This is a genomic window from Streptomyces durocortorensis (assembly GCF_031760065.1).
In the GTDB taxonomy this organism is placed as follows: domain Bacteria; phylum Actinomycetota; class Actinomycetes; order Streptomycetales; family Streptomycetaceae; genus Streptomyces.
Window position 1 is genome coordinate 3,489,661 of the sequence record NZ_CP134500.1, and the last position, 57,516, is coordinate 3,547,176.

48 protein-coding genes, 2 tRNA genes and 1 pseudogene (2 of these 51 cut by a window edge) are annotated in these 57,516 nt (G+C 72.6%); 22 read left to right on the forward strand and 29 right to left on the reverse strand.

The window, feature by feature from the left end; all coding sequences use genetic code 11:
* The 13 genes from RI138_RS15380 to RI138_RS15440 form a co-directional block, all read right to left on the reverse strand.
* A protein-coding gene (locus RI138_RS15380; RefSeq protein WP_311120384.1) for a GNAT family N-acetyltransferase crosses the window boundary here: on the reverse strand, positions 1-227 show its beginning. Its footprint begins 313 nt before the window's first position; 227 of the gene's 540 nt are visible here — the first part of the coding sequence; its start codon is at positions 225-227; its stop codon lies beyond the left edge, outside the window.
* 4 nt (positions 228-231) lie between these two features.
* Entirely contained in the window at positions 232-1,386 is a 1,155-nt protein-coding gene (locus RI138_RS15385; protein ID WP_311120385.1) for a type III PLP-dependent enzyme, read from the reverse strand.
* Positions 1,387-1,406: 20 nt separating this feature from the next.
* Complete coding sequence (locus RI138_RS15390; RefSeq protein ID WP_311120386.1) at positions 1,407-2,741, reverse strand: DUF6271 family protein; 1,335 nt, start codon at positions 2,739-2,741, stop codon at positions 1,407-1,409.
* The gene (locus RI138_RS15395) at positions 2,741-3,760 is read right to left on the reverse strand and encodes a phytanoyl-CoA dioxygenase family protein (protein WP_311120387.1); all 1,020 of its coding nucleotides are present in this window, start codon (positions 3,758-3,760) and stop codon (positions 2,741-2,743) included. Before RI138_RS15395 ends, RI138_RS15390 begins: the two co-directional genes overlap by 1 nt.
* Before the next feature lie 42 nt (positions 3,761-3,802).
* Positions 3,803-4,381 (reverse strand): HAD family hydrolase, encoded by a 579-nt coding sequence (locus RI138_RS15400; protein ID WP_311120388.1) that lies wholly within the window; start codon positions 4,379-4,381, stop codon positions 3,803-3,805.
* Positions 4,378-4,923 (reverse strand): hypothetical protein, encoded by a 546-nt coding sequence (locus RI138_RS15405; RefSeq protein ID WP_311120389.1) that lies wholly within the window; start codon positions 4,921-4,923, stop codon positions 4,378-4,380. The genes RI138_RS15400 and RI138_RS15405 overlap by 4 nt, the downstream gene beginning before the upstream one ends.
* Before the next feature lie 67 nt (positions 4,924-4,990).
* A complete protein-coding gene (locus tag RI138_RS15410) occupies positions 4,991-5,980 on the reverse strand; it encodes a clavaminate synthase family protein (RefSeq protein WP_311120390.1) in 990 nt (329 codons plus the stop codon).
* On the reverse strand, positions 5,977-7,869 hold the full coding sequence (locus RI138_RS15415; protein WP_311120391.1) for a WD40 repeat domain-containing protein: 1,893 nt from the start codon (positions 7,867-7,869) through the stop codon (positions 5,977-5,979). Before RI138_RS15415 ends, RI138_RS15410 begins: the two co-directional genes overlap by 4 nt.
* Positions 7,870-8,008: 139 nt before the next feature.
* Complete coding sequence (locus tag RI138_RS15420) at positions 8,009-9,202, reverse strand: hypothetical protein (RefSeq protein WP_311120392.1); 1,194 nt, start codon at positions 9,200-9,202, stop codon at positions 8,009-8,011.
* A complete protein-coding gene (locus RI138_RS15425; RefSeq protein ID WP_311120393.1) occupies positions 9,199-10,518 on the reverse strand; it encodes an MDR family MFS transporter in 1,320 nt (439 codons plus the stop codon). Before RI138_RS15425 ends, RI138_RS15420 begins: the two co-directional genes overlap by 4 nt.
* On the reverse strand, positions 10,515-11,720 hold the full coding sequence (locus tag RI138_RS15430; RefSeq protein WP_311120394.1) for a glycosyltransferase family 2 protein: 1,206 nt from the start codon (positions 11,718-11,720) through the stop codon (positions 10,515-10,517). The genes RI138_RS15425 and RI138_RS15430 overlap by 4 nt, the downstream gene beginning before the upstream one ends.
* Complete coding sequence (ribD, locus tag RI138_RS15435; protein ID WP_311120395.1) at positions 11,717-12,790, reverse strand: bifunctional diaminohydroxyphosphoribosylaminopyrimidine deaminase/5-amino-6-(5-phosphoribosylamino)uracil reductase RibD; 1,074 nt, start codon at positions 12,788-12,790, stop codon at positions 11,717-11,719. Before ribD ends, RI138_RS15430 begins: the two co-directional genes overlap by 4 nt.
* 49 nt (positions 12,791-12,839) lie before the next feature.
* The gene (locus tag RI138_RS15440; RefSeq protein ID WP_311120396.1) at positions 12,840-13,484 is read right to left on the reverse strand and encodes a GTP cyclohydrolase II; all 645 of its coding nucleotides are present in this window, start codon (positions 13,482-13,484) and stop codon (positions 12,840-12,842) included.
* Between the two features lie 315 nt (positions 13,485-13,799).
* On the opposite strand from RI138_RS15440, the gene RI138_RS15445 reads away from it, so the two are divergent.
* The 7 genes from RI138_RS15445 to RI138_RS15475 all read left to right on the forward strand — a co-directional run bounded on the left by RI138_RS15445 (position 13,800) and on the right by RI138_RS15475 (position 22,793).
* A complete protein-coding gene (locus tag RI138_RS15445) occupies positions 13,800-14,819 on the forward strand; it encodes a helix-turn-helix transcriptional regulator (protein WP_311120397.1) in 1,020 nt (339 codons plus the stop codon).
* Positions 14,820-15,028: 209 nt separating this feature from the next.
* On the forward strand, positions 15,029-16,129 hold the full coding sequence (locus tag RI138_RS15450; RefSeq protein WP_311120398.1) for a radical SAM protein: 1,101 nt from the start codon (positions 15,029-15,031) through the stop codon (positions 16,127-16,129).
* A gap of 88 nt (positions 16,130-16,217) precedes the next feature.
* The gene (locus RI138_RS15455) at positions 16,218-18,302 is read left to right on the forward strand and encodes a DegT/DnrJ/EryC1/StrS family aminotransferase (RefSeq protein WP_311120399.1); all 2,085 of its coding nucleotides are present in this window, start codon (positions 16,218-16,220) and stop codon (positions 18,300-18,302) included.
* Positions 18,299-19,516, forward strand: coding sequence for a hypothetical protein (locus RI138_RS15460; protein WP_311120400.1), 1,218 nt, complete (start codon positions 18,299-18,301; stop codon positions 19,514-19,516). The genes RI138_RS15455 and RI138_RS15460 overlap by 4 nt, the downstream gene beginning before the upstream one ends.
* Positions 19,513-20,649, forward strand: a complete 1,137-nt coding sequence (locus RI138_RS15465) for a hypothetical protein (RefSeq protein WP_311120401.1) — start codon at positions 19,513-19,515, stop codon at positions 20,647-20,649. The genes RI138_RS15460 and RI138_RS15465 overlap by 4 nt, the downstream gene beginning before the upstream one ends.
* Positions 20,650-20,712: 63 nt before the next feature.
* Positions 20,713-21,582 carry a phytanoyl-CoA dioxygenase family protein gene (locus RI138_RS15470; protein ID WP_311120402.1) on the forward strand — a complete coding sequence of 290 codons (870 nt, stop codon included), beginning with the start codon at positions 20,713-20,715 and terminating at the stop codon, positions 21,580-21,582.
* Between the two features lie 29 nt (positions 21,583-21,611).
* Positions 21,612-22,793, forward strand: coding sequence for a glycosyltransferase family 2 protein (locus tag RI138_RS15475; RefSeq protein WP_311120403.1), 1,182 nt, complete (start codon positions 21,612-21,614; stop codon positions 22,791-22,793).
* Here the strand turns inward: RI138_RS15475 and RI138_RS15480 are convergent.
* The 3 genes from RI138_RS15480 to RI138_RS15490 are packed head-to-tail and all read right to left on the reverse strand — an operon-like array spanning position 22,774 to position 26,109.
* Entirely contained in the window at positions 22,774-23,739 is a 966-nt protein-coding gene (locus RI138_RS15480; protein ID WP_311120404.1) for a Gfo/Idh/MocA family protein, read from the reverse strand. The two genes, RI138_RS15475 and RI138_RS15480, sit on opposite strands and share 20 nt — an antisense overlap.
* Positions 23,736-24,731: a zinc-dependent alcohol dehydrogenase gene (locus RI138_RS15485; RefSeq protein WP_311120405.1), complete on the reverse strand. Its 996-nt coding sequence runs from the start codon at positions 24,729-24,731 to the stop codon at positions 23,736-23,738. Before RI138_RS15485 ends, RI138_RS15480 begins: the two co-directional genes overlap by 4 nt.
* Positions 24,718-26,109 carry an MFS transporter gene (locus RI138_RS15490; RefSeq protein WP_311120406.1) on the reverse strand — a complete coding sequence of 464 codons (1,392 nt, stop codon included), beginning with the start codon at positions 26,107-26,109 and terminating at the stop codon, positions 24,718-24,720. Before RI138_RS15490 ends, RI138_RS15485 begins: the two co-directional genes overlap by 14 nt.
* Positions 26,110-26,404: 295 nt before the next feature.
* Between RI138_RS15490 and RI138_RS15495 the strand changes: the two genes are divergently transcribed.
* Positions 26,405-27,919, forward strand: coding sequence for a glycoside hydrolase family 3 protein (locus tag RI138_RS15495; protein WP_311120407.1), 1,515 nt, complete (start codon positions 26,405-26,407; stop codon positions 27,917-27,919).
* A 20-nt stretch (positions 27,920-27,939) separates the two neighbouring features.
* On the opposite strand, the gene RI138_RS15500 is transcribed toward RI138_RS15495, so the two are convergent.
* Positions 27,940-28,686, reverse strand: a complete 747-nt coding sequence (locus RI138_RS15500) for a formylglycine-generating enzyme family protein (RefSeq protein ID WP_311120408.1) — start codon at positions 28,684-28,686, stop codon at positions 27,940-27,942.
* A gap of 495 nt (positions 28,687-29,181) precedes the next feature.
* Here RI138_RS15500 and RI138_RS15505 point away from each other — a divergent pair, with 495 nt between their 5' ends.
* From RI138_RS15505 to RI138_RS15525, 5 genes are all read left to right on the forward strand, one after another.
* A complete protein-coding gene (locus RI138_RS15505; protein WP_179500057.1) occupies positions 29,182-29,346 on the forward strand; it encodes a hypothetical protein in 165 nt (54 codons plus the stop codon).
* A gap of 43 nt (positions 29,347-29,389) precedes the next feature.
* Entirely contained in the window at positions 29,390-29,683 is a 294-nt protein-coding gene (locus RI138_RS15510; protein ID WP_311120409.1) for a Dabb family protein, read from the forward strand.
* A 222-nt stretch (positions 29,684-29,905) separates the two neighbouring features.
* A complete protein-coding gene (locus tag RI138_RS15515; protein ID WP_398863060.1) occupies positions 29,906-30,751 on the forward strand; it encodes an RNA polymerase sigma factor SigF in 846 nt (281 codons plus the stop codon).
* Between the two features lie 234 nt (positions 30,752-30,985).
* Positions 30,986-31,852, forward strand: coding sequence for an RNA polymerase sigma factor SigF (locus RI138_RS15520; RefSeq protein WP_096626612.1), 867 nt, complete (start codon positions 30,986-30,988; stop codon positions 31,850-31,852).
* Positions 31,853-31,915: 63 nt separating this feature from the next.
* Positions 31,916-32,818, forward strand: a complete 903-nt coding sequence (locus tag RI138_RS15525) for a hypothetical protein (RefSeq protein ID WP_311120411.1) — start codon at positions 31,916-31,918, stop codon at positions 32,816-32,818.
* An 84-nt stretch (positions 32,819-32,902) separates the two neighbouring features.
* On the opposite strand, the gene RI138_RS15530 is transcribed toward RI138_RS15525, so the two are convergent.
* Positions 32,903-33,118: a hypothetical protein gene (locus RI138_RS15530; protein WP_096626615.1), complete on the reverse strand. Its 216-nt coding sequence runs from the start codon at positions 33,116-33,118 to the stop codon at positions 32,903-32,905.
* A gap of 228 nt (positions 33,119-33,346) precedes the next feature.
* Here RI138_RS15530 and RI138_RS15535 point away from each other — a divergent pair, with 228 nt between their 5' ends.
* The 3 genes and pseudogenes from RI138_RS15535 (at position 33,347) to RI138_RS15545 (ending at position 36,813) form a co-directional block, all read left to right on the forward strand.
* Positions 33,347-33,853 carry a MarR family winged helix-turn-helix transcriptional regulator gene (locus RI138_RS15535; protein WP_096626616.1) on the forward strand — a complete coding sequence of 169 codons (507 nt, stop codon included), beginning with the start codon at positions 33,347-33,349 and terminating at the stop codon, positions 33,851-33,853.
* A 31-nt stretch (positions 33,854-33,884) separates the two neighbouring features.
* Positions 33,885-35,860 (forward strand): annotated as a pseudogene (locus RI138_RS15540) (MDR family MFS transporter); the annotation flags it as partial.
* Between the two features lie 8 nt (positions 35,861-35,868).
* Positions 35,869-36,813 carry an NAD(P)-dependent oxidoreductase gene (locus RI138_RS15545; RefSeq protein WP_311120412.1) on the forward strand — a complete coding sequence of 315 codons (945 nt, stop codon included), beginning with the start codon at positions 35,869-35,871 and terminating at the stop codon, positions 36,811-36,813.
* Here RI138_RS15545 and RI138_RS15550 read toward each other — a convergent pair.
* Entirely contained in the window at positions 36,807-37,595 is a 789-nt protein-coding gene (locus tag RI138_RS15550; protein ID WP_311120413.1) for a TetR/AcrR family transcriptional regulator, read from the reverse strand. The two genes, RI138_RS15545 and RI138_RS15550, sit on opposite strands and share 7 nt — an antisense overlap.
* Before the next feature lie 85 nt (positions 37,596-37,680).
* Positions 37,681-39,261 carry an MFS transporter gene (locus RI138_RS15555; RefSeq protein ID WP_311120414.1) on the reverse strand — a complete coding sequence of 527 codons (1,581 nt, stop codon included), beginning with the start codon at positions 39,259-39,261 and terminating at the stop codon, positions 37,681-37,683.
* 222 nt (positions 39,262-39,483) lie between these two features.
* Here RI138_RS15555 and RI138_RS15560 point away from each other — a divergent pair, with 222 nt between their 5' ends.
* Both RI138_RS15560 and RI138_RS15565 read left to right on the forward strand, forming a co-directional pair.
* The gene (locus RI138_RS15560; RefSeq protein ID WP_311120415.1) at positions 39,484-40,341 is read left to right on the forward strand and encodes an endonuclease/exonuclease/phosphatase family protein; all 858 of its coding nucleotides are present in this window, start codon (positions 39,484-39,486) and stop codon (positions 40,339-40,341) included.
* A 137-nt stretch (positions 40,342-40,478) separates the two neighbouring features.
* Positions 40,479-41,666: a serine hydrolase domain-containing protein gene (locus tag RI138_RS15565; RefSeq protein ID WP_311120416.1), complete on the forward strand. Its 1,188-nt coding sequence runs from the start codon at positions 40,479-40,481 to the stop codon at positions 41,664-41,666.
* 23 nt (positions 41,667-41,689) lie between these two features.
* On the opposite strand, the gene RI138_RS15570 is transcribed toward RI138_RS15565, so the two are convergent.
* The 6 genes from RI138_RS15570 to RI138_RS15595 form a co-directional block, all read right to left on the reverse strand.
* Positions 41,690-43,711 carry a mannosyltransferase YkcB-related protein gene (locus tag RI138_RS15570; RefSeq protein WP_311120417.1) on the reverse strand — a complete coding sequence of 674 codons (2,022 nt, stop codon included), beginning with the start codon at positions 43,709-43,711 and terminating at the stop codon, positions 41,690-41,692.
* Positions 43,708-45,021, reverse strand: coding sequence for a bifunctional glycosyltransferase family 2/GtrA family protein (locus RI138_RS15575; RefSeq protein ID WP_311120418.1), 1,314 nt, complete (start codon positions 45,019-45,021; stop codon positions 43,708-43,710). The genes RI138_RS15570 and RI138_RS15575 overlap by 4 nt, the downstream gene beginning before the upstream one ends.
* A 25-nt stretch (positions 45,022-45,046) precedes the next feature.
* Positions 45,047-46,627, reverse strand: a complete 1,581-nt coding sequence (locus RI138_RS15580) for a sensor histidine kinase (protein ID WP_311122905.1) — start codon at positions 46,625-46,627, stop codon at positions 45,047-45,049.
* Positions 46,628-46,649: 22 nt separating this feature from the next.
* Positions 46,650-47,396, reverse strand: a complete 747-nt coding sequence (locus RI138_RS15585; RefSeq protein ID WP_311120419.1) for a response regulator transcription factor — start codon at positions 47,394-47,396, stop codon at positions 46,650-46,652.
* 90 nt (positions 47,397-47,486) lie between these two features.
* The gene (locus RI138_RS15590) at positions 47,487-48,359 is read right to left on the reverse strand and encodes an amidohydrolase family protein (RefSeq protein ID WP_311120420.1); all 873 of its coding nucleotides are present in this window, start codon (positions 48,357-48,359) and stop codon (positions 47,487-47,489) included.
* Between the two features lie 22 nt (positions 48,360-48,381).
* Positions 48,382-49,272 (reverse strand): DUF2797 domain-containing protein, encoded by an 891-nt coding sequence (locus RI138_RS15595; RefSeq protein WP_311120421.1) that lies wholly within the window; start codon positions 49,270-49,272, stop codon positions 48,382-48,384.
* Between the two features lie 86 nt (positions 49,273-49,358).
* On the opposite strand from RI138_RS15595, the gene RI138_RS15600 reads away from it, so the two are divergent.
* Both RI138_RS15600 and RI138_RS15605 read left to right on the forward strand, forming a co-directional pair.
* The gene (locus RI138_RS15600; RefSeq protein ID WP_311120422.1) at positions 49,359-50,303 is read left to right on the forward strand and encodes an RNA polymerase sigma-70 factor; all 945 of its coding nucleotides are present in this window, start codon (positions 49,359-49,361) and stop codon (positions 50,301-50,303) included.
* A 94-nt stretch (positions 50,304-50,397) separates the two neighbouring features.
* The gene (locus RI138_RS15605; RefSeq protein ID WP_311120423.1) at positions 50,398-51,612 is read left to right on the forward strand and encodes an NAD(P)/FAD-dependent oxidoreductase; all 1,215 of its coding nucleotides are present in this window, start codon (positions 50,398-50,400) and stop codon (positions 51,610-51,612) included.
* Here the strand turns inward: RI138_RS15605 and RI138_RS15610 are convergent.
* From RI138_RS15610 to RI138_RS15620, 3 genes are all read right to left on the reverse strand, one after another.
* Complete coding sequence (locus RI138_RS15610; protein WP_311120424.1) at positions 51,599-52,150, reverse strand: YcxB family protein; 552 nt, start codon at positions 52,148-52,150, stop codon at positions 51,599-51,601. The two genes, RI138_RS15605 and RI138_RS15610, sit on opposite strands and share 14 nt — an antisense overlap.
* An 82-nt stretch (positions 52,151-52,232) precedes the next feature.
* Positions 52,233-52,305 (reverse strand) — tRNA-Arg (locus RI138_RS15615).
* Between the two features lie 228 nt (positions 52,306-52,533).
* Positions 52,534-52,624, reverse strand: a tRNA-Ser gene (locus RI138_RS15620).
* 289 nt (positions 52,625-52,913) lie between these two features.
* Here RI138_RS15620 and RI138_RS15625 point away from each other — a divergent pair.
* A complete protein-coding gene (locus RI138_RS15625) occupies positions 52,914-53,471 on the forward strand; it encodes an SSI family serine proteinase inhibitor (protein ID WP_311120425.1) in 558 nt (185 codons plus the stop codon).
* Positions 53,472-53,863: 392 nt separating this feature from the next.
* Positions 53,864-57,516 carry the 5' portion of a hybrid sensor histidine kinase/response regulator gene (locus tag RI138_RS15630; protein ID WP_311120426.1) on the forward strand. 622 nt of this gene lie beyond the right edge of the window, so 3,653 of the gene's 4,275 nt are visible here — the first part of the coding sequence; its start codon is at positions 53,864-53,866; its stop codon lies beyond the right edge, outside the window.

Consider the following 57,516-nt stretch of genomic DNA (forward strand, 5'->3'; position numbering starts at 1 on the left):
AGATCGGGGTACCGGCGGAAGGGGTAGGGCAGGGCCAGTACGTAGCCCACGGTCCGCCGCCCGTGTTCCAGGAGGAAGCAGGTCTCCGGGGACGCCCGGGCTCTGGACTTCAGGGCCTCCTGCTCCTCCGAGAGAGCGCTCCCGGTGTACGTCCGCGCCTCCAGCTCGGTGATGCCGCTCCAGTCGTCCTCGACGATCCGGCGGATGCGTAGCGCGTCGTGACCCATCGGTTCAGGCCCTTTCGTCGATCAGCGTGTGGGGAAGGGGGCTGAACCCGTTGAACCCCTGGGTCATGTAGCCGGTGGCGTAGGCGCCGCACGCGAAGATCCAGACCGGGTCTCCGGACGCCGCGTCCCGGGGTACGGGGACGGGGTCACTGCCGTAGGCGTCGTCGCTGTCGCAGGTCGGGCCCGCGATGACGGCGGGCACGTGCTCCGTTCCGGTCCCGGCGTGGGTCGGGAAGACCAGCCGGTACCGCACCCCGTCCATCTCGTACAGGCCGTTGAACTTGCCGCAGCTCAGATACAGCCAGTTCTCCCGCTCCCCGTCGAGCTGCCCGCGTGTGGTCAGCCGGGACACATGGGCCCGGATCGCGCCGTGGTCCGCGACCAGATGGCGGCCCGGCTCCATGACGAAGCGGAGGGGTGACTCCGAGGCCTCGCCGAGCTGCTGCATGCCCTCGCGGATCACGGTGAAGATCTTGTCCACCGGAGGGTCGAGCCGTCGGCCCTGCCGGTCGGCGTACCCGAGCGCGGGCAGGCCGCCGCCGAGGTTGACGTGGTCGAGGAGGATGCCGCGCCCGTTCAGCGTGACGATGACGTCGGCCAGGGTCTCGAAGGCCCGGCGCCAGGCCTCGGACGTCATCTGCTGGGAGCCGACATGGACCGACAGGCCCGCGGGTGTCAGGCCCGCCTGCCGTGCCGCCTCCAGCACCCGGACCGCGTCCGCCGCCGAGCAGCCGAACTTGCGGCTGAGGCCCCACAGCGCGCCGTACCCGTCGGTGGCCAGCCGGCAGAAGACCCGGGAGCCGGGGGCGTGGACGGCGATCGCCGCCACGTCTTCGAGGCTGTCGGTGGCGAAGTCCCGGACGCCGAGGCGGTGGGCGGCGGCGATGTCGCGGTCGGACTTGATGGTGTTCCCGTAGTGGATCCTCTCCAGCGGAACCCCGGTCGCGATGGCCTGCTCGATCTCCCGGGGGCTGGCCGCGTCGAACCCGGAGCCCAGTTCCGCGAGGCGGAGCAGGACCCCGTCCACCGGGCAGGCCTTCATCGCGAAGCGGACCGAGAGGCCGGGCAGCTCCTCGGTGAGGGCGGTGAACTGTGCCTCGATCCCCGCGAGATCGAAGACGATCACATCCTCGGGGGCGGCCGCCAGGGCCGCGCGCATACGTGCTGTCCCGTCCATGATCACAGGCCCGGGCCCGACGGTCCGGGGGCCCCGTGAAGGCGCACGGTCCGGCTCGCCCGCACCATCTCTCCCCACGACTCGATCAGGAACGCGAAGTCCTCGATGTCCTCGCACGCCTCGTCGAGCAGCCGCTTCCCCTCCTCCTCCAGGAGCCCGGCGAACTCGGTGTACCGACCGCCGAGTCCGCGGTAGGAGCGGTCCAGGACCTCCAGCCGGTGGACGTTCCCGGACCGGTCGAGGCGCGTGCTCTCGCGGACGAGCCGGGCCGTCTCAGCCGGGCGGAGGAGTCCGTCCCCGTCGAGCAGGGCGCCGCCCGCGGCCGCCATCCGGTCGTAGATGTCGTTGAAGTAGAGCATCGACAGGAAGAACTTCACCAGCCGCCGGTGGTAGGCGCTGAATCCGGCGTCCGTGCGGCGTTCGGGGGTGTAGAAGTTGACGATGTTGCGGTTGTGCAGGACGCCGGGGAGCCGCGCGTCGTGCACGAGGTGGAGCAGGAAGTAGTCGCTGCCGATGGTGTTGACCGCCGGCGGCAGCGGCACGTTCTCGTACACCTCGCGGTGGAGGCTGATGTTGCACATGTCGACCCGCATGGGGTCGACGACGGTCAGGAGCGCGTGGTCCTGCCGAAACGGCTCGGTGCCCGCGCCGCGGAAGGACTCCTCGACCAGCTCCCGCTTTCTGCTCTCCGGCCACTCCGGGGGTGCCCAGAGGCTCACGATGTCGTAGTAGATCTCCGGGTCGAGCCTCTGCACCTCGCCGATGTCCACGGACAGTTCGCCCACGAAGGAGCTGCCGACCAGCACCACCGGCTTGTCCGCGTCCGACGGGTCGAGGCGGGTCTCGGTGACGCCGTCCGCCGCGTCCCGGGCGCGCCTGCCCAGCGAGGTGAGTTCGTGGTGAACGGGGTGGACGGGCGTGCCGTCCTCCTGGACCTGGAAGGCGCTGTCGGAGTCCCTGCGGTGCACCGACTCGCAGCCGAGAGCGCCGGCGATCAGGAAGGCCCGGTTGGTGCACGCCCCGTAGGAGACGTCGGGCGGGAGCATCAGATCGAGCAGCCGGTCCGGGGCGGTGGCCCCGGAGCGCTCCAGCACCAGCCGCAGGAAGTCCCGCTGCGCTGCTTCGTCGAGGTGGTGTACGTGGACGTTCGCCGCCCGGTGTTCGGCGGCGAGGACCCCGGCGTGCTCCTGGAACGTCCGCCGGTCGGAGGAGTCCAGGATCAGCAGGTGCACCTCGACGCCGAAGTGTTCCGCCGCGTGGTCGGCCTCCGCGCCGACCGCCGAAAGGGTCTTCGCGCAGGGCCGGTTCGTGGGGAGGGCCAGGCAGATACGGCGCATCACTGCTCCTTCCAGGAGGTGAGCCCGAGCAGCTTCTCGCCGAGCCCGGTCAGCTCTGCGGGGCCGTAGCGCAGGGATTCGTGCTTGGTCGCGTCGCCGACCAGCGTCCTGTTCCAGTCCGGGGTGGTGAGGTGGCGCCAGGAGTCGATCCGGGAGCGCCGCATCTCCTCGTGCGACTCCAGAGCGGGCATCATCGAGAGGTACTGCACCGAACGCACGCCGTTCTCGGAGGTGTTGCGCGCCACCCCGTGGGCCAGCAGGCCGTTCCAGATCAGCAGGTCACCGGCGTTCAGCTCGGGCCGGACCACCGGGTATTCGGCGCGGTCGGCGGCCGGCCTGATCGGGTCCCGGTCCGCGGGCTGACCCGCCGCCCACTCCTCGAACCGGTGGAACAGCTCGGGCGAGCACTGGAACCCGCCCAGCTCCGGCCGGGTGTCGTTGAGGGCGATGATCCCCTGGACCCGCTGGGGCGGCTCCGCGAGGGTGGTGTCGACGTCCCAGTGGAGCTCGATGTCGAACCCCTGGTCCGTCGGGGCTATCAGCGCCCGGTCGCGGTTCCTGACGTTGGGCGGGTTGAGGTTGAGCCGGTCCAGCGTCACCCACAGCTCTTCGCAGTCCCACACGTCGACGAACGCGTCGTAGACCCGCTGGGTCTGGCGGCTGTCCCAGATGTACTGGTGCTGGTATGCCTCGACGAACCCGTAGACGTACAGATCGCGTTCGAGGTCCGTGGCGAACTCCCGCTCCTCGTACCAGCTGTCCGGCCGGTCGGGGTCGAGTCCCTGGAAGTCCCAGGTGAATTCGAGGAGCTTCTGTGCGGCAGCGGGCTCGATCGCCTGCCGCACGATGACGTAGCCGTAGCTCTGCCAGAACGCGAAGTCCTCCTCGGACAGCACCCGCAGGGGGCGGGACTTGCGGAGGTCGCGCAAAGGGGCGGGCGAGACGTAGGTCTCGCCGTCGGCACTGAAGTACGCGAGGTCCGAGGCCGCTCGGTGCAGGTGCGGTTCGGGGTCGGGCATGGTCTCACTCCAAGCTTCGATGGTGCGTTGGTGCGTTGTGGTTCAGCCGGGCAACAGGCCGTGGGCAAGCAGCTGCTGCCGGGTGGCGTGCGCCGATGCGAAGGGGATGCCGATACCGCCGAGCGCTGTCACCGTGTCCGTGTTCGCCCGCATGTCATCGATCAGGACCAGGTCGTGCGGGCCGGTGCCGGTCTCCTCGCCCAGCAGGCGGAAGAACCGTTCGGAGGGCTTGCGGACGCCGAACCGGTACGAGGCGTAGACCTCCAGGCCCGTTCCGGCGAGCATGTCCCGCTCGATCTCCTCGATCCACCGGGGGTAGTTGGACGCGACCACGGTCCGGTGCTCGCGCGCGCACTCCGCGACGAGCTCGCGCATGCCCTTCAGCCAGGCGTAGCCGCTTCTCCTCGTGCGGTGGAAGACATCGGTGTCGAAGGACAGTCCGGCGTCCCGCATGGCGGCCCAGTAGTCCTCCTCCGCCAACTCGCCGCATTCCAGCTGGTGATAGGCACCCTGGGGCCGGACCCGCTCGAACTCCTCATAGGTGATACCGAATGCCTGTTCGTACGCCGATCGATAGGGGTCCGACAATAGGGTGTCCATCAGATCGAAGGCAATGATCATGAAATCCCCTCCGCCCCGGCGTTGGCGGCCAGCGCCGCCGCGTAGGCACGCAGCACCCGGTGCTCCCGCTCGTGGACGACATGGACGGGGGGCCTTTCGCCACGCCCGGTGCCGGCGCCGGCCATGACCGCCGCGTGGCGCAGCAGTACGTAACTCCCGGACGCCCCGGCACGGAAGGCCTGAGGGTCCTCATGGGCCAGCTTCGCCCACTCCTGGTGCCCTTCGCCCAGCGCCGCCCGGGACGCCTCCAGCAGATCGGCCCCGCACAGCCCCGGCCGCAGGGCGTCCACCTCGATGCCGTGCACCGTGGTGGTGAGGTCCACGCAGACCGGCCCGTCGTCGAACCCCTCCTCCAGCGCGCCGAGCGCGGTCTCGGCAGCCCAGTCCTGCTCCGGACCACGGCGGCGGAGCAGGAGCGCGAAGGTGAACTCGCAGGCCCGGCGCCGGTCGGCGGGCCCGCTCACCTTCCAGATCGCGCAGATCCGGCGGGAGCTCCCGAGGACGACCGCGTTGACGTGGAGCCCCGTATTCATGGATGGCATGCCTTCGTTCCCGCTGTTGTGGGTGAGCGGCCGGGGCCCGGTCCCGGGCCCCGGCCCGCCGAGGTGCTCAGTGGCTCAGTACGTAGCCGTCGCCGGGGCGATGGCTACGGGAGCGTCGCAGGTCGGCCACCGCGAAGGTGCGCAGCAGCCAGCGGTCGCCCCCGTCGTAGCGCGGCCGGAAGGCGGTCCTGCCGTGCGTGGTCACCCGGTTGTCCACGATCGCCAGGTCCCCCGGCGTCAGCCGGACCGTGTGGGAGGTGGCGTTGACGGCCGCCTCCAGTTCGACGAGCGCCTGGCGCGCTTCGAGCGTCAGAGCCGTCGTGGCGGAGAAGTCCACCCGCAGATCGGGGTCCTCCGGGTCGCCGTACAGCACCGGGCGCGGCGGAGTGGTCCCGTCCGCCGACCCGAAGGAGGGCGGCGGCTGGGTGCTGAACTCCGGGCGGGCGAGGACTTCCCTGGTCCGCTCCGAGAGCGTGGGCAGCGCCTGGCGTATCGATCCGGTACGCAGGCCCGCCGTGCCGTCGTGGTCCGCCCGCAGGCACAGCAGCATCACGAAGTCCGGGCGGTGGACGTGGAAGGCGTTCTCGATGTGGAAGGAGAGCAGGGTGGAGCCCGCGTTGCCCTCGAAGTCCTCCCTGCCCGGCACCGGTACGACGTCCTGCACCAGCGCGCCGGACTTCTCCGGTGCGTAGGCGGCCGGGTCGCCCAGACCGCCGGCGGCGGTCATCAGCAGGGCGGCGCCGGGCACGGTCGCCTCCCGGCGGACCGAGCCGTCCACCGTCGGGGTGGGCGGCAGCAGGGCCTCGTCGACGGGCAGGCCCCGGAACAGCATCACCCCGCAGTCGCCCGAGTCCCGGCGGAAGTCGCGTACGGCCGACCGGAACCGGCCCGGCAGCTCCTCCCAGCCGCCGCGGGCCGCGGCCGCCGTGTCGGGGTCGTCCAGCCGGCCGCCCCCGGCGCGGCACACCGTCTCCGCGGCCCGCCGGAATGCCGCCGTCTCGGCGTCGGAGAGGGCGAAGGAGGGGGGCGAGGTCAGTTTCAGGCTGAGGGATTTCATCGGGAGTCCTCCGGGGTCTTCCAGTCCGTCGCCAGCTCTGCCTGGGCCGGCGCCCGGGTGGGGTCGGCGTCCGGCGTCCAGGCGACCACCCTGCTGTCCCAGGAGGCGGTGACCGCGTCGTCGCCGAGCCAGGTCACGGCGCTGACCGCGCTGCCGTGCCCCTCCAGCACATGGCTGTGGAGCGGGGCGAGGGTCTCCGGGTCGAGGACCCACAGCCGGCCGGTGTAGTCGTACGAGCCCGTGACGAGCAGCGGCTTCCCGCCCGGGTGCCAGGCCGCGCACTTGGCCGACTCGTCGTGGCCGACGAGCACCTGGAGCAGCTCCCCGGTGTCCAGGTCGTAGACGCGGCTGGTCCGGTCGCGGGAGACGGTGGCGAGCAGCGCCCGGCCCGCCACGCTGGTCACCGAGCCGCCGTTGATCAGCTCGCCGTGGCCGCCGAAGGAGCGGATCAGCTCGCCCTCGGCGGTGATCAGGTGGGCCTGGCGGTCGGTCGAGTAGGTGACCAGGCGGTCCGGGTCCACCCAGGACACGTCCTTGATGGACCCGTCGTGGCCCTCGTAGTGGATTCCGGGCACCAGCTCGCTGCCCGTCCAGGTGTAGAGGTCGAGCCCGCCCTCGTAGTCGGCGACGGCCAGCCGCTTGCCGTCCGGCGACCAGGCGGCCCGGTTCACGGGATGCGCGCGCTCGACGGCGGCCACATCGCGTCCGGTGACGGCGTCGGCGACGCCGACCCGGCCGGAGAACGAGCCGTAGGCGACGAGCCCCGGCAACTGCTCGGACACGGCAACGGTGTTGATCAGGCTGCCGTTGCCCACCGGCACCTCGGTCGCGGTGGCCCCGCGGTGGCTCCAGACCCGGACCGTACCGTTGTCGCTGCCCGCCGCCAGCACCTCACCGGCGGCCGACACGTGGTTGACGCCGTGCGTGGACACCGGCGATTCGAGGGTGATCTCCCGGACCTCGCCGGGCAGGTCGTCCGCCGGGACCTCGGGTACGTCGATCACTGCGGGCAGCGCCGAGAACGTACCGGCGATGATGGTCCTGCCGTCCACGGACCAGTCCACCGAGCGGGGCCACAGGTGTGCCCCGTACCAGCGCACCAGCGGGCGGCAGTCGGCGATGTCCCAGAGGGTGATCGTGCTGTCGTAGGCACCGATGACGATGCGGGAGCCGTCCTGGGACCAGGCGACCGACTTCACGGCGGCGGTGTACGGGCCGACCTTGGTGACCAGTTCGCCGTCGGTCCGCACGATGTGCACGAAGCCGTCGTCGCAGCTGGCGGCGAGCAGGGTGCCGTCGGGCGACCAGCGGCACATCTCGGCGTGCCCGGCCTGCGGCAGGTCGCGCAGCAGGGCCCCGTTGGTGTCCCAGAGGCGGATGGTGGCGTCCTCGCCACAGCTGGCCAGGACGCCGGTGGGCGCGGCGTCGACCGACATGCAGTGGTCGGCGTGGAAGATCACGCCCTCTTCGAGAACGCCGGTACGGATGTCCCAGATGCGGCCCGTGCCGTCCTGCGAGACGGTGACCAGGCGGTTCTCGTCCAGCCAGGCCAGGGCGTTGAGGTCGTCGGGCTGCCGGGCGAGCAGCTGGATCTGGCGGCCGGTGGCCACGTCCCAGATGCGGCAGGTCTTGTCGGCCGAACCGCTGGCGAGGAGCCGGCCCGACGGCGAGAACCGCACGCCGTTGACCAGCCGTGAGTGATGCCCGACCCAGCGCGGGGCGGTGCCGGAGCGGTCCCACAGGGCCACCCGGCCGTCGTACCCGGCGCTGGCGTAGTGGACGCCGTCCGGGCTGAACGCCACGGAGGTCTGGGGGGAGGCGTGCACAGCGGTGGTGTCGCCGGTGCTGTCGCCGGTGGCCTGCGGGTGGAATACGTCGACTGTCCGCATGATCTTCGAACTCCTGACAGAGCGGATGGATGGGCTGAGGAAGGAAGAGGTGGGAAGAGGTGGAGAGGGAGAGCAGGTCTAGGGGCGAGCAGGTCGAAGGAGGGCGGGCCCAGGGAGAACAGGTCCGGGGCGGGCAGGTCTAGGGAGCGGTGCCGAGGGGCGTCGCGGCCGACGCCAGTTCCGCACCGGCGTTCAGGCCCTCCTCGGTCAGCCTGCGCAGCGGGTCCATGACCCGGCGCAGCAGCGGGAGTCCGACCACCTGTGCCAGACCGCCCAGCGGGATGGTCTCGACGGCACGCGCGCGGACAGCGGGGTCCGGCGTCCGGCCGGCGGCCGGGGCGGTGCCCGTGGTGGCCATGAGGCGTTCCAGGGTGGCCCCGTACAGCACGGCCGCGGTCCAGGCAGCGGTGGCGTGGTGGATCTGGAGTCCGGCGCCCGCCAGGTCGCGGAACAGCATCGCGGGGGTCGGCTCCCACCGGGCCAGTTCCCTGATCCGGTCGGGGTCGATGCCCAGCGTCTGGACGCTCTCGTCCCAGTAGCTCTTGACGTAACGGCCGCCGGGTCCCGTGGGGGTGAGGCCGTAGACGTGCCCCTTGAAGAAGTGGGGGTAGAAGTCCAGCGCCCCCAGCGTGCCCGTCCCGGTCCGCCGGGCGCCCGGCGCGTCGTCCACGAAGCAGGGCGAGAGCCTGGGCCCCTGGTTGTCGTTGCCCACCAGGCTGTCGCCCCCCTTGTGTTCGACCAGGTTGGGCACGGCGATGACCAGGGCGGTGTCGCGCCCCCGCAGGAACGCGGCCAGGGCCTCGTCGTCCGGAGGCGTGTCGCCTTGCAGCAACTCCTTCGCGTAGTCGGCGAATTGCTCGGCCAGGGCGCGGGGAAGCGCCACGGCGAGCGAGGGCGCGTACTCGTCCGGGATCGCCCGGGCCCAGCCGGCTCCGCTGAGTGCGGCGAGCCGCACGGCCGAACCGTTCCAGTGGTTCCAGTTGCTGTAGAAGGCGATGGGGTCGTGGGGCCGGTTCCCGATGGACTTGGCCACCAGGTCCAGGAAGCCCTCGGCGGGCAGGACGTCGTCCTGGAGGACGAGCCGGTGGCTGGCCGTGCCGTACGGTCCGGCCCAGGCGGCCGCCGCCGTACGCAGGGGGCTCGGCGGACCGTCCGGGTCCGGATCGAGGACGAGCAGCGGGTCGTCGGCGGGGAGCCGGTCGTCGGCGTGCGGACCTTCGGCGTACGGCGGTCGGGCTCCGGCGTCCAGCTCGGCCAGCAGGGCTTCCGCCTGCTTCCGCCGCCGGGGGTGCGCCATGACCCTGATGCCGGGGTACCGGGACGTCTCTGTCATGTCACATCCTTCGTGGTTACGGGGGCGAGTCCGGCGTCCGGGCCGCTCCCGGGGGAGGCCGGTCCGTCGTACGGCTCGTCGTGCGGTTCCGCCGCCTCCTCCTCCGTGCCGACCGGGGCGATCCGGTACGCGGTGACCTGGACCCCGACCGCCGCCAGCAGGGCGATCCCGCCGAACGCGGCGCACACCCACAGGGCCCCGCGGTCGAGTACGAATCCGGCGAGCAAGGGGATGAAGAGGCCGGAGATTCCCCAGGAGAGCTGGAAGAGCGACATGTACCGGCCGCGGATCGCGGCGGGCGCACTGCTCGCCACCAGGGCGTTGGCCGCGGGCAGGCTGATCATCTCGCCGAGCGTGAAGATCAGCATCACGGGGACTAGCACCACGATCGCGGTGGTCGCCGGGAGTTCGGTCACCAGGTACAGCCCGGCGAAGACCACGGCGAAGATCAGTCCGGCCCGGACGATCAGCCGCTGCCGGGGGACGTGGGAGACCTTCGCCGTCACCGGCATCTGGGCGAGCATGATGGCGACGCTGTTGATGCCGAGGAAGAAGGCGGGCGCCCAGCCGGGCAGCTTCATGATCTCCACCGCATAGGCGGGCAGGATCGTCGCGGGCAGCGCCCAGGCGAAGGTCAGGAGCATGAAGGAGAAGCAGAAGCCGGTGAACGCGTGGTCCTGGAACGCGGCCCGCCAGCCGGGTTCCTTCCCCCCGCCGCCCGCCTCCTTGGCCGGACGGTTCGACGAGACGCGTACCCCGGCCAGGAGCACCGCCGCGACGAGCGAGGTGACCACGTTCAGGGCCAGGACCAGGTCGGCGGCGCCCCGGCCGAAGAGGATGGTCAGTCCGGAGCTGGCCAGGGCCCCGGTGGCGACGGTGAAGTTCTTGATGGTCCCGACCGCCGCGTAGGTGGCGTCGAGTTTGCGGCCCGATGCCAGGTCCACCACGATCACCGGCCAGCTCGCCCAGTACAGCCGGTCCCCGGCCATCACGAGGAACGTCGCCACCGCGATCAGCATCCACTCGGAGGCGAACGGGTAGAGGCCGTAGCCCACTGCCGTGACCAGGTTGCTGGCCACCAGCACGGACTTCGGGGAGAACCGGTCGACGAGCCAGCCCGCCAGCAGGGCCACCGGCAGGGAGGCGAGCGTTCCGGCGCTGACCGCCGAGCCGATGGCCGAGAAGGACAGCCCGGTGCCGAAGGAGAAGTAGAGGAAGGCCAGCGGGGCGAACAGGCCCCAGCCGAAGGTGTCGATGAAGACGGAGGAGAAGATACGGCCGCGCTGCGGGATGCGGGGCAGACCCAGATCGATCATGTCGGGCCCTTCCCCGGCGTCGGGCTCTCCCCCGTCGCCGTCATGTCCCTCCCGGTCGTCGTCGCGCCCTCCCCCGGCGTCGGGCTCCTCCCCGCCTCCGGCCGGACCGAGTGCCAGGTGTCACGGCCCGTCGCCAGCTCCCAGACCGCCCGCCAGGCCGAAGTCGACTCCAGGAGCTCGAACGGCAGCAGGAACACCCACCCCGAACCGACCCGGAGGACCTCCCACACCGGGTCGCGGGAGACGCTGCGGATGCGCAGCGCCTCTCCGGCGAGCAGCGCGGCGGCGGGCAGGCGGAGCGAGCGGTAGCGCACGGCCCCGGCCATCACGGGCAGCACACTGAGCTGGCCGAGCAGGCTGAGGGTCATCAGCGTCACGGCGGTCCGCGGCCGGGCAGGCAGCGGCTCCCCGCCCAGGAACCGGAAGCCGATGTCGAGCTGGCCCCGGATCCACCGGGTGCGCTGGCGCAGCGCGGGCCCGACCACCGAGGTCCGGGTGCCGTACGAGAAGGAGACGATGCGCCCCATGCGTACGCCGGCGGCGGCGGCCCGCACCGCCCACTCGTACAGCTCCTCGACGCCGTCCTCGCAGAGCGGTCCGACCTCCTCCAGCGCCTTGCGGCGGAAGTAGATCGAGCTGCCGAGCAGCATGTGCATGCCGGTGCGGCGGTTGACGTACTCCATGGCCCCGAAGAACGCGGCCGACTGCGCGAGGGTGATCCGGTTGACCAGGTCGCCGCCCGCCTCGGGCAGTTCGATGGCGTCGACGACGTCGAGGTCGCGGGCCTCCAGCGCGGCGACGGCCTGGCGGAGCTGGCCCGGGTCCGGGACGGTGTCCGCGTCGTAGACGGCGACGAACGGGTCGTCGACCTCGCGGAGCACGTGGTTGAGGGCCTTCGCCTTCGGGGTCATCGAGGGAACGGCCACCACCCGCAGGTCACCGCCGAAGCCGGCCCGGGCCGACCCGGCGACCGCCTCGGCGGCCGCCACGTCCTCGGACCGGCGAGCGTCCACGAGCCAGCGCACGGACAGCTTCTCGTGCGGGTAGTCCAGGAACTGGAGCATCCCCGCTGAGCGCCGCAGGATCTCCGGGGTCTCCCGGTAGAAGGGGATGAGGAGGGTGACCGGGGGCAGCTCCGACGCGTCGGCCCTGGGCTGCTCCCGTGGTGCGAGACGGGCGTTGGGGAGGAGAAATCCAGTCACTGTGTTCCTCTGGTCCAGGCGGCGGGCCGGAGTTCGACCCGCAGATCACTTCCGATCCGGTCCACGGCGGTGATGCGGAGCCGGTGCGCCTCACCTATCGATCCGACGCCCAGCTCGCCGACGGCGCTGACGCCCTCGGAGCCCAGCAGCAGTGGTGCGACGTAGGCGACGACGCGGTCGGTGAGCCCCGCGGTGACGAAGGCGGAGGCGAGCGCGGGGCCGCCCTCGACCAGCACGGAGCGCACGCCGCGGGTGCCGAGCGCTTCGAGCAGGCCGAGCGGGGGGAAGCGTCCGCGTGCGTCGGTCTTCAGACGCAGGACGTTCTCCTCGTCGACGCCCGTGAGTCCGGTGCCGGGCTCAGTCACCACGAGCGTGGGGATGTCTCCGTCCAGCAGCCGGGAGTCCGGCGGCAGTTCGCCCCGGGCGTCCAGCGCCACCCTCAGGGGCGGTTGTCCCACGACGCCGTGGCGCAGGTCGAGACGGGGGTTGTCGGCCCGCCAGGTGCCGGACCCGACGAGGATCGCGTCGTGCCGGGCGCGCAGTGCGTGTGCGTCGGCCCGGGACTCGGCGGAGCTGATCCAGCGGGAGGAGCCGTCGGCGGCGGCGCTGCGGCCGTCCAGGGTGGTGGCGAACTTCCAGGTGACGAAGGGCCGTCCGGTTCGTACGGCGGTGAGCCACATCTCCAGGACGGCTTCGGCCTCCTCCCTCAGGACCCCGCCGACGACGTCGATGCCGGCCTCCGCCAGGCGTCGGGCGCCACCGGCCGCGACCCGGTTCGGGTCGGGCACCGCGTACAGGACGCGCCGGACCCCGGCCTCGATCAGCGCGCGGGAGCAGGGGCCCGTACGGCCCTGGTGGTCGCAGGGTTCCAGGGTGACCACGGCGGTGGCGCCACGGGAGCGTCCCCGCGCCTGCCGCAGCGCGTCGGCCTCCGCGTGCGGCGTACCGGGGCCGCGGTGGACGCCCGTGGCGAGGGTGGTGCCGTCCGCGTCGAGGAGGACGCAGCCGACCGCCGGATTGACGCCGGTCGATCCCACCCGCCCCGCGGCGAGCTCCAATGCCCGGCGCATGGCGGCCTGTTCATACGGAGTCACATCTCCAGCGGGGCCGACTTGCGCCTCAGACCTCAAGGGCATGACCGGCTCGTTCGCGCTTGGCCGTCAGGTAGGCGTGGTTGTTCTCGTTGACGAAGGTCCCGGTCGGGACGATGTCGGATATCCCGACGCCGTGTGCCCTCAACTGGGCGCCCTTCTCGGGGTTGTTGGAGAGGAGCCGGATCTCGGGGACATCCAGGGCCCGCAGCATTTCGGCCGCCACCCGGTAGTCCCGCATGTCGTGGCCGAAGTTGAGGACCGCGTTCGCTTCGAAGGTGTCGAGGCCCTGGTCCTGAAGGAGGTAGGCGTCGAACTTGTTGTAGAGGCCGATACCGCGCCCCTCCTGCCGCAGGTACAGGATGATGCCGCCCTCGTGCGAGCAGATCGCGAGGGCCTCGTGGAGCTGCGGGCCGCAGTCGCAGCGCTGCGAGCCGAAAACGTCGCCGGTAAGGCATTCGGAATGCACCCTGACCAGCGGATCGCTCCTCCTGTCCCAGCCGGGGAGGAGGACGGCGATGTGCTCGCGGTTGTCGTGCAGCCCATGAAAACTGACCATGGTGCTCGGCCGGCGTCCCAGGCCGGGAACATTGATCGGGACCTCGACCCGCGCCCTCACCCGTACGGCATCGGCGGGCGCGACGATGACGCCTTCATTTCCTTCTGTGCGCATTCCTGACCACCCTGCAGCTGGATTTACGAGTGACAAACATCGAGCGGACCGAGGAGGTCATCCCCACTGCGAGTCATCCGTCCCGACGGACGAGGCGGTGACCACGGACTGCGGCTCGGAAGAAATCGCGGTGAACGATCCGAGAGCCACGGAAGCGGCAATGGCAAACGCGCCGATGACCTTAAGGAAATTCGTGTTCCTGAACATGCAGCTGCCCCCTGTGTTTACCCGTCGTCAACGCCGGGTCGAGTTGTCGTGTTGCCTGCCGAGAATCTTGCTGCTCGTTTCAACCTTGCGACAGGGGAAATTTGTGGCATGATCATGCATCGCGAGAACCTGAAGGATGTACAGATGTGCACGAAAGCGGACAAACTGAATAATGTCCAGGCGTCTGAGATCTGCGAGAGGGGGCTGGAGTTCTACGCGCGATTTTTGAAAGGTCACTCAATAAATCAGGAATGCCCCGAGTGCCTGACGCGCCTGGGACTTCTGCGGCGCACCGAGGACGGCCGACTGGTCGCCATTCCGCCGGGGCTGGCCGCCGGCAGCCTGGTGCGGCCGATGGAAGCGGCCATCGACCGGCAGCAGCACGCGCTCGACGCCGTACGCACATCGATCCAGCGTGCCGAGCAGGTCTACCGCGACACCTACCGCGAGGACGGGGTCCAGGCCGCCCGTGTGATCAGCGGCGCGGACATCATCAGCACCACGCTCGCCTCGGCCGTGGAGTCCTGCCAGGAGGAACTGCTCACCGCCCAGCCCGGTGGCGGCAGACCGCAGGAACTGCTGGCGAAAGCGCTCGACACCGATCTTCCGGCGCTCGCCCGCGGGGTGCGGCAGCGCACGATCTATCAGCACACCGTGCGCACCCACAGCCCCACTCTGTTTTACGTCGAGCAGATATCGGCCGCAGGGGCGGAAGTACGGACACTGGACGAGGTGTTCGACCGGATCATCGTGTGCGACCAGCGAATTGCCTTCGTGCCCGACCCGGGAGAACAGCGGAGCCAGACCGCCCTGGCCATAGAGCATCCGGGACTGATCCGCTATCTCGTCGGCATGTTCGAGCACGCCTGGGAACGCGCCACCCCGCTCCAGTACTCCCCCGGCGCGCACCGACCGCCGCTGCTCGCCGACGAAACACGCAGGTCCGTCCTTCAGCTCATGGTCAACGGCTATACCGACGAGGCCATCGCCGGGCGGCTCGGCATGAGCGTCCGCACCGTGGCCACCCATGTGCGCAAGGCGTCGGAGATCTTCAACAGCCGCAGCCGCGCCCAGCTCGCCTATCTCATCGCCAAAGCCGGAGTTCTCGACGAGGGTATCGATCCATGAAATCCCCGTCGGAGCCTGACTGTTGACACCCCTGAGAAGCTGCTCCTAGGGTCGGGAGCAAGGTCATCGAATAGGCGGCTGAACAGCCATATTTGGGGGGTTCCGTGAATAGCTTTGGTGATTCTCAGGACAGTGCTGCGAAAGTTTCGGAAGATCCGGTTCCGCTGCTCCCCGTCAGCCTCGATCAGGCCCATTCCCCCCAGAAGGTCATGGCCCACGGCGACCTGCTGAGGCGGTTCGTGGCGGGCGACGAGTTCAAACCGATCCATATGCGGATCGGGATCATGGGCGCCTGCAACATGCGGTGCAACTTCTGCAACTTCCACTCCCCCAACGAGGAGCAGTTCTACGACCTGTTCTCGTTCAAGGACTCCATCAAGACCGACAAGGCCGTCACCCTGATGCGGGAGTTCGCGGCCAACGACGGCCGCGCCGTGACCTTCTGCGGCAGCGGCGAGTGCACCATCCACCCCGGGTACGCGCAGATCAGCCGGGCCGCGAACGAGGCCGGGCTGCGCATCGGGCTGATCACCAACGGCTCCCGGCTCGGCCGCCCGGCCATCGCCGAGGCCGTCGCGGACACCCACACCTGGGTGCGCATCGGGCTGAACGCCGGGACCGAGGCCACGTTCAACGAGATCACCCGGGACCGTGAGCAGACCTTCGCGTCCTTCATCGGTGCCGTGGGACGGCTGCGCGAGACCGCGGTGGCGCCGGACTTCCGGATCGGCTTCAACTTCGTCATCACGCAGGCGAACCACCGGGAGATCCTCGACGCCGCCCGCATCGGCCTGGCGTCCGGGGCCCACTACGTCCGCTTCGAGCCGGAGTTCTACAGCGCCCTCGGCCACGAGACCATCGAGGCGGTCATGCCGGAGATCACCGAGGCCCTCCGGGAGGCCGCGGAGCTGTCCACCGACGACTACGAGGTCTCCGTACCCAAGCTCGACCGGGGTCCGATGGACCAGGTCGAGGATGTCGAAGGCGACTTCGAGCGGTGCCACTACAGCCGGTTCGTGACGGCGGTCGGCGCCGACGGAAACCTCTACCCGTGCCCGCAGGTCCACCTCAACAGCCGCTATCTGATCGGCAACGTGCTGGACCAGGGTTACGCGGAAGTGCTGGAGGGCGGCCCGCGCGCCGAGTGGGAGGCTGCCAACCCCCGCCGTACGGACCTGTGCAAGTCGTGCTTCTACCGGCCGCAGAACGAGCTGCTGGAGCATCTGCACCGCGGTCAGATCCAGCTGGACCGGGCGCTGGACTCCTACGCCGTGGAAGTCCCCAGCACCCTGCACGCCGACTTCATCTGACCCGACGTCACAGGGCCGGGCCGACCGCCCAGCCCCTGGTGTCCAGGGCCTTCCGCTCCCCTCTCACGAAACCGGTCCCACCATCACCATGCAGATCAGCTCCCTGCGCCGGCTCCTCGACACCGGGCCCACCGGTCACCCCGCCCCGCTCCGCTCCCGGGTCGAGCGCCTGGCCCGGGTCGAGGACGCCCACCGCGACGTCCGCGTCACCGCCTCCACCGTCACCGTGTCGAACGGGCTGCGGCGCGAGCGGATGACCCTCGGCTCCCCGGCACGCGGCGAGTTCCCCGCCGTCCTGCTCTCCCCCGAGGACGAGGAAACCGCCCCTCGCCCGGGCATCCTCGTCCTCGGCGGGAAGAACGCCCGGCTGGACCACCTCACCGGCGAGACACCCCCCGACCACCCCGACCGCAACGTGGCCGAACGGCTGGCCCGGGCCGGGTTCACCACCCTGACCTTCGCGTACGGCATCGGCGGCGGGCTCGACCCTGAGCGGCTCACGGGCCGCGACGAAGGGGCCCTGCTCGCCCACGCCTTCGCACTCACCGGCCGCTCGCTGCTCGGCGCCCTCGTCGGCGACGCGCTCGGAGCCCTCGACGTACTGCGCAGCCACCCGCTGGCCGACGCGGACCGCACCGGGCTGTTCGGCCACAGCCTGGGCGCGGCCGTCGCCCTGCACACCGCGCTGCTGAGCGACCGGCCCCTCCCCGTCTGCGCGGCGAGCCACCTCGGCACCTATCCGGCACTGTACGGGCGGCTGTTCACCGGATTCGAGGGGGCGGCCCTGCCCGGCATCCTCGAACACGCCGACCTCCCCGACCTCTATACGGCCCTGGCCCCCGCGCCCCTCCAGCTCCAGTACGGCACAGCGGACCCCTATCTGGAGACGGCCGACACCCGCGCCGCCGCCGATACGGTCCGCCTGGGCTACGAGACGGCGGGCGCCCCGAAGCCCGACATCCTCGAACTCCCCATGGGGCACGGCACGCACGCGGGCCACGCGGCGGAGTTCTTCGCCCGGGAACTGGCCGACGCCCCGGCGCACCCGGCCCCCGTGCCCGCCCAGCGCATCCGCTTCGACGTCACCGACCGGCGCACCGTGCTGGAGCACGTCGACGGGGCACTGGCCTCCGGCGTCCTCACCCAGGGCCCGCTGGTCGCCCGCTTCGAGGAGCTGAGCCGTACGTGGACCGGCACCCCGGGCGTCGCCGTCGCCTCCGGCTCGGCCGCCCTGGAGATCGCCCTGCGGACCATCGGCGTGGCGGGCCGCACGGTCCTCGTCCCCGTCAACACGTTCTTCGCGACCGCGGCCGCGGCCGTGCGCGCCGGGGCCCGCGCCCGCTTCGTCGACATGGAACCCGACGGACTCGGCATGGACCCGGACGCCCTGCGCACCGCACTGGAGCGGTATCCGGACACGGCGGCCGTGGTGCCCGTCCACATCGGCGGGATCGTCTCCCCGGCCGTCGACGGGGTCCTCGCCGCGTGCGCGGAGCGCGGCATCCCCGTACTGGAGGACGCGGCGCACGCCTTCGGCAGCACTCTGGGCGACCGCCCGGCGGGCAGCCTCGGCCGGTTCGGCGCGTTCTCGTTCTTCCCCACCAAGGTCGCCATCAGCGGTGAGGGCGGGCTGCTCACCTCCGCCGCGCCGGAGGACCGGGAGGACGTACGGCGCTGGCGCGACCACGGCAAGAGCGCCCAGGGCTCCACCCTGCACGACCGGCCGGGCAGCAACTGGCGGCTCAGCGAACTGCACGCCGCCGTCGGCACCGTGGATCTGGAGCGCTTCGCCGGGACCCTGGCCCGGCGGCGGTCGCTCGCCGCCCACTACGACACCCTGCTCGACGGCGTCAGCTCCCTGCGGGCGCACGCGGTGCCCGGGGACTCCCGGAGCAACTACTACAAGTACCTGGTGTACCCGGACAGTTCCGTGGACCGCGACGCGCTGAAGCAGCGGCTGCGGGAACGGCACGGCATCCAGCTCGCGGGCGAGGTCTACGACCGTCTCCTGTGCGACCACCCGCATTTCCGCGACGACGGAACGGACCCGGAGGAGACCTTCGCGCGCGGCCGGTGGTTCGCCCGCCACCACATCGCGCTGCCGCTGTACCCCTCTCTCACCCACGCCGAACAGATACGGGTGGTCTCGGCGCTCCGCAGCGAGCTGCCGTGAGCCGCCTCCTCCACGCCTTCCGCCGCGGCCACTGGCATCCGTCCCTCGACACCGCGCCGCTCCCCGGGCCCACGGGGACGCACCTCGCCCTCGTCCCGGAGATCGTGGCCGCCGCCGACCGCCGCCGCTGGGACACCGTCGCCCCCGGCCTGCCGCCCGCACCGACGGGCCGACGCCGACTGCTGCTGCGCGCACTGGAGCTGTTCGAGCACGGAACCCTCGACATCGGGGGGCTCGGGCCGCAGAGCGGCGAGGACTTCAGGGACGCCCTGTGGGAGACGGCCGGGATACCCGGCCCGCTGGCCGAGCGCTGGTGCGGGATGCTCCGTTCGACCCTGACGGAACGCCCCGAACCGTCGCCGGACACCGCCCTGGCCCTCGTCTCGCTGCCCGGCAACACCTTCACCTGCCTGGAAGCGGTCCTCGAACAGCTCGAACGCTCGGCGGCCGTATGGGTGCGCCCCAGCCGACGCGAACCGCTCTCCGCCGCCCGGCTGTTCGCCGCCCTGCTGGCGGTGGGCTGGCCGCCGGAGCGGATCTCCCTCTACCCGACGGCGCAGGGCGCGCTGCGCGGCCTGATCCGGCTCACCGACCGGCACGTGGTCTTCGGCGGCTCCTCGCTCGCCGCTTCCGTCCGGGCCTCGGCCGGTCTCACCCTGCACGGCCCCGGCCGGGGCTGTGCGCTGGTGCCCGAGGACCTGGGGACCGAAGCGGCGGTCGACTGGCTGCTGCCGCTGGTCGCCGCCGACTCCGGGCGGTTCTGCAGCAACGTGCGTACGGTCGTCACCGCGGGCCCGGCCGAACCGCTGGCCCACGCCCTGGCGGCCCGACTCGACGCGATGTGCCCGGAACTTCCGGGCGGGACATGGCCGTTGACCGCGTTCCGGGAGCCGGGGGCGGCCGCCCGGGCGGCCCGCTCCGTGCCGGACCTGATGCGGCCGGGCGACCGGCTGCTCACCCGCAGGCCGCCGGTCGTGGAGACCGCGGAGGGCGATGCGTACGTCACCGCGCATCTGGTGCTGGTCGACGGAGGACCGCACGAGCCGCACGGCCGGCACGGCCCGCCCGATCACCCGCTGCTCGGCCACGAGGTCCCGTTCCCGTTCGCCGCCGTCGTCCGGGCCACCGGACCGGCCGCCGAGGCGATCGCCGCCAGGTCGCTGTTCGTGTACCGCCCGCTGCCCGCAGCGGCAGCCCGGAGGGGAACCCCATGACGACCGTCCCGAACACCCTGACCGGGCCCGCCGCGGCCTACCCGGCGATGCGCGAACGCGTCCCGGAACTCACCGTGGACCTCGACGCCTGGACGCGCCGCATGATGCGGTGGCACTTCTCGCCGGAGACGGGCTCCCCGTTCTGGGTCTCCCGCCGCGACTCCCTCGGCTTCGACCCCGAGAAGGACGTCGACGGCTTCGCGGCACTGGAGCTCTTCGGCCTCTTCGACAAGGCCTCACTCCGCGCCGCCCGCGCCCGGGACCTCAGGCCGCGCGGCTACCGCGACCGGCCCTTCCGGATCTTCGAGACCGGCGGCACGACCGGCACCCCCTGCCGGATCGTCAACGTCACCCGGCTCGGTTACGACGTGGAGATCTACCGGCTCATGCTGGAGGCCCGCGGCCTCGTCGGCGGCGACGTCCTCGCGATGACCCCGATGGGACCGCACGCCTACGGGCACTTCGTGGAGGGTCTCGCGGACTCCTGGAACGGGGCGGTGCACGCCATCGACTTCGACCCGCGCTGGGTGAAGGCCGCACTGCGGTCGGGCGGCGAGGCGGACACGTACACCGACCATCTGGTCGCCCAGACGCTGCCGCTGCTCACCGCCGAGCGGCCCGCGCTCCTCTTCACCACCCCCCGGCTGCTCGTCGAGCTGGCCATGCGGCTGCCCGAGCCCCTGCACACGTACGGGGTCCGCGCCGTCTGCACCGGCGGAACGTCCTGCACCCCGGCCGAGGCGCAGTTCCTGCGCGAGGAGCACCTCGTGGGCGTGCAGTGGATCGACACCTACGGCAACACGCTCGTCGGCCACGCCCTCCAGGCCGACGCGGTGCCGGGCGGTCCCCTCCTGCCGCCCGGCAGCACGCACTCGTACCATCTGCCGCCGCCCTTCGCGGTGCTGACCGTCGTCGACCCGGGCGACCCGTGGCGGGAACTGCCCGTCGGGGAGCGCGGCCGGGTGCGGGTCACCACGCTCCTGGAGGACCTGTTCATCCCCAACCTGCTGGAGCGGGACAGCGCCGTCCGGACGGGGCCGCACCCCTGGTTCCCCTGGGACGGGGTGGCGGCGGTGCGCCCGTTCGAGCAGGACGAGGGCGGCGAGGAGGAAGCCGTGGAGGGCGTGTACTGACCGGCCCTCCCCCGCCGCCACGGTCTGGACCCCCGCCCGCTCGCCCGTGCCGAAGGACACCCCATGCCGGAATCGACGCTGTACTCCAACGGCGTACCCATCCGCTTCTCGCCGGACCTGTTCGGGCCCCTGCGGTCCGGTGCGGGCCTGCCCGACGACCCGGCCGCGCTGCGCGAGCGCCTGCGCACCGACGGGTATCTGTACCTGCCGGGCGTACTGGACCGGGACAAGGTGCTGCGCCTGCGCGGCGCCTACTTCTCGCTCTTCCCGGACGGCTACCTGGCCGAGGGGACCGACGCCGAGGACGGGCTGTTCTCCGGCAGCGTGCCGGAGAGCCTCCCGGCGTACGGTGTCGCCGGGCATCCCGCCCACGCCTTCGTCCGGTCGGCCGCCTTCCAGGAGTTCGTGGCCGACCCGCTGCTCGCCGACCTCGCAAGCAAGCTGCTCGGCGGGGACGCCTGGATGCTGCCCCGGCAGATCCTGCGCCACTTCCACCGGGGCTCCCAGCTCGCCTCCCGGGCCCATGTGGACCTCGACTACATGAACGCCCTCTCCCCCGCGCCCCGGGTGCTCACCCTGTGGATACCCGTGGGCGACTGCCCGCCGAGCACCGGCTCGCTGGTCTACCTGGAGGGCTCCCACACCCTTGCGCCCGAGGAGTACGAACCCCTGCGCGAGAAGGGGGACCGCCCCGGCGACCGGCGGCCGATCTCCCACGACCTGGAGCTGACCGCCCGGCATCTGGGGCGGCGGTGGCTGTGGGCCGACTTCGCCGCCGGGGACCTCATGGTGCACGTCCCGCAGATCGTCCACGCGTCCCTGGACACCACCACCGACGCCATGCGTCTGTCCGCCGACGTCAGATTCGTCCGCTCGGACGACACACCCGACCCGCGGTGGCTCGCCCCGTGGTCGGCCGACGACGGAGCATGAACCCGACCCCAGCCGATCGGAGCACCCCCGTGTCCCACGCACCCGAGCCGACCGTTCCCCGGCTCGCCGCCCGCCTCACCGCCTACGCGGTCCTCGCCCACGACCCCGCCGTGCCGGGCATCGCCGCCGACTACTGGGCCAAGAGCGAGGAGCACTACCGCACGGTGGACGCCGCGCTCGCTGCCCTCGTGGCCGCGTCCCCGGCCTCCGAGCGCGCCTACCGGGACGTCGTCACCGACCCCACGCACACCGCGCCCCAGCACGCCCTGCGCGAGTCCCTCGCCGGACTGCTGGAGGAACACCCCGTACAGCGGAACGAGTTGGCCGACGCCGTGACCGAGGCCGACCGGCATATCTGGATCGACTACCACCTCGGCGCGGAGTACACCTCCCAGGAGCCCCCCGCGGCCCCGGAGCCGCCAGAGCCCCGGCCGCGCTCCGAGCCCGCGACCGTGCACGTGGTGATCCCCTTCCGGGACCGCTCCGGCGGGCTGCGGACCCGTAATCTGCTGGCCTGCCTGAAGGCCCTGGCCGACCAGGAGGGCGGGCCCGGACACCGGGTCACGGTGGTGGAGACCGACAGCGAGCCGCGCAGCCGCGAGGTGCTGGAAGGCGTCGTCGACCGCTATGTCTTCGCCCGCAAGGACGGTCTGTTCAACAAGGCGTGGGCGGTCAACGTCGGAGTCGTCGAGGCGACCGGCGACGCCTCCTACGTCTGTGTCCTGGACGCGGACATCCTCGTCGACCGCCACTTCGTCGCCCGCAACACCGCCCGGCTGCGCGAGGGCGGCCACGGCACCCATCTGCCGTTCCGCTGGTCGCTCTCGCTCGACGGCCCGTCCACCCTGCACGCCATCGGGCTGCGCAACGGCCGGGGGGCCGCCGATGTGCCCGACGCCGTGCTGCGCGGTCTGCTGCTGCGGGAGCCGCCGGGCGGCTGTGTGTGGCTGCGCGCGGACGTCTTCCACGCGGTGGGGGGCTTCGACGAGCGGTTCGAGGGGTGGGGCGGCGAGGACGACGACGTGGTCGCCCGGCTGGCCGCCGCCGCGCCCCTGACCCGCTACGACGACCCCCTGCTGCACCTGGACCACCCCCGGCCCGCGATGACCCGGGATGACGGGCTGCCCTTCAACGCCCATATCGAGCCCGTGAGCTGGACGCGGGAGCGCGGCTACGGGGACCGGGAGAAGTTCACGGCGGCCACGGCCTGACCTGCGCCCCGCCCAGGGCGTCGGACCGCTCCGCCGCCACCAGGACGTCATCGACCTCTACGGCCTCGGCCACCGGGCACACCGGTGGCCGCCCGGCCGCCACCGCCGCGACGAAGTCGGCGACGAGCGGCAGATGGGGGTTGGCGTCCGGCGGGCACCGGACGCGCCGGACGCCATCGGGCTCCCGGACCAGCAACTCCCCCGAATCCAGCGGGTCCAGGGTCAGGGAACGCCCGCCGCTGTGGAGGGCGAGCAGGTCCTCCGGCGGCCCGTCCCCCCACTCCGCCGAGCAGTGCGCCCGCAGCCCGGTATCCCACTCCAGCTCCACGGTGGCGGCGCGCTCGGCGCCTCCGGGGAAGCGCCGGCCCAGCCGGGCCCGTATCCCGGCGGGCCTCCCGAACAGCATCAGCAGCAGGTCCAGGCGGTGACTGCCCGCGTCGGCGAGCACCCCGCCGCCCGCCACGGCCCGCTCGGTGCGCCAGCGCATCGGATGACCGGGCCCCGGCTCGAACGCGGACCGGAACCGCACCTCCACCCGCTCCGGCGACCAGCCGCGCAACGCGCGGCGCAACTCCCTGACGACGGGGGCCAGTCGGCGGTAGTACGCGACGCCCGCACACGCCCGTCCCGTGGCGAGCGCGGAGCCGCCGGGCCGCAGGGAACCGGCCAGCGGCTTCTCCACGAGCACGGGCAGTCCGGCATCCAACGCCAGGGCTGCCAGCGGCACATGGCGGTCGACGGGCGTGGCGACGTACACCGCGTCCAGGCCCGCCAGCAGGCCCCGGGGGTCGCTGCCGGACTCGGCGACCCCCCACCGCCGGGCGGCCGCGGCCGCGCGCCCGGCGTCCCGCCCCCACAGGAACACCGGCTCCTGGCCCGCCGCGCGCAGCGCGGGCAGCACCCGCCGGGACACGACGTCACCGTGCCCGGCGATGCCCCACCTCACGGAACGACCGCTACCTTCAGCGTGCGGTGCGGCGGCCCGTCGTACGGGGCCTGCTCGCCGTCCGGGTAGAGCGCGCGGCTGGCCGACAGCTGCTCCATCGCCTTGGGCAGGTCCTCCAGCGGGTAGGTGTGCGTCAGGAGCTCCGGGAGGTACAACTCCTTGGACCGTACAAGCCGTTCGGCGGTGGCGAGGGCTTCCGCCCGTGCGGTGTCGAGGGGCTCGGCCGAGCTGTGGACCCGCAGCCCCTTGCGCTCCCAGGTGACCAGGTCGAGGGTGACGTGGGTGTCCACGTGGTGGGTGCCGAGCATCACCACGAGCCCGTTCTGCCGTACGAGGTCGACGCAGGCGTTGAGTGTCGTCGGCGTGCCCACCGCGTCGATCGCCACGTCGACACCGTCCGCGACCTCCCGCAGCGCGGCGGCGCTGCCGTCGACCCGGCGGGTGGTGTCGGCGCCGAGGAGGGCCGACCGGTCCAGGCGCCAGTCGTCCAGGTCGACGGCGGTGATGCGGGAGGCCCCGCGCAGCGCCGCCATCCGCAGCGCCATCAGACCGACCGGGCCCTGGCCGATGACCGCGACCCGGTCCCCGAGCCGCACCCCCCGGGTGGCGTGGACGGCCAGGGGCAGCAGTTGCAGGATCGCGCCCTGCTCGAAGGGCACCTCGTCCGGGAGGAGCCCCACGGCTATCTCGCGGGCCAGCGCGAACTCGGCGTACCCGGTGGTCAGCGGGGTGCGGACGAAGACGCGCCGCCCCGGTGCCACGCGGGTGACGCCGGGGCCGACCGCCTCGACGACCCCGGCGACCTCATGGCCGAAACAGCCCTGGGCACAGTGCTCGCGCTCCCCGTAGTAGTGGTAGTACGCCAGGTCACTGCGGTTGCAGACCGTGCAGGCCCGCACCCGGACCAGGACCTCCAGCGGCCCCGGCACCGGCACCGGGGCATCGGTGACCAGGCGGATGTCGCGCCTGCCGACGAGCTCATACCGTCGCATGGTTCTTCTTCTCCTCCGTGTGCGGCACCGCGATTCTGCGGGCGATCGGAACGGCCGCGGCGGCGACCGCGAGGGCGGTGCCGAAGACCGCCGCGAAGGCTGCCGCGTCCTGGCCCGCGCTCACGTGCGCCGCGTTGAACAGCGCCCCGCACAGGCCCACGAGCAGCACGCTGGACAGACTGTCGGACAACTGGAGCGAGGCCGAGTTCCGGCCCTGCTCGTCGACGGGCGAGTGTTCGAGCGTGAGGACGCCGACGCCGGGCAGCAGGAGCCCCATGCCGAACCCGGCGACCAGGAGCCCGACGGCGACGGTCACCGCGGGCATCGCCCGCAGCGCCCCGCTCAGGGTCACGGCCGCGCCCGCCGCGTGGATCAGCGCACCGGCCAGGACGACCCGCTCGCGCGGCCAGGGCAGCCGGGGGTGCCCCTGGAGCCAGGAGGCGGCGAACCAGGTGAGGGCCGCCCCGGTGAGCGACATCCCGGCGGCCCCCGGCGACCACTGGCGTTCGTTGACCAGCATCAGCGGGATGTAGGTCTCGACGGTGAAGTAAACCCCGGCCGAGACGCCGCGCAGCAGCACCAGCGACGGGATGCCGCGCCCCGCCCGCAGCGTGCGCGCGGGCAGCAGCGGGCGCAGCCACACCACCAGCAGGACCAGCCCGGCGGCCACCGCGACCAGACGGTGCAGGCCCGACTGGGACCCGGCGTACTGCAACAGCCCCGCCCCCAGGGCGACGGCCAGTGCGGGCATCGCGCGCAGCCCGCCCGGCTTCTCGCCGTCCTCGTCCCCGGCGGGCCGCAGCCGCCCCAGCGGACCGGCCAGCAGCGCCAGGGAGAGCAGCCCCAGGACCGCGATGCCGTGGAACACCCAGTGCCAGGAGAGGCGTTGGGCGACCGCCCCGGCGATCGGCGGGCCCACCATGGAGGGAACGATCCAGCACGCGGTGATCAGCGAGAACATCCGGGGCCGCAGCGCCGACGGATAGGCGCGCCCCACGACCACGTACAGCGCGACGGTGACCGCACCGCCGCCGAGACCCTGCACGTACCGCCCCAGCAGAAAGGGAACGATCGATTCCGCGAAGCCGGAGACCAGCGCGCCGCCGGAGAAGAACGCCAGCCCGGCACAGAGCGCGGGAGCGGGACCCCGGCGGTCGGACCAGCCGCCCGCGAGCACGGTCCCCACGATGCCGGTGGTGAGGAATCCGCCGAACGCCAGTGAATACAGGCCGAGTCCGTCGAGATCCTGCACAGCGATCGGCATCACCGTGCTCAGCGCCAGACCGGCGAACGCGACCAGGACGAAGGTGCTGCTCACCGCGAGCGTGCGGGCCCGGTAGGGGCGGGAGAACACCCCGGGCGAGGCCGGTGCGGTCATGACGTTTCCGTGGCGGCTTGCATGGTCGTCCCCCGTCGCCTGAAGTGGAGCACCGGGAGGCTTGCACAGGCCCCCGATGGCGTCAACCCGTATCGATCAACAGGGCAAGGGGACATGACGACCCATCAGGCAGCGCGGACGGGAAGGGGAAACCCGCGGGTCAGCCGCCGCTTCGGCGAACGGTTGTCTTGACACTGAAGATTGGTATAGGCCAACATCCCCTTCATCCTGCACCATTGCCGCGGGGGTACGCATTTCCCTCGGCCCCGCATCGTGCCCGAGCTTGAGGATCTTCATGGCAGAGAACAGCCACCCCGGACTCATGAGGCTGGCCAACTCCGTGCTCCAGCCGGGCTTCGTCGGGACCACCGCACCGGACTGGCTGCTCCGCAGGGTCGGCGAAGGCCTCGGCTCCGTCGTCCTGTTCGGGCGCAACATCGAGACGCCCGAGCAGGTCGCCGCGCTCACCGCGTCGCTGCGCGCCGAGAACCCCGACCTGATCGTCGCCATCGACGAGGAGGCGGGCGACGTCACCCGCCTCGAAGCGCGCGACGGCTCCTCCTGGCCCGGCAACCTCGCCCTCGGCGCCATCGACGACATCGACCTCACCGAGCAGGTCGCCCGCGACATCGGCCGGGCTCTGCGCGAGGTCGGCGTCTCGCTGAACTACGCGCCCAGCGCCGACGTGAACTCCAACCCGATGAACCCGGTGATCGGCGTCCGCTCCTTCGGCCCGCGCACCGAGGTCGTCTCCCGCCACACCGCCGCCTGGATCCGCGGCCTCCAGTCCGCCGGTGTCGCCGCCTGCGCCAAGCACTTCCCCGGCCACGGCGACACCAACGTCGACTCCCACCACGGTCTGCCGCGGGCCGGGGCGGACGCCTCCGCGATCGCCCGGACCGCCCTGCCGCCGTTCATCGCGGCCATGGAAGCGGGTGTCCGCACGGTCATGACCGCGCACATGCTCACCCCGGCGTACGACGGCGAGCTGCCCGCCACCCTCAGCCAGAAGATCATCAACGACCTGCTCCGCGACGAACTCGGCTTCACCGGCCTGGTCGTGACCGACGGTATCGAGATGGGCGCCGTCTCCGACCGCTACGGCATCGCGGGCGCGACCGTGAAGGCCGTGGCCGGGGGCTGCGACGCGGTGTGCGTCGGCGGCGAGAGCGCCGAGGAGTCCACCACCGTCGAGCTGGCCGACGCGATCGTGCGCGCCGTCCTGGACGGCACCATTCCCGAGGAGCGGCTGACCGAAGCGGCCTCCCGCGTACAGGACTTCGCCGCCTGGTCCGCCAAGCTGGCCCGGGACGCCGCCCCCGACGGCCGGACCGCCGGCATCGGCCTGGTGGCCGCCCGGCGCGCGGTCACCGTCCACCGCAACCAGGACGCCCGGGCCGAGTTCCCGCTCGTGGGGGACGCCCACGTGGTCGAGCTGTCCCCCGTGACGAACCTCGCCATCGACGGCTCCACCCCGTGGGGCGTGGCCGGCCCGCTGCGCGCGCTGCGGCCCGGCACCACGTCCGTACGGCTCGGCGAGTCGGAACTCCGGAGCGAGAAGGACCTGCTGGACCGGGCCGCACTCGCACCCGCCACCGGACGCGCGCTGGTCGTCGTGGTGCGCGACGCGGCCCGCTACGGCTGGATGTCGCAGGCCCTGACCGGTCTCCTGCGCCACCGCCCGGACGCGCTGGTCGTCGAGATGGGCGTGCCCGGCGGCGACCGCCCGGGGGCCGTGCACGTGACGACGCACGGCGCGACCCGGGTCTCCGGCATCGCCGCCGCCGAACTCCTGGCCGGCGCGGGCTGACCGGGGCGGCCCGAGCGGGGCTACCCGGCGACGCGGGCCGACGCCGCCAGGCGGAAACCGACTCCGATGGCGGCCAGGTCCTTCTCGTAGGCGCCGTGGCGGCGGGCGCAGCGGGCCAGGTCCACGTCGTGGCGGAACGCGCCGCCGCGGGTGATGTGGGGGTCGAAGGCCCAGTCCTCGACCTGCGGCACGTCCGCGGGGGCGCCGGGGTAGGGGGCGTACAGCGTGGAGGTCCACTCGTCGGCGTTGCCCGCCATGTCCAGGACGCCGAAGGGGCTGGCCCCCTCGGGGAACGAGCCGACCGGGGTGGTCGTGCCGAGGCCGAGGTCCACCAGGTTGGCCAGCCCCGTGCGGTACTCGTCGCCCCAGGGGAACTCCCGGCCGTCGTCCCCGCGTGCGGCCCGCTCCCACTCGTCCTCCGTGGGCAGCCGGACGCCCGGGTCACCGGTCCGCTCGCCCAGCCAGCGGCAGTAGGCGCTCGCCTCGTCCCAGCTCACGCCGATGACCGGATGGTCCTCGGGGCCCCGGGGAGCGGGCCTGCCGGTGGCGGCGGCGAAGAGGGCCCACTGACCGGCGGTGACCTGGGTACGGGCGATCCGGAAGGCGGGGACGCGGAGCTCGGCGCTCGGAGCCTCCTTGCGGTACCACGCCTCCGGCACCCGGGTGCCGGCATAGCGCTCGGCCACCAGCGCGATGTCATCGGCCGGGGTGCCCCGCCGGAGCACTCCGGCCGGAATCTCCACCCAGTCCACCGGTGCGATCTGCATCGTTCCTCCTCGGCCAGGCCAGTGAGGCCACCATGATCGCCGGTATGCGCCCAGGAGTCATCGGCCCAGGGGCGGAGACCCACAGGGACCGGAGAACCAGGACCCGGGCACGAGGAGGTGCCCGGGTCCCGGCGAGTAGGTCGGGGGAAGCGGCATCGGGGGGACAAGCCGCTTCCCCCGGTGAGAACAGGGCCTGCCGGCCCCCGCCGCGGTCAGGGGGTATCGCGCGGCGGGGACCCACAGAGAGGCCCCGTTCCGGCCCTCCGGTTCCTGCCGGTCCGTCGGGCTCGGTATCCATCCTGCCGCGCACCACCAGGCCGTACGGGCGGGCAAAAGGCCTCGATGGCCGGGCCGTAGGTCCTTAAAGGCCGCGTCAGTGATCGGACCGGCGGCGGGAAGCGGCCACGGGATACGGCCAAACGTGCGGATACAATCGCCCGATCGCACAGGGCTGCGGGCGGGGCACCGGCGGGGTCTACGGGGAGGCAAGGACAAGTGGCGCAAGCGAAGAAGATCGCGCTCTACATACTGGTGGTCTTCGTGCTGTACACGATCATCACCTCACCCAAGCGGTCCGCCGAGCTCGTGGGGGTAGGGTTCGAGGGCGTTTCCAGCGCCGCCCAGAGCGTCGGCGACTTCATGACCGAACTGGTCAAGTAGCTCAAGCAGCTCACGTAGAGAAGAAGCGGGAATAGGGATAGCCATGATCCGCCACCTGGTCCTTTTCAAGCTCAACGAGGGCGTCGAGCGCGACGACCCGCGGGTGGTCGCCGGCGACCGGGCCTTCCGCGAGCTGGCGGGACAGATCCCCGAGCTGGAGGTCTGGGAGTGCGCCTGGAACATCACCGACCGGCCGATCGCGTACGACTACGCCATCAACTCCGCCGTCGCCGACGAGGACGCCCTCAAGCGCTACATCGAGCACCCGGCCCACCAGGCGGCCGCGGGACAGTGGCGGGAATTCGCCACTTGGGTGATCGCGGACTACCCCTTCTGACCGCTCCCCGCCCCCGGCCCGCCCCGGCCGCGTCGACCCCTCGCCGTTCAGGCGGGGGGTTTTGTCGTGCGATTAATGGGTTTACGGGGTCAACACGGTGTTTTGCGGTGCTTGCACACAGTGGACATGTCTTGTGATGCTATGACCGCTTTTGACGGATGAGTTGACCGTAGTTGACCGCAAAGGGGTGGCGTCACCGTGCCGGCCAGTACAGCGCCTCAAGTGCCTCCCCAGAACGTCCAGACCGAGGACCTCCAGGACGTCCAGACCGAGACCCCGGACCCCTCCGTCACCCCCGCCAGAGCCCGCGGCGCGGACACCCGGGCGCTCACCCAGGTCCTCTTCGGCCAGCTCAAGGACCTGGAGCCGGGCAGCCCGGAACACCGCCGGGTCCGGGCCGCCCTCATCGAGGCCAACCTCCCCCTCGTCCGGTACGCCGCGGCGCGGTTCCGCAGCCGCAACGAACCGATGGAGGACGTCATCCAGGTCGGCACCATCGGCCTGATCAACGCGATCGACCGGTTCGATCCGGAGCGCGGGGTCCAGTTCCCCACCTTCGCGATGCCCACCGTCGTCGGCGAGATCAAACGTTACTTTCGCGACAACGTGCGCACCGTCCATGTCCCCCGACGGCTGCACGAGCTCTGGGTCCAGGTCACCGGCGCCACCGAGGACCTGACGACCGCTCACGGCCGCTCCCCGACCACCGGCGAGATCGCCGAGCGGCTGAAGATCTCCGAGGACGAGGTACTGGCCTGCATCGAGGCCGGACGCTCCTACCACGCGACCTCGCTGGAGGCGGCCCAGGAGGGCGACGGACTGCCCGGCCTCCTCGACCGGCTCGGCTACGAGGACCCCGCGCTCGCGGGCGTCGAGCACCGCGACCTCGTACGCCACCTCCTCGTCCAACTCCCCGAGCGCGAGCAGCGCATCCTTCTCCTGCGCTACTACAGCAACTTGACGCAGTCCCAGATCAGCGCGGAGCTGGGCGTCTCGCAGATGCACGTGTCAAGGCTCCTGGCCCGAAGTTTCGCCCGACTGAGATCCGCAAACAGGATCGAGGCGTAACCGGAACGGGTAGACCCTCCGGAGAGCGGTTCTGACGGCACAAAAGCCCTGCACCCCCTGTTTCCAGGGCGGATTCGGCGCTGACTTGTCGACATGTCACTACAGCGTGTTGCCGACATGTGACATTCTGCTCGAAGCGCGTTTGCCGCAGCCCCGCCTCCGGTATTCAGGTGGAGGCTGCGTTCCTCCGATGGTCGCGGCCACCGCGACCGTCCGCGACCTCAAGGGGGTGGCATGTCCGCAGAACAGGGCAGCTCGAAGGTGCTCACGCTCACGAAGAGCGTGCCGGCACCCGCCGTGCTCACCAGCTCGCCGGAAGCCATCGACACCCGCACTCTCTCCCGCTCCCTGTTCCTGCGGCTCGCCGCGCTCGGTCCCGCCTCGGGTCCCGAGGGAACGGACAGCCCGGAGCGGACCTATGTGCGGGACACACTGATCGAGCTCAACCTCCCGCTGGTGCGTTACGCCGCGGCGCGGTTCCGGAGCCGCAACGAACCGATGGAGGACATCGTCCAGGTCGGCACGATCGGCCTGATCAAGGCGATCGACCGGTTCGACTGCGAACGGGGCGTGGAGTTCCCCACGTTCGCGATGCCCACCGTCGTCGGCGAGATCAAGCGCTTCTTCCGCGACACCTCCTGGTCGGTCCGGGTCCCCCGGCGCCTCCAGGAGCTGCGGCTCGCGCTGACCAAGACCAGCGACGAGCTCGCCCAGAAGCTCGACCGCTCGCCGACCGTCCCGGAGCTCGCCCGCGCGCTCGGGGTCTCCGAGGAGGACGTGGTCGACGGTCTCGCCGTGGGCAACGCGTACACCGCCTCCTCGCTCGACTCCCCCTCGCCCGAGGACGACGGCGGCGAGGGCTCACTCGCCGACCGCCTCGGGTACGAGGACTCGGCGCTGGAGGGCGTGGAGTACCGCGAGTCGCTGAAGCCGCTGCTGGCCAAACTGGCCCCGCGCGAGCGCCAGATCATCATGCTGCGGTTCTTCGCGAACATGACGCAGTCGCAGATCGGCGAGGAGGTCGGCATCTCCCAGATGCACGTCTCCCGGCTGCTGACCCGTACGCTCGCGCAGCTCAGGGAAGGACTCATCGCCGACTGAGCCCGTGGACCGATCCTGTTCACGAGGGTTCATATTTGACGGACCGTCAGCCACACTGGCGCGATGCGCCGTCAGATGCGTAAGACTCGTCAGGCACGTCAGGCACGTCAGTCATTCGGCTTCACCGGCCGCCGGGGCAGCGCGATCGTCGCCTCGGCGGCCGCGCTGTGTCTGGGCGGTGCGCTGACCGCCTGCGCGGGCGGCCCGGACGGGGACGAGGGCTACGTGGCCGTGGGCGCGGCGGCCGAGGGCGGTAAGCGGCCGCCCGAGGGGGCCGGGCAGCCCTCGGGGGAGGTCACGCTGACCCCGCTCGACGGAGACAGCGGCCGGGGCGCGGGACGCCCCGGAGAGGGGCCGGGCGACGGCCCGGGTTCCGGTAGGGGCCGGGCCTCTCCCCCGTCACCGGAGGCAGGCGCTCAGGGCAGCCCCGACAGCGGCGGCGGCGAGAGCACGCGGACACCCGGCGGTCAGGGAGGCGGTTCCGCCGTGCGGCCGAGCGCGAAGCCCTCCGGCGGCGGTTCCGGGTCACCGTCCGCCGGACGCCCCGACGCCCCGGCGCCGCCGAGGACGCCCGAACCGGGTGACGGCAGCGGCGGTCGGCCCTCCGGGCCCGGTACGCCCGGCGCTCCCGCCCCAACGCCCCCGGCCCCGCCCCCGGGCCCGGCCGTGCTGAAGCTGAGCGCCCCGCAGCGCGCGGCGGCGGACCGGCGGTGGTGCGAGAAGGTGACCGTGGAGTTCCGCAACACCGGTGACTCCCCGGCGCGTTCGGGGACCGTCACCTTCGCGACGCACATCATCGGCGCGCTCGGTGTCGACTGGGCGACGATCAGGACGGCCCAGCCACTGCCCGCCCCCATCGGCGCGGGCGCGGCGCGGACGGAGACGTACACCGTGTGCGTGGATTCCTGGCGGGTCCCCCTGGGGATGCGCGTCGAGACCCAGGACGTGTCCGCCGTCTGGAAATGACCACGGGCCCCGGGTCACGCGTACGCGCGGCCCGGGGCCCGTAGGCCGAACGGTTGCTCAGCCCAGTGCGAGCCGGACGGTTCGTCAGCCCAGTGCGAGCCAGGCCACCGCGCCGAGGACGAGGACGGCCGCGATCACGGCCGCGATCACCCCGGCTCTCGGCCCGGCCGAGGTCGCCGCGGGCCGCTGCCGCTGCTGCGGCTCCCCCTCGTCGACAAAAGCGCGGAACATCTGCGTGCTGCCCGCCGGGTCGTGGTTGCCCTCGGGGCCCGGCTGGGGGGCGTGGGGGTTGTGTGCCATGGGGCAGGACCCTAGCGAACCCGGGCCTCCGGCCCAACCCCCGGGGCCGCTCCGGGGCCGTCCAGCAGGGCCCCGCCGGGCCTTGACCCGCAGCCTACGGAGGCTTTTGCGTTCCTTTACTCCTGCAAGCCCATTTTCGTTTGCCTGTAGCAACCAACGGCTTCTATGGTTGCCCTAAGCAACAACATATGCGTCAACCACCTATGCGCCGACGCGTTGGGGGTTCCAGTGGCCGCACGGAGTAGTTACGAGGAACTGGCCCGGCAGCTCAGCGCCGTCGGGGCCGTCAAACGGGGGCTCACCCGCGCGCTGCCCCCCGAGTGTCCCGGCGGTTCGGCCGCCGTACTGACGCTCCTGGACCGGCACGGCGAGATGCGGATCAGCAGGCTCGCCGAGCTGCTGGCCGTGGACATGTCGGTGACCAGCCGCCATGTGGCCCATGTGGCCGAGCACGGCTGGATCGAACGGTCCCCGGACCCGGCGGACAAGCGGTCCCGCATCCTGCGGCTGACCCCCGACGGGCGCGCTCAGCTCGACGAGCTGAGCGGGCGGGTCACCGAGATGTTCGCCCGGAACCTCGCGGACTGGTCCGACGACGACGTCGGACAGCTGAACGCGCTGCTGTCCCGGCTGCGCGACAGCTTCGCCTGCCGCGGGTCGGACGGCTGCGCCCCCGGAAGCCACACCGGAGGGTGCCGCACCCGTACCGGCACTCACACCCGTACACCTGTGTAACAGAAGCGAATACGCACGGATAAGGAACTCAATGGCTACGACCACACCGACCGGTGTGCGGGGCGGCCACGCCAAGCACGGAGGCCATGGCGGCCGCGGAGGTCACAGCGGCTCCGGCGCCCCCGACGGCACGCCGATGACGCACCGGCAGATCATGGAAGCGCTGACCGGGCTGCTGCTCGGCATGTTCGTCGCGATCCTGTCGTCGACGGTCGTCTCCAACGCCCTGCCGGAGATCATCTCCGACCTCGGCGGCGGCCAGAGCGCCTACACCTGGGTCGTCACGGCCTCACTGCTGGCCATGACCGCCACCACCCCGCTCTGGGGCAAGCTCTCGGACCTCTTCAGCAAGAAGCTGCTGGTCCAGATAGCCCTGATCATCTACGTGCTGGGCTCGGTCGTCGCCGGGCTCTCGACCAGCAGTGGCATGCTCATCGCCTGCCGGGTCATCCAGGGCATCGGCGTCGGCGGTCTCTCCGCCCTCGCGCAGATCGTGATGGCCGCGATGATCGCCCCGCGCGAGCGCGGCCGCTACAGCGGCTACCTGGGCGCGGTGTTCGCCGTCGCCACCGTCGGCGGCCCGCTGCTCGGCGGTGTCATCACCGACACCAGCTGGATGGGCTGGCGCTGGTGCTTCTACGTGGGCGTGCCGTTCGCGATCATCGCCCTGATCGTGCTCCAGAAGACCCTGAAGCTCCCGGTCGTCAAGCGCGAGGTCAAGGTCGACTGGTCGGGCGCGTTCTTCATCAGCGCCGCCGTCTCACTGCTGCTGGTCTGGGTGACCTTCGCGGGCGACAAGTACGACTGGCTGTCCTGGCAGACGTACGTGATGGTCGCGGGCTCGGTGCTGCTCGGCCTGATCTTCGTGCTCATCGAGTCGCGGGCCAGTGAGCCGATCATTCCGCTGCGCCTGTTCCGCAACCGCACCATCACCCTGGCCTCGGTCGCCTCGCTGTTCGTCGGCATCGCGATGTTCGCGGGCACGGTCTTCTTCAGCCAGTACTTCCAGCTGGCGCGCGGCAAGTCGCCGACGATGTCCGGTGTCATGACGATCCCGATGATCGCGGGCCTCTTCCTCTCGTCGACGATCTCCGGCCAGGTCATCACCAAGACGGGCCGCTGGAAGGCCTGGCTGGTCAGCGGTGGCTTCCTGGTCACGGCGGGGCTCGGGATGCTCGGCACGATCCGGTACGACACCGCCTACTGGCAGGTCGCCGTCTACATGTTCGTCATGGGTCTCGGCATCGGCATGATGATGCAGAACCTGGTCCTCGCCACACAGAACCAGGTCGCCCCCGAGGACCTCGGCTCCGCGAGTTCGGTGGTCACCTTCTTCCGCTCCCTCGGCGGCGCGATCGGCGTCTCGGCGCTCGGCGCGGTCCTCGGCAACCGGGTCACCCACTACGTCAAGGACGGCCTGGCCGAACTCGGCCCCGAGGGTGCGGCGTTCGGCCACGGCGGTACGGGCGGCGGGGGCATCCCCGACCTGGACAAGCTGCCCGAGCCGCTCCGCCTGGTCATGGAGGCCGCGTACGGCCACGGCGTCGGCGACGTCTTCCTGTACGCCGCCCCGTGCGCGCTCGTCGCCTTCATCGTGACGATCTTCATCAAGGAGGTCGCCCTGAAGACGAACACGGCGGACGAGGAGCCGGTCACCGCGGACACCCTCGTCGGGGCGGAGGCAGCGGTCCCCGCCGTAGGGCGTGATGGTCGGTGACCGGCGTCCAGGGCGATGCACCGGCCACCGGGACGTCCGGCCCGACCGGTGAGTCCGCCTTCGGCGAGTTGGTCCCGGGGGCCGTGACCGCCGCGGCCGACGCGGCCGGGTTCCGCCCGCTCGCGCCGCCGGTGGAGATCGCCGGCGAGGGCGTCACCCGCGTCGAGGCCGCGCTGCCGCCCGGCGCCACGGTCCGGGGCGTCGTCCGGGCCGGGTCCGCCCGGGGCCCGCTGGCCGACGCCCGGCCGGACATCCAGACGGTGCGGGGCGAGACGCTGCCCGGGCGGACGGGTTCCCGGTGACGGGGGACGCCCACCGGGCCCTCGCGCGTGCGCGCCTCCTGGTCGCGCCCGCCCTGAACGCCTCCCTGGTAGGGGAGTTGGAGCGGATCACCGGCCGGAGCGCGGAGCCCCTGACCGACGTACCGCCACCGCCCGGCGCCCCGCTGCTGTGCGTGGGGGACGCACTGCCCGAGGCGCTGCGGACGGAGCGGCTGCTGTGGTTCCACAGCGTCAACGCCGGTACGGACTCCCTCCTTTCGGCGGGGCACTGGCCCGCCGGGGCACTGCTGACCCGGACCGTGGGCCGGATGGGCGAGCGGATCGCCCAGTACGTCCTGGCCTGGGTGCTCGCCGAGTGCCAGTCCGTACCGGAGTTCACCGCCCAGCACGCCCGCGCGCAGTGGCAGCGGCTCCCCTCGGAGCTCGCCGCCGGGCAGACCGCGCTGATCTACGGCACCGGCCGGATCGGTACGGCCGTCGGACGGCTGTTGCAGGCCTGCGGAGTGCACACGGTGGGCGTCGCCCGCACGCCGCGGCCCGCGGCGGGCTTCGACCGGGTGATCGGGGCCGACGCGGACCGGGAGGCGCTGGGCGCGGCGCGGTGGGTGGTCTCCACGCTCCCGTTGACCGAGGCGACGGAGGGCTTCTTCGGGGCCTACCGGTTCGGCGCGGTGCGGGGTGCGACGTTCGTCGGCGTGGGGCGGGGCGCGACGGTGGACCTGGGGGCGCTGGAGGAGGCGCTGCGGGGCGGCGGGGTACGGGGGGCCGTGCTGGACGTGCTGCCCGAGGAACCGGCCGCACCCGGCGACCCGGTCTGGCGGCTGCCCCGTACGGTGATCACCTCGCACTCCGCGGGGATCACCGCCGACGAGGACGTGGCCGTGGACTTCGCCGCGTGCTGGCAGGCCGTGGCGGCGGGCCGCCGCCCGGCGTCGGCGGTGGACGTGGGGCGCGGCTACTGAGCGGCCTCCCCCGGCGCGGCGGAGGCCCGGTCGCGCATCGCCTCGATGCCCGCGATCAGCAGGTCCAGCGCGAAGACGAAGTCCCGCTCGCGCATCTCCTCGACGGTGTCCCCGCCCCGGGCCGCCATCAGGGCGTCGGACGCCTCGACGATCTGCCGCAGGTGGGGCAGCGACCGGATCGTGCCCATCGCCTGCTGGTGGTACTGGTCCTGCGTCATCCCGGTCGCGTCGCACCGCGCCTTGAAGTGGCCCTCGACGGTGCCGAACCCGTACACGAACTGGAAGACCGCCGAGAGCGCGCCCGTCTGCCTCTCCAGCGGGAGGCCGGTGGCCCGGATGATGTCCTGGACGGCGTACGAGCACAGCATCGAGTTCGGGCCGATGTTGAGGAAGGTCCCGGCCAGCGGGGAGATCCAGATGTGGCGGACGAGCAGTTCGCGGTAGCTGCGGGCGAACTCCCGCAGCCGCACCCGCCAGTCGGCGTCCTCCGTGGGCGGGGTGATCTCGGCGTACACCGAGTCCAGCGCCAGCTCCAGGAGGTCGTCCTTGGTGTCGACGTACCAGTAGAGGGACATCGCGGTGACGTCCAGCTCGGCGGCGAGCCGGCGCATCGAGAACCTGGCGAGGCCCTCGGCGTCCAGCAGCCGTACCGACGCCTCGGTGATCCGGTTGCGGTCCAGGCCGGCCGGCGACTCGGACCTGCGGGAGCGCGAGGGCGTCCGCCGGTCCAGCCAGACGCTGGTCCGCGCGGGATTCTTCACACCGTCGGACGCGGACACCATGGCGCACTCTCCTCGTCTTGCGCGGGCCTGCCGGAGGGACGGCGCACCGGATGCTCACGGTCCGGTACGCGCGTCCCGTCCGATGCTATGCCGCCGGTCCCGTCGATCCTGCCCGGTCCCCGGCCTTTTCCACCTGGTCAACCGCCTCCACCGCATCCGTCTTCGCCGCCGCCGCCTCCGCCCGCGCGGCCCGGCGCAGCAACAGCGCGGCGAGCAGGCCGCCCGCCAGCACCGCGACCGCACCGGCCAGCTGGCTCACCTCCAGGCCCGAGGCGAAGGCGTCCTTGATCAGCTCGCGCTCGCCCGGGCCGTCGGCGGACGCCAGGGCGGCGGGCAGTGAGGCCGCGCCGACGGCGGCCGGTACGAGGGCGGCGAACCGGGCGTTCATCACCGCGCCGAGCACCGCGACCCCGAGCCCGTTGCCGAACTCCGCGAGCGTGCCGTTGACCCCCGCGCCGACCCCGGCCTTCTCCGGCGGAATGGCGCTCATGATGGCGTTGGCCATCGCGGGCATCGCCAGCGCGATCCCCGCCCCCATCACGACCAGCCCGAGCAGCATCCCGCCGTATCCGCCGCGCCCGAGCACCGCGACGGCCGCGAGGCCGGCCGCCAGGGAGGTCATCCCCGCCGCGATGACGGTGGGCGTGCCCAGCCTGCCGACCAGGCGGGCGCCCAGCCCCGTCAGATTGAGGGCGACCACGGTGAGCGCCATCGGGGCGGTCCGCAGACCGGCCTCCAACGGCCCGTAGCCGAGCACGAACTGGAGGTGCTGGGTGAGCAGGAAGAGCGAACCTCCCATCCCGAAGGCGACCAGGATCGCCCCCGCCACCGCGCCGATGAACTTCTGGTTCCGGAAGAAGTGCATATCGAGCATCGGGTGCGGGATGCGCAGCTCCCACAGCACGAACCCGGCGAGCACCGCGACCCCGAGGAACGCCGTCAGCAGCACCCGGCCGGACGCCCAGCCGTGCTCCGGACCGGAGATGATCGCGAACACGACCGCGGTCATACCGATCGTGGAGAGCAGCGCGCCCAGCAGGTCGGGCCGCTCCCCCCGGGCGTTCCTCCATTCCGGTACGAGCCGGACGACGGCGGCCAGAGCGATCAGGGCGACCGGAATATTGATGAGGAAGATCGCGCCCCACCAGAAGTGGTCGAGGACGAACCCGCCGAACAGCGGACCCGCCGCGAAGCCGAGGGAGTTCACCGTCGACCAGATCCCGATCGCCTTGACCCGCTCGGTGTCGTCGAAGATCTGCACCACGACGGCGAGCGTGGTGGTGAGCAGCAGCGCACCGCCGACGCCCATCCCGGCGCGGGCCGCGATGAGCTGACCCGAGGACTGTGCGAGCCCCGCCACCAGCGACCCGACGCCGAACAGGGCGAGGCCCACGATCAGCATCCTCTTGCGCCCGTAGCGGTCCGCGGAGCTGCCCGCCGTGAGCAGCAGCCCGGACTGGACGAGCGAGTAGGCGTTGATCATCCACTGCACATCGGCGGTGGAGGCGTCGAGTTCCGTGGTGAGGGAGGGGATCGCGACGTTGAGGACGGTGTTGTCGAGCAGCACGGTGAGCTGGGCCAGGCAGATGACGCCGAGGATCAGCCAGCGCTGCGGGTGCCCCTGGGGGGCGAGGTCGTGCCGCTGTGCGGCGGCGGGCGTCGTCATGCGGGCTCCTTGAGCTCCGGGGGGCTACGGCCCCACGGCTCTGCGGCTATACGGTGTATAGGACGTGGTCGGTGTACACCGTAGAGCAGTCCTTATACGGCGTACAAGTCAAATCTTCGCGCCGCCACACCGCCGCGCCGGTGGGTCCCGGGGCGGCCGAGCGGTTACGGTTTCCGACTCAGACCTGACAAAGTGCGCGATTTTCCGGCCGGTTGGAGAGCCATGTCATCCCGCCCCCGTCGCCGTACGATGCAACTCCTGGCGGCGGCAGCACTGTTGGGCACGACACTCACGCAGACACCGGCCGCCGCATCCGAGACCGTCCCCGACGCCGTGCCGCTGCGCGTCGCCACGTACAACATCCACGCCGGGGCGACCATGGAACACGTCTTCGACCTGGACGGCCAGGTGGCCGAACTTCGGTCGCTGGACGCGGATGTGATCGGACTTCAGGAGGTCGATCGGCACTGGGGCGCACGCAGCCAGTGGCGTGACCTCGCGGGCGAGCTGGCCCGGCGGCTGAACATGTACGTGTCCTTCGCGCCGATCTACAGCCTTGACCCGGCCGAGCCGGGCGGCCCGCGCGCGGAGTACGGGGTGGCGATCCTCTCCCGGCACCGCATCCTGGCCGCCGAGAACCACGAGATCACCCGCCTCTCGACCCAGGACCCGAACCCGGTCCCGGCCCCGGCCCCGGGGTTCGGCGAGGTCGTCGTGCGGGTGCGGGGCCTGCCCGTCCACGTGTACGCGACCCACCTCGACCACCGCCCGGACCCCGCCGTACGCGTCGCCCAGGTCGCCGACACCCGGCGGATCATGGCCGAGGACCGGGGCCCGCGCATCCTCCTCGGCGACCTCAACGCGGAGCCGGGCGCCCCGGAGCTGGCCCCGCTGTGGAGGGAGCTGACGGACGCCGACCCGGGCGCGCCGACCTTCCCCGCGCGGGACCCGGTCAAGCGGATCGACTACGTGGCGGTGTCGAGGGCTGCCCAGGTGCGGCGTGCGTGGGTGCCGGAGAGCGAGGCCTCGGACCACCGGCCGGTGGTGGCGGACCTGGTGCTGCGGAGGACGGAGCGATGAGTTCCTGAGGACCGCCGAGTCCCCACCTGCCCACCTGCCCGACAGCCCACAGAGCCCACAGAGCCCACAGAGCCCACAGAGCCCACAGAGCCCACAGGACCATGCCGCACCGCACCGCACCCGGAGGACAACCGGTCATGAACCCCTCGAACAAACCGCGCGATCTGCGGGCACTTCTCGACGCCCACATCGCCGAGGGAGCGATGCCGGGCGCGGTGGCCCTGGTCGCCCGGGGCGACCGGGTCGAGGTCGTGGCAGCCGGTACGGCGGGCCTCGCCGGTTCCGCGCCGATACGGCGGGACTCGCTCTTCCGCATCGCCTCGATCACCAAGCCGATCGTGGCGGCTGCCGCCATGACGCTCGTCGAGGACGGCCTGATCGCCCCCGCGGACCCGGTCGCGGCGTGGCTGCCCGAGCTGTCCTCGCCGCTGGTCGTGCGGACCCCGCGGAGCCCGGTCGACGACGTGGTGTCGGCGGTCCGTCCGATCACCCTCCTGGACCTGCTGACCTTCCGCGCCGGGTACGGCTTCCCGTCCGACTTCTCGCTCCCGGCCGTCGCCCCGCTGTTCGCCGAGCTGAAACAGGGCCCTCCGCAGCCGCAGGCCGTACCCGCGCCGGACGCCTGGATGACCGCGCTGTCCCGTATCCCGCTGCTCCACCAGCCGGGCGACGGCTGGCTCTACAACACGTGCGCCGACATCCTCGGGGTCCTCATCGCCCGGGTCGCCGACCGCCCGCTGCCCGCCTACCTGGCGGAGCGGCTCTTCGGCCCCCTCGGGATGACGGACACCGGGTTCGCCGTGGAGCCCGCCGCGCTGGACCGGTTCACCAGCTATTACCGGGCCGGGGCGGCGGGGCCGGACGGGAAGCCGGGCGCGCCCGAGCTGGTGGACGGCCCCGACGGGCAGTGGAGCGGCCCGCCCGCCTTCCCGTCCGGCGCCGGGGGCCTCGTCTCGACCGCCGACGACTGGTGCGCCTTCGGCCGGATGCTGCTCGCCGGGGGCCTGGCGGACGACGGCCGCCGGGTGCTGACCGCCGAGTCGGTCCGCCAGATGCTCACCGACCACCTGACCCCGGAGCAGCGCGCCGCGAGCGGACTGTTCACGGAGGGCCAGGGCTGGGGGTTCGGCGGCGCGGTGGACGTCGAGATCACGGCCCCGTGGAACGTCCTGGGCCGCTACGGCTGGGTCGGCGGCACCGGAACCACGGCCCACGTCATCCCCGCCACGGGCACGGTCGCCGTCCTGCTCTCCCAGATGGAGATGAGCGGACCCACCGCACCCGGGGTGATGCGGGACTTCTGGACGTACGCGGCTGGGTTCTGAGCCCGACCGCGTACGCCCCGCCGTCAACCGAGCGGCCGCGTCAGGTCGTAGAAGGTGGCGCTGCCGACGGTGACCTCGGTGAAGTTCTCCGTCACCCAGGAGGAGATCAGGGACGAGGCCCCACCGTCCCTACCCGTTCCGCCGCCCATACCGCCGCCCTGGACGAAGTAGTGGATCTGCCCTTCCTCCACGTACTTCTTGAACCGGTCAAGCGTCGGTGACGGGTCGCTCCCGTTGAAGCCGCCGATCGCCATCACCGGTTCCCCGGTGGCCAGTTGGTAGCTGGCGGCGTTCTGCGCGCCGATGGCCGCGGCGGCCCAGGTGTAGTCGCCCGCCCCCTTCGCCAGGAGCGCCCCGGCCTCGGCGCTGACGGAGGCGCCGTTGAGCAGCCCGCCCATGCCGCCGCCTCCTCCGCCGCCCGGGGCCCGCATGCCCTGATCCCGGCCCTGCCGGTCAGCCTGCCCGGGGAACTGCCTCTGGCCGCCCGGAGGTTGCGTTCCGGCACGCTGCCCACGGCCGCCATCGCCGCCCCCCGGCCCGCCCCGGCCGTCTCCCCCGGGCCCCCCAGGCCTCCCGGGCCCGCCCATGCCGCCCGACGGCCCGGCGGTCACGATGGACCCCTGGTGGCCGGTGCTCAGGGTGCTGACGGTGTACGCGGCCGGGCCCGCAAGCGACGCCGCGAAGCTCAGCCCGACCACGGCGAGGGCCAGGCCCCGCCCGCCGGACCGCCCCGCGACCAGCAGCCCGAGCGCGCCCACGAACCCGCCCGCGAGCACCGCCCACCGCAGCCACGGCAGGTAGTTGGGGGTCCGGTCCAGCAGGACGTACGCCCAGACCACCGTGACGGCCACCGCCCCCGCCAGCACCGCCCTCGGCCAGCGGGCGCCCCGCTCCTCCCACAGCACCGTGACCCCCATGGCGACGAGCGCCGCGAGGTAGGGAGCCAGCGCCACCGTGTAGTACTGGTGGAAGATCCCCGCCATGAAGCTGAACACCGCGGCCGTCATGACCAGCGACCCGCCCCAGGCGAGGAAGGAGGCCCGCGCGGCATCGGTCCGGGCGGCCTTCCGGGTCAGCCACAGACCGGCCACCAGCAGGATCAGCGCGGCGGGCAGCAGCCAGGCGATCTGCCCCCCGACCTCGGCGTTGAACATCCGCCCGATCCCGGTCTCGCCCCAGCGACCGCCACCGCCCCCGCGGCCGCCGCCCCCGACGCTTCCGGTCTCCTCGCCGTTGAGCCGGCCGAGCCCGTTGTAGCCGAAGCTCAGCTCCAGGAACGAGTTGTTCTGCGAGCCGCCGACGTACGGCCGCGAGGAGGCGGGCAGCAGCTCGACGAGCGCGACCCACCACCCGCCGCAGACCACCATCACCATGGCCGACAGGGCGAGTTGACCCAGCCGCTTCCGTACGGAGACGGGGGCGCACACCGCGTACAGCACGGCCAGCGGCGGCAGGATCAAGAACGCCTGGAGGGTCTTCGTCAGGAACGCGAGACCGACCGTCGCACCCGCCCACAGCAGCCACGCCGTCCGCCCCTCCTCCAGCGCCCGCAGCACGCACCACACGGTGACGGTCATCAGCAGGGCGAGCAGCGCGTCCGGGTTGTTGAAGCGGAACATCAGCGCGGCGACCGGCGTCAGCGCGAACACGCCCACCGCGATCAGCCCGGCGACCGCCCCGAACCGACGGCGTACGGCGGTGTTGAGTACGGCCGCCGTGGCCACGCCCATCAGGACCTGAGGGGCCAGGATCGCCCAGGAGCTGAGCCCGAACAGCCGTACCGACAGGGCCATCGGCCAGAGCGCGGCGGGCGGCTTGTCGACGGTGATGGCGCTCGCGGAGTCCAGCGAGCCGAAGAAGAAGGCCTTCCAGCTCTGGCTGCCCGCCTGGACGGCGGCTGAGTAGAAGGAGTTGGCGTAACCGGAGGCGCTGAGGTTGTGGAGGTAGGCGAGGCCGACGGCCAGCAGCAGCCCGTACAGCGCGGGCCGAGCCCAGCGGGGGCCTTGGGCCGTGGGTGCCGGGCGCGGGGCGGCGGTCGTGGTCATCGGACATCCTCGGGGTCATGGCAGGCGCGGGCCGGGAAGACCCAGGCGCGCAGGAGCAGGAAGCGCAGCACGGTGGCCGCGAGGTTGGCGGTGATCAGAACGGCCAGCTCCGTACCGTGGGAGGGCGATCCGGAGGCCGCGCCCAGCGCCGCGAGCGAACCGCTGGTCAGCACGAGGCCGATGGCGAAGACGACGAGCCCCTGAGCCTGGTGGCGGACGGCCCCGGCCCGGCCGCGTACGCCGAAGGTGAGCCGGCGGTTGGCGGCGGTGTTGGCGACGGCGGAGACGAGCAGCGCACCGCCGTTGGCGGCCTGCGGCCCGATCCCGAGCCGCAGGAGGGAGTACAGGAGCAGGTAGAAGAGGGTGGACAGCACCCCCACGACACAGAACCCGACCAGCTGGCGGGCCAGTCCACACGGCACACCGGCCAGCGCCCGGTCGCGCGGGTCGTCCCCGAAGGGCCGGGCCAGCCGGTCCAGGGGAAGCGCGCCGACGGCCAGCGCCCGCCCCACCCGCCACACGCCCTTCAGGTCCTCGACGGCCGTCCGCACGATGCGGACGGTCGAGTCGGGGTCGTCGACCCAGTCGACGGGCACCTCGTGGATGCGCAGCCCGGCCCGCTCGGCGAGGACCAGCAGCTCGGTGTCGAAGAACCAGCCGCTGTCCTCCACCATCGGCAGCAGCCGCTCTGCCACCTCTCGCCGGATCGCCTTGAACCCGCACTGGGCGTCGCTGAACCCGGCGGCCAGCGAGGAGCGCAGGATCAGGTTGTACGCGCGCGAGACGAACTCCCGCCTCGGCCCCCGCACCACCCGCGAACTCCGGCTCAGCCGCGAGCCGATGGCCAGGTCGGAGTGGCCGGAGATCAGCGGGGCGACCAGCGGGAGGAGGGCGTTGAGGTCGGTGGAGAGGTCGACGTCCATGTACGCGAGGACCGGGGCGTCGGAGCCCGACCACACCGTACGCAGAGCCCGCCCGCGCCCCTTCTCCTCCAGCCGTACGTACCGCACCCCGCGCAGCTCCGACGCCAGCGCGGCCGCGACGGCGGGGGTGGAATCGGTGCTCGCGTTGTCGGCGACGGTGATGCGGAAGGCATACGGAAAGGTGCGGGAGAGATGCTCGTGGAGGCGCAGGACGCAGGGACGCAGGTCCTCCTCCTCGTTGAAGACGGGGACCGCGACGTCGAGCACGGGAACGCCGCAGGCGGCGGGGTCCGGGCCGGCGGGCAGGTGCTCCCGCAGCGGCAGGCCTCCGCCCCGCTCTCGGCTGCCGTCTGCGAGGGGCCCGCTCCGGAGGCTGTCGGTTGTCATGCTCCGACGTTCGCCAACCGCGCTGTCACACCGGTGTGCTGGGCCTGTCCCCGCGCTGTGAGTTCTCGGGCCGACCGCACGCCCGGTCGGCGGGCAGCTCGACCGCGAACACCGTACGGCCCGGCACGGAGTCCACCCGTACGCGTCCGCCGTGCGCGGAGACGACGGCCTGCACGATGGCGAGGCCGAGCCCGGTGGACCCGGTGCCGACGGCGGGACCGGCTCCGCGCGAGCGGGAGGCGTCCCCACGGGCGAACCGCTCGAAGACGTGCGGCAGCAGGGCGTCCGGAATCCCGGGCCCGTCGTCACGCACCTCCAGGCAGACCGGCTCACCGGCGCGGGCGGGCCGCCCGACGGACACGGTCACCGTGGTCCCCGGCGGGGTGTGGGTGCGGGCGTTGGCCAGCAGGTTGACCAGGACCTGCTGGAGCCGGGCGGGATCGGCGCGTACGGTCACGGGCTCGTCGGGCAGCTCCAGCCGCCAGCGGTGCCGGGCGCCCGGGCCGGCCCCTCGCCGGTCCGCCACCCGGGCGTCGCTGACCGCGTCCACGACCAACGGCAGCAGATCAGTGCTCCCGTACGAGAGCGGACGTCCGGCATCGAGCCGGGCGAGCAGCAGCAGATCCTCCACCAGCCCCGTCATCCGGTCCGCCTCCGACTCGATCCGCCCCAGCGCGTGCCGGGTGACGGGGTCGGTGTCCGGGGCCTCCCTGCGGGTGGCACGGCGGGTCAGCTCGGCATACCCGCGGATCGAGGCCAGCGGGGTGCGCAGCTCATGACTGGCGTCGGCGACGAACTGCCGTACCCGCGTCTCGCTCTCCTGCCGGACCGCCAGTGCCGAACCGACGTGCCCCAGCATCCGGTTGAGTGCCGCGCCCACCTGCCCGACCTCGGTGCGCGGGTCGGCCTCGGCATCCGGAACCCGCTCGACGAGGGCCACCTCGCCGCTGTGCAGGGGAAGTTCGGAGACCCGGGTGGCGGTCGCGGCGACCCGGCGCAACGGCCGCAGGGCGACCCCGACGAGGATGGTGCCCGCGACGGAGGCGGCGATCAGCCCGGCGGCGGTGACGCAGACCTCGACGACGATCAGGGTGGTGAGCGCGCCGCTCACCTCGGCGGTGGGAATCCCGACGAGGACGGTGTGGCCCTCGGCGGTGGTCGCGGCCTCCACGCGGTACCCGCCGAGCCCCGGCAGATCGACGCTCCGGGCGTTCTCACCGACCTCCGGAGCACGGTCCTCCAGCACCCGGGCCTGCTCCTCGCTCAACGGCTGCGCGCTCTCCTGGGACCGCAGCCCGCTGTCCTGGACGACCTTCGACGCGGTGACGCCCCCGTCGTCGACGAGGGCCCCGAACGTGCCGAGCGGCTGCCCGCCCCCGCCGATGAACCCGAGCCGACCGGCGTCCCGCATGGCCTGGGGTGCCGGCCCCGGCCCGGGCGGCCGTTGGGCCCGCTCGGCGACAGAGTGCAGCTGGTCGTCGAGCTTGCCGTACAGGTAGCTGTGGAAGGCGATGGCGGTGACGGACCCGATGACGGCCGCGACGACGGCGATCAGGGAGACGGCGGAGACGACGAGCCGGGTCCGCAGCGTCCAGCGCCGCCGCAGCGCTCCCCCGCCCACGCGCCCGCTACTCACCTGGCTTGATCAGATACCCCGCCCCGCGCCGGGTGTGGATCATCGGCGTCCGCCCGGCGTCGATCTTCTTGCGGAGGTAGGAGATGTAGAGCTCGACCACGTTGGCCTGGCCGCCGAAGTCGTAGTTCCAGACCCGGTCCAGGATCTGCGCCTTGCTGAGCACCCGGCGCGGGTTGCGCATCAGGAAGCGCAGCAGCTCGAACTCGGTGGCCGTGACGTGGATCGCGTCCCCGCCCCGGCTCACCTCGTGGCTGTCCTCGTCGAGCACCAGGTCCCCGACGACGAGCGTCGACTCGCTCCGCCCGGCGGCGAGCGCCGAGCCCGAGCGGCGGATGAGCCCGCGCAGCCGGGCCACGACCTCCTCCAGGCTGAAGGGTTTGGTCACATAGTCGTCACCGCCCGCCGTGAGCCCGGCGATCCGGTCCTCGACGGCGTCCCTGGCGGTCAGGAAGAGCACCGGCACATCGGCGTACTCGCGGCGCAGCCGGCCCAGCACGGAGAGCCCGTCCATGTCGGGGAGCATCACGTCCAGGATCACCGCGTCCGGACGGAAGTCGCGGGCGGCCCGGACGGCGGCGGCCCCGTCCCCGGCGCTGCGCACCTCCCACCCCTCGTACCGCAGGGCCATCGAGAGCAGCTCGGTGAGCGGAGCTTCGTCGTCCACGACCAGGACCCGCACGGGGGTACGGTCCGGCCGGAGCAGTTCGGTACGCCCCTGGGGCGAGGTCGTCGTCGTCATGGGCCCACTCTGTGAGGCGCCGGTGAGAGAACCCTGACCCGTCTCTGTGATTTCCCTGAGAAAACGGTGGAGGCTGTCACGGGAGCCCTGTCACGGGAACAGGGCGGCGGCGTTCCCGTGACAGACCGCCCGCAACCACTCGTCGCCCAGCCCGAGCCGCTCCAGCGCGTCCAGCTGATGGACGTACGGGTACGGGATGTTCGGGAAGTCGGTCCCCAGCAGGATGCGGTCACCGAGGTCGGCGAGCCGCCCCCGCTCCGCCGCCGGAAAGGGGCTCAGCCCTTCACCGAAGTCGGTGAACGCCATGGTCGTATCGAGCCGCACCTCGGGGTGGCGCTCCGCCAGCGCGAGGAACTCCCGGTACTCCGGCATCCCCATGTGCGCGACGATCAGCCGCAGCCGCGGATGGCGCGCGAGCAGCCGCCCGACCGGCTCGGGCCCGGTGTACGCACCCGGGGCGGGCCCGGACCCGCAGTGCATCACCACCGGAGTCCCGGCCTCGGCGAGCAGCCCCCAAACGGGTTCCAGCAACGGGTCGTTGGCGTCGTACGCACCGACCTGGAGGTGCGACTTGAACACCCGGGCCCCCGCCTCGACGGCCTCCTTCACGTACACCTCGACGCCGTCCTCCGGGAAGAGGGTCGCGGTGTGCAGGCAGTCGGGCGTCCGGGCGGCGAAGCCGGCGGCCCAGTCGTTCAGCCAGCGGGCCATGCCGGGCTTGTGCGGATAGAGCATCGCGGTGAACCGGAGCACCCCGAACGACCGCAGCACGGCGAGCCGCCGCTCCTCCTCGTACCGGTAGGCGATCGGCCACTCCAGCCCCGTCAGCGGCCCGACGGCGTCGAAGTAGGCCCACACCTTGCGCAGAACCTGTTCGGGCATGAAGTGGGTGTGCACATCGATGATCCCGGGCAGCCCGAGCCGCTCCCGGAACCGCACCACGTCCCCGCTACCGTCATCCACGCACAGGCTCCCTCACCGTCGTTCAGAACAACCCACCCTGCACACCGCCGCCCCCGATGTCGACAAGGGGAACACTGACGATCGCGGCCGCATCGGGGACACCGGAAAGCTCCCACCCGGTGAGCAGCCGAGTGTCGAGGACGACGACGGCGTCACCCCCGCCCACCGCGAGGTGGAGATCAGGCCCGGCGGCAGCGACGAGCCGCCCGGCGACGACACCTCCGTCGACGAGCTCCCGCACGGCCCGAAGAGGACCGTCCCCTCGCCCGATCCCGAACACCTCGACCTGGTCGACGACTTCCAGCGGCAATGGCTCCAACGACTCGGGCCAGTCACGCCCTTGGAGCCCGAAGGCGCGCGCGTACAGCTCCGCCACCGCCCCGGCCCTCTCCTCCGCCCCCGGCAACTGCCCCCGCACGGCCCGCTTCCGGGCGTACGGAATCCGGTCCGGCACCCCGAGGGCGGCCCGCAGCACCTCTTCGGTCCGCCGGGCGGCCATCAGCGGCCCGCGCCCCAGCCAGCTGAACGCGACGGCCCCCTGCTCCCGCAGCCGGGCGGCACCCCGCTCCTCCCCGGTGATCCCGACCTTGACCAGGCCGGGACCGAACCAGGCGAGATAGACGCGGTACGTCCGCGGGTCGTCCGGCATCGTGTCGGCCGCCACCGAATGCGCCCGGTCCAGCCGCGCACACTCGGCGCACCGCCCCCCGGTGCTCCGCCCGGCCACCACGGCCCCCAGCGGGCACTCGTTCCCCCGGGCCCCCGCACACCGCCGCTCCCCGACAGCCCGGAACCCGAGCCCGCCCCCGTACGCGAGCACGCTCACCCGCCGCTCACGCCCCCGCCGCCACCCCAGCTCAGGAGCCTCCCCCGGCCACCGCACCCCATCACACCGCCACCCACCACCGGACACCCGGACTCCGCTCCCCTAGGGCCTGACACCGCCGGCCGCACCGGCCCGGCGATGCTACGGCGTCGCCGCCAGCTAGGATCCGGGCCATGGCGCTGACCCAGGACCAGGTGGACCGGTTCAAGGCCTCCATGCCCCGCCTGGAGGCCATCGCCTACCGGCTGCTCGGCTCCGCGAGCGACGCCGAGGACGCCGTGCAGGACACCTTCCTGCGCTGGCAGGCCGCCGACGTCGACCGCATCGAGGTCCCCGAGGCCTGGCTGACGAAGGTGCTCACCAACCTCTGCCTCAACCAGCTCACCTCGGCGCGCGCCCGGCGCGAGACGTACGTGGGCCAGTGGCTGCCCGAGCCGCTGCTCGCCGGGGACCCGATGCTCGGCCCCGCCGACACCGTCGAGCAGCGCGAATCCGTCTCGTACGCGGTCCTCACCCTCATGGAGCGGCTGTCGCCCAATGAACGGGTGGTGTACGTACTGCGGGAGGCCTTCACCTACCCGCACCGCAAGATCGCGGAGATCCTCGACATCACCGAGTCCGCGTGCCAGCAGATCTCCCACCGCGCCAGGAAGCACGTCGCGGAGGGCCGGACCCGCGCCGAGATCGACGAGGCCGCCGCCCGGCGGATCGCCGAGGAGTTCCTCACGGCCGCCACCAGCGGCCGGACCGAACCGCTCGTCGAACTGCTCGCCGCGGACGTGGTCGCGATCGGCGACGGCGGCGGGAAGGTACCGGCCCGCGCCAAGCCGTTCGAGGGTGCGCGCGCGGTCGCGACGTTCATGCGGAGCCTGTTCCACCCCAACCAGGCCCTGCGCAATCTCCTGGGCGGCTCCGCGGAGGTCCACCTCTCGACCGCCAACGGCGCACCGGCCGTCGTGGTGGTGACCGGGGAACGGATCATCGGCGTGCTGCTCCTGGAGATGACCGCCGACGGCATCACCGCCGTCCGCAGCCAGGTCAACCCCGACAAGCTGGAACGCGCGAACGTGCGGTGGGCGGCCGCCGACCACGGAGAGACCCTGCTCCACACCCTCTGACACCGAATGTGACGCGCGTCACGCCACCCTCCTGTCAGGAAACAGCGGGCTGCCCGGTTCAAGGGGCGAAACCGCGTGAGACAGGAGCCAGGACATGCAGCAGAACCAGCGTCGGCACCGCGTCATCGTCATCGGAGCCGGTTACACCGGAGCGAGCGCCGCCGGGCGCCTCGCCAGGCGGCTGCACCGCGAGGACGTCTCCATCACCCTCGTCAACGACAGGCCCGACTTCGCCGAGCGCGTCCGGATGCACCAGCTGGCGGTCGGCCAGGACCTCAAGGCCCGGCCCTTCAGCAGGATGTTCGCCGGTACGGGAGTCGCCCTGCGGCTCGCGAGGGTCACCGGAGTCGACGTCGACCGCAGGACGGTGTCCGTCACCGACACGAACGACCCCGGGAAGCGGGAGGACCTGGAGTACGACACCCTCGTCTACGCCCTCGGCAGCGGCTGGAACACCCACGGCGTCCCCGGCACCGCCGAGCACGCCCACGACATCGCCGGCCGCCCCGGAGCCCTGCGCCTGCGCGCCCGCCTGGCCGCCCTGGCCCCCGGGGAGGCGGTGGTCGTCGTCGGCGGCGGCCTCACGGGCGTGGAGGCGGCGACGGAGATCGCCGAGGCCCGCCCGGACCTCGACGTCGCCCTCGCCGCCCGCGGCGGACTGGGCGACTGGCTCTCCCCCAAGGGTGCCCGCCACCTGCGAAAGGTCTTCGACGGCCTCGGCATCACCGTGCACGAGAACACCCCGGTCACGGAGGTCACCGCCACCCACGTCACGACCACCGACCAGGACATCCCGGCCGCGGTCACCGTCTGGACCGCGGGCTTCGCGGTCCACCCCGTCGCGAAGGCCACCGCCCTGGAGACGTCCGGCACCGGCCAGATCCTCGTCGACGCCACGATGCGCTCGGTCTCGCACCCGGACGTGTACGCCATCGGCGACGCGGCCCTGGCAGCGGGCCCCGGCGACAAGCCCCTGCGCATGTCCTGCGCCAGCGGCGTCCCCACCGCCTGGCAGGCCGCCGACGCCATCGCGGCCCGCCTGACCGGCACCAAGATCCCGAGCATCCCGCTCCGCTACTTCAACCAGTGCGTCTCCCTGGGCCGCAGGGAAGGCCTGATCCAGTACGTCACCGCCGACGACCGGTCCGTCAGCGCGGCCCTGACCGGCCGCCCGGCCGCCCTCTACAAGGAACTGGTCTGCAAGGGCGCGGCCTGGGGCGTGGCGAACCCCACCTTCGGCCTGCCGGCCCGACGCCGCCGGGTCGTGCAGGAGCCGACGGGAGCGACGGCGGCCGCTACAGCCGCTTGAGGTTCCGGTCGAGGATCGCCCTGAGGCGCTCCACATCCTCAGGGCCCTCGGCGCCCCGCTTGGGCAACACCGCGACCCCGGCCGAGCGCTCACCACCGAACAGGACGAAGAGCCGTGAGGTCTCCAGGTACCCCCGGTACACCGACCACTCGCAGGTGAACGACATCCGCTCGCCGGTACTGACCGCGCCGCCCTCGTCGGCGACCATGCGGCACTGCCCGAACGGCTCCACGACACTGAACATCCGCCGCGCCTCGGCGCGCAGCGCCATCACGACACCCACGGACGCGAAGATCAGGGAGAGCACCACCGTGACGCCCCATACGGCAGGCGAGGTGTCGAAGAACAGCGCGAGGACGCACGCGGTGGCGGGAACCGCCAGCAACCCCATCAACACCTGGGCCCGCCCCGCCCATGTCCTGCGCGCACGCGCCCGAAGCGCCTCCTCGAAGTCCGCGGCCGTCGGCCGGTAGACGAACTCGACAGCCGTCCCGCGTCCCGTGGCGCTCTCGGCCAGATCCCCACCCATGGTGTCCATAGGCAGAAACCCTAGCCAGAGGCACCCAGCGGGCGAACGCCGGAGGCCCCCAGGACTTCTCCTGGGGGCCTCCGGCTTGCTGTGCACTCGGCAGGATTCGAACCTGCAACCTTCTGATCCGTAGTCAGATGCTCTATCCGTTAAGCTACGAGTGCTTGGCGTTCCGGGCTTTTTCTTCCCGGTCGGCGTTGCGGGAACAACATTACATGACCTGCGCCGTGACGCGAAATCCATTGGCCACACCGCCACTGACCTGCGAAAACAGCCTCCCGGGGCGGATCTCGGCCAGCCCCCGGCTCCGGACCCCGACGCGCCCTCCGTGCCCGTACGCGCCCCGGAATGGCCGAAGCCCCGTGCCAGGGGCACGGGGCTTCGGGGTGGAGCGGAGGCGGAGGGATTTGAACCCTCGATGGGCTTTAAGACCCAAACCGCATTAGCAGTGCGGCGCCATAGACCGGACTAGGCGACGCCTCCTCCACACACCTCGCGCGGACGCGAGTGGTGCGTGCAGATGATGACACAGTCGAACGTCGTGCCACCAATCGCCGCCAACGTTACTAGCCCTGCGGGTGCCAGGGCAAAGCAGTTCGGCATGGTGGCGCAACGTCCGGGCGCGGCGCGCGTTAGAGAGGGGTGGGGGCCGCGGGCCTCCGTCAGCCGTCGTCGTCAGTCAGCCGTCCGTCAGCCGTCGCGTCGGGGCGCGTCAGCGATCGTCCCTGGCAGCCCGTGGCCGACCGTGCCGCAGAGATCCTGGAGCTTCCGCATGCTGCGCCGTCTCGCCCTCACCGCTCTCGTCCCGATCGCCGCGCTCGCCATCGCCGTACCGGCCTCCACCGCCACCGCCTCCGGGTCCGTGCCCTCGGCCCAGCCCACCTCCGGGCCGCTGGCAGCCGCCCGGCCCGCCCTCGGGCCACTGCCCCTGCCGGTCCCGCCGCTGCCCGGGTTCCTGGACGACGGAAAGGGCAAGGGCGCGGCGGACGAGGCGCTGACCCGGCTCACCGTGACCGTGGGGAACACCGGGGTCGCCGGGGCCGACGGGACCTTCGAGCTGAAGTGCGGGCCCACCGGGGGCAGCCACCCGCGGGGGCAGGCCGCCTGTGACCGGCTGGCGGAGGCCGGGGCCACCCGGGCCGGGCGGCAGGACCTGTTCCGGCCGACGCCCGAGGGCACCATGTGCACCATGATCTACGGCGGCGACGCCACCGCGCGCATCGTCGGCACCTGGGAGGGCCGGGCCGTGGACACCACCGCGAGCCGCAGCGACGGGTGCGAGATCGCCCGCTGGAACCGCCTGGTGCCGGTCCTCCCGGACGTCCGGTAGCGCCTTCCCTCCGGCAACCCCTTCCGTCCGGTCGCTGCTTCCGTCCGGTACCCCATCCGTCCGGCAGCCCTCTCCGTCCGGTACCCCTTACCTCCGAAAGCCCCTTCGGCCGCGGCGTAAAGCTGTTCGTCGTCCTCCCGGCGGCCGAGGCCTCGCAGGCCCGGAGCCAGGCGCGGCTTCCCGCGTCCGCGCACGTCACACGGTGCGCGGACGCTCACGTCAGGGGCCCGTGGCGTGCACCGCGCGTACAGAACCTTGGTGAGAGCTCCCCCTCATCCGCCGCCCCCGGGGCCTCCCCTGCCCTTAGACTCCTCCAGTGACAGTCTGCGGCCCGAGGGGCAAGATGGGGCCCGCTGTCGGCAAGGTGCGGTAACCAGGGAGGAAGCGTCGTCGTGAGCAGCAGGCCATCCCGAGGCACTGCTCGCCTCGCAGCCATACTCGATGCCCTTCCGGACGGGCTTCTGCTCGTCAATTGCAACGGCACGGTCGTCAACGCCAACGCCATCGCCCTGGAGATGTTCGAGACGCCGGGCACCGCGCTCGTCGGTCGCGGACTGCTCGATCTGCTTCCGGAGTTCGACTCCAAGCTGATCCCGGGTTCGATGCGCCGGCCCGAGGCTGCGGACGAGCAGGGCAGGACCAAGCCGACGCGCATGATCGCGCGGCGCACGGACGGGCACGAGTACCCCGTCGAGGTCACCAGCGCGAGCCTCGACAGCGGGCAGGCCGCGTACAACGACATCCATTCCAGCTACACCGGCGACGAGCTCCTCATGATCGTCGTGCGGGATCTCTCCGGAACCGTCGACACCGAGGCCGAGCTGGCCCGTTCGCAGCGGCAGACCGAGATGATCCTGCGCGCCGCGTCCGAGGGCGTCGTCGGCACCGACACCGACGGGCGCGTCGTCCTCGTCAACCCCGCCGCCGCCCAGATCCTCGGCTTCCGGGCCAGCGACCTCGGCGGCCAGGAGCTGCACCCGCTGATCCTGCACTCGCGGGCGGAGGGCGAGCCGTTCCCGTACGAGGATTCCCCACTCGCCGACACCCTCAAGTCGGGGCGCAAGCACCGGGTTCGCGGCCAGGTGCTGTGGTCCAAGAGCGGCGCGCAGGTGCCGGTGGACCTGACGACCGCGCCGGTGCGCGACGGGGACCAGCTCGTCGGCGCGGTGATGACGTTCACCGACCGCCGCCCCTACGAGGAGCTGTCCGCCCAGCACAAGAACGTCGTCGCCGAGCTGACCGCCAGCCACTCCGCCGAGGTCACCGCGCTCAAGGAAGCGCACGCCGCCGAGGTGGAGGCGCTGAAGGAGGCCCACACCGCCGAGCTCGCCGAGCGGAGCGAGCGGTACGCCGCCGAGGCCAAGGAGCAGGCCGAGCGGATCGCCGCCCTGGGCGACCGGCACTCCCAGCTCACCGCGGTCCTCGGCGGTTCGCTGCGCGGGCCCCTGGAGGAGCTGCGCGGCGAGCTGTCCACACTCGCCGCCGACCCGGCCGGGCAGCTGTGGCCCGAGGCCAACCAGATCCTGCACCACCTCGCCGCCGGGTACGCCCGGATGACGACGCTCGTCGACAACGTGCTGGGCTACCAGCGTCTCGACGCCGGGGTGGAGGGGCTGCGCAAGGCCCCCGCGATGGTCGAAGGGATCGTGACCGGCGGTATCGACGGGGCCGTCGAGCTGATCGGGCCCGGACGCGCCCAGTTCGCCGTGCACACCCCGCCGATCGAGGCGGAGGTCGACGCCCGTCGGCTCGCGACCGCCATCGCCCATCTCGTCGCGGACGTCTGCGGCGTCGATTCGACCGGCAAGGCCCGGGCCGTTCCCGGGGGCGGTTACGTCGACTCGACCGTGGTCGTGGCCGCGGCCCAGCGCGGCGATGTCGTACGGATCGAGGTACGCGGGCCCTACGCCGGGGGCGACCCGGTGCACGAGCCGATCGTGCGCGGCATCGTCCGGGCGCACGGCGGGGTGCTCCAGACGCACGAGATGCCGGGCATGAACGGCAGCGCGTACGTACTCGACGTGCCGATCGGCGCGGCTGCGGGCGCGATCGCGCCCCCGGAGGCCCCGGAGGCCCCGGAGGCCGCGGAGACCCCGGAGGCCGTCGGACACGCCCCCGTCGCGGAGGCCGTTCCGGCGTCGCCCTCGTCGCCGGCAGGCATCGGTGCGCCGGGCGTCACCAGCGGCGGGCGGCGGCGGGCCCGCCGGTCCTCCACCAACGCGTTCCTGGACAGCCCCGTCGGTACGCCGGAGGGCGCGGGCGCAGGCGAGGCCGAGGCCGTCGCGGCCTCCGCTCCTGACGACAGGGCGGGCGCCGAGCCGACCGGACGGCGGCGGGCGCGCCGCGGGCCGGCCGCGGTGGAGGAGCAGCAGGCCCCCGAGCTGATCCCGGCCCAGCAGGGCGAGGGCTCCGGGCGTCGCCGCGGCCGCCCCAGCCCGGCCGAGGCCGTTCCGGGGGCGGCCCGGGGGGCAGTGGCATCGGTGCCGGGTTCGGTTCCGGCGGATGTTCCAGGGGGCGTTTCGGGGACGGTTCCGGGGGGCGCCGAGGCCGTCCTCGCGGAGCAGCAGCCTCAGCGGGGGGCGCTGGCGCTGACCGCAGCTCCTTCCTCCGCTCCTCCCTCGGCCCCGTCGTCGGCTCCCTCGGCTCCTTCGGCTCCCTCGGAGGGGTCCGTCGTCACCGCCGCCGAGGGGGCTCAAGGGGGCGGTGGGCGTCCGCAGCTCGGGCAGACAGTGCCGCCGCAGGGCGTCCCGGTGGACCCGCAGCAGCCCGTTCCGCCCACCGGACGACGGGCCCGGCGGGACGGCGAGAACCGCGCCCTCCCCGCCCTCGCGTCCGGCAACACCAACGGCAACGCCGACGGCAACGGTGACCCCGTGGGCGCGGAGCAGCTCCAGCAGGCCCAGGCGCAGCCCCAGCCCCAGCCCCAGCAGCCCGGGGGGCGGCGGGCCCGGCGCGCGCTGGCCGCCGCCCAGGAGCGCACCGCCGCCGACGCCGGTCCGCGTACCGCTTTCGCCCTGCCCCCCGCCGACGCGGACCGGGCCCCCCTGCCCCCCGACGCCGCGGCCGCCCACGGCGACGAGAGCGCCTCGCACCACGGGCGCAGCGCCCCGGAGGCCGGCCACACGCCGCCGCAGGCGCACCCCATCGCCCCGGTGCAGCCCGGCTGGCCGGCCCACGGCTCCGCCGCCCAGGACCTCCCGCACGGGCCGGGCCGGACTCCCGCACCGGAGAACGCCCCCTGGGACGGACACGGCCGGACCGCCTACGCCACCGACACCAGCATCGGCACGGGCACCTCCCCGGCCGGCCTGAGCCCGGATGCTCCGGAACTCCCGGCAGCCGACACCGGCCACCCCGCCAACACCGCGCACACCACCGGCACCACAGGCACCGCGCAGGCCGCACCCGAGTCCGTGTCGCACCCGGCCGACGGCGATGTGGGCATCCCCGTCCCGGACGCGCGGCGGCAGCCGCTGCCCGCCGAGGAACCGATGCCGGGCGGGAACCCCGACTCGACGCAGGGGCGGGCGTTCAGCGTGCGGACACTGGGCCAGGGCGTGCCGTTCGCCCAGCACCTCGCCCATCAGCAGAACCAGCAGCACCAGAGCCTCGGGGGCGCCGGACGCCGTCGCAAGCTCGCCGCCCCGCCCGAGGCCCGGTCCGGACAACCCGAGCAACCCCAGCAACCCGGACAACAGCAGAGCCAGGGAGCGGAAGGGCCCAGCGCGACCGGCCCCACAGCCCCCGCCAACCCCGCCATCGGTCTCCCCACCGTCCCCGGCTACGGCGACGGCCAGTTGCTCGCGCCCTCCGTCGGGGAGGGGCGCGCCTACGCCATAGGGGCGCCCGACGAAGGCGCTGAGGGGCCCGAGCCGCTGGACGGGCCGGGAGGCGCGGTCGAGGTCGCCAACCGGCCGCACCCGTATCCCGTCGACGACGAGCTGCCTCCCGAGCCGCTGGACAACCCGCGTCGGCTGCTCGTCTGGCCCGCCCCCGACGTACCGACCCAGCAGGCTCTGAGCGACCGGGGCTACCGTCCGGTGAT

Coding starts and splice junctions, on each gene's coding strand:
- RI138_RS15390 (WP_311120386.1), bottom strand. CDS start 2,741: ATGCGCCGTATCTGCCTGGCCCTCCCCACGAACCGGCCCTGCGCGAAG.
- RI138_RS15555 (WP_311120414.1), bottom strand. CDS start 39,261: ATGACGACGCCCGCCGCCGCACAGCGGCACGACCTCGCCCCCCAGGGG.
- RI138_RS15565 (WP_311120416.1), top strand. CDS start 40,479: ATGAACCCCTCGAACAAACCGCGCGATCTGCGGGCACTTCTCGACGCC.
- RI138_RS15410 (WP_311120390.1), bottom strand. CDS start 5,980: ATGAAATCCCTCAGCCTGAAACTGACCTCGCCCCCCTCCTTCGCCCTC.
- RI138_RS15485 (WP_311120405.1), bottom strand. CDS start 24,731: ATGCGACGGTATGAGCTCGTCGGCAGGCGCGACATCCGCCTGGTCACC.
- RI138_RS15415 (WP_311120391.1), bottom strand. CDS start 7,869: ATGCGGACAGTCGACGTATTCCACCCGCAGGCCACCGGCGACAGCACC.
- RI138_RS15400 (WP_311120388.1), bottom strand. CDS start 4,381: ATGATCATTGCCTTCGATCTGATGGACACCCTATTGTCGGACCCCTAT.
- RI138_RS15600 (WP_311120422.1), top strand. CDS start 49,359: ATGGCGCTGACCCAGGACCAGGTGGACCGGTTCAAGGCCTCCATGCCC.
- RI138_RS15425 (WP_311120393.1), bottom strand. CDS start 10,518: ATGATCGATCTGGGTCTGCCCCGCATCCCGCAGCGCGGCCGTATCTTC.
- RI138_RS15450 (WP_311120398.1), top strand. CDS start 15,029: ATGGCCCACGGCGACCTGCTGAGGCGGTTCGTGGCGGGCGACGAGTTC.
- RI138_RS15530 (WP_096626615.1), bottom strand. CDS start 33,118: ATGGCACACAACCCCCACGCCCCCCAGCCGGGCCCCGAGGGCAACCAC.
- RI138_RS15470 (WP_311120402.1), top strand. CDS start 20,713: ATGCCGGAATCGACGCTGTACTCCAACGGCGTACCCATCCGCTTCTCG.
- RI138_RS15405 (WP_311120389.1), bottom strand. CDS start 4,923: ATGCCATCCATGAATACGGGGCTCCACGTCAACGCGGTCGTCCTCGGG.
- RI138_RS15395 (WP_311120387.1), bottom strand. CDS start 3,760: ATGCCCGACCCCGAACCGCACCTGCACCGAGCGGCCTCGGACCTCGCG.
- RI138_RS15440 (WP_311120396.1), bottom strand. CDS start 13,484: ATGCGCACAGAAGGAAATGAAGGCGTCATCGTCGCGCCCGCCGATGCC.
- RI138_RS15560 (WP_311120415.1), top strand. CDS start 39,484: ATGTCATCCCGCCCCCGTCGCCGTACGATGCAACTCCTGGCGGCGGCA.
- RI138_RS15495 (WP_311120407.1), top strand. CDS start 26,405: ATGGCAGAGAACAGCCACCCCGGACTCATGAGGCTGGCCAACTCCGTG.
- RI138_RS15520 (WP_096626612.1), top strand. CDS start 30,986: ATGTCCGCAGAACAGGGCAGCTCGAAGGTGCTCACGCTCACGAAGAGC.
- RI138_RS15420 (WP_311120392.1), bottom strand. CDS start 9,202: ATGACAGAGACGTCCCGGTACCCCGGCATCAGGGTCATGGCGCACCCC.
- RI138_RS15385 (WP_311120385.1), bottom strand. CDS start 1,386: ATGCGCGCGGCCCTGGCGGCCGCCCCCGAGGATGTGATCGTCTTCGAT.
- RI138_RS15605 (WP_311120423.1), top strand. CDS start 50,398: ATGCAGCAGAACCAGCGTCGGCACCGCGTCATCGTCATCGGAGCCGGT.
- RI138_RS15575 (WP_311120418.1), bottom strand. CDS start 45,021: ATGACAACCGACAGCCTCCGGAGCGGGCCCCTCGCAGACGGCAGCCGA.
- RI138_RS15490 (WP_311120406.1), bottom strand. CDS start 26,109: ATGACCGCACCGGCCTCGCCCGGGGTGTTCTCCCGCCCCTACCGGGCC.
- RI138_RS15525 (WP_311120411.1), top strand. CDS start 31,916: ATGCGCCGTCAGATGCGTAAGACTCGTCAGGCACGTCAGGCACGTCAG.
- RI138_RS15445 (WP_311120397.1), top strand. CDS start 13,800: ATGATCATGCATCGCGAGAACCTGAAGGATGTACAGATGTGCACGAAA.
- RI138_RS15455 (WP_311120399.1), top strand. CDS start 16,218: ATGCAGATCAGCTCCCTGCGCCGGCTCCTCGACACCGGGCCCACCGGT.
- RI138_RS15500 (WP_311120408.1), bottom strand. CDS start 28,686: ATGCAGATCGCACCGGTGGACTGGGTGGAGATTCCGGCCGGAGTGCTC.
- RI138_RS15585 (WP_311120419.1), bottom strand. CDS start 47,396: ATGACGACGACGACCTCGCCCCAGGGGCGTACCGAACTGCTCCGGCCG.
- RI138_RS15625 (WP_311120425.1), top strand. CDS start 52,914: ATGCTGCGCCGTCTCGCCCTCACCGCTCTCGTCCCGATCGCCGCGCTC.
- RI138_RS15570 (WP_311120417.1), bottom strand. CDS start 43,711: ATGACCACGACCGCCGCCCCGCGCCCGGCACCCACGGCCCAAGGCCCC.
- ribD (WP_311120395.1), bottom strand. CDS start 12,790: ATGCGCCGGGCATTGGAGCTCGCCGCGGGGCGGGTGGGATCGACCGGC.
- RI138_RS15610 (WP_311120424.1), bottom strand. CDS start 52,150: ATGGACACCATGGGTGGGGATCTGGCCGAGAGCGCCACGGGACGCGGG.
- RI138_RS15465 (WP_311120401.1), top strand. CDS start 19,513: ATGACGACCGTCCCGAACACCCTGACCGGGCCCGCCGCGGCCTACCCG.
- RI138_RS15550 (WP_311120413.1), bottom strand. CDS start 37,595: ATGGTGTCCGCGTCCGACGGTGTGAAGAATCCCGCGCGGACCAGCGTC.
- RI138_RS15510 (WP_311120409.1), top strand. CDS start 29,390: ATGATCCGCCACCTGGTCCTTTTCAAGCTCAACGAGGGCGTCGAGCGC.